We start from the raw sequence: 57,671 nt of genomic DNA, 5'->3' as shown, positions 1-57,671 counted from the left end.
GGCAATGTAGACCAATTTCTGAGTGAATCTCAAAAGCGAAGTCGAGGGCAGTAGCGCGGTCAGGGAGTATGAGCAGCTCGCCTTTGGGTGTAAAGACAAACACTTCCTCTACAAACAGGTTCTTGCGGAACTCGTCCATAAACTCGAGTGCGTTGGCTGTATTATTCTCCAGCATATCACGCACCTTGTTTATCCACATCTCCAGGCCAGACTCGCCTCCGCTACCGTCACTCTTATATTTCCAATGCGCAGCGTAACCGCGTTCGGCAATCTCATCCATCCGCTTAGTACGGATCTGTACCTCCACCCACTGACCGGATTTACTCATCACAGTTGTATGCAACGACTCGTAGCCATTGGCCTTAGGTGTATTCACCCAGTCACGCAGACGGTCGGGGTTCGGTTGGTAGAAGTCTGTTATAATAGAGTACACCTGCCAGCAGGCAGCCTTCTCATGCTCCAGCGGCACATCCAGCGTAATGCGTATAGCAAACAGGTCATAGATCTCTTCAAAGGTGATATTTTGTTTCTTGATCTTCTTTAATATAGAGTAGATCGACTTTGGTCTGCCTTTGATGTTAAATTTGAAGCCGTGGCGACGTAATTCCTCTTCGATCGGAGAGATGAAGTCTTTGATAAACTTCCCACGGGCACTGCGCGTCTGCCGTATCTTGGTCGAAATGTCTTTATACGTTTCGGTATCGGTGTACTTCAGGTATAGGTCTTCCAGCTCGGACTTAATTGCATAAAGCCCCAGGCGGTGAGCCAATGGAGCGTACAGGTACATGGTTTCAGAAGCGATCTTGAGCTGCTTGTGGCGCGGCATACTGTCGAGCGTACGCATGTTGTGCAGGCGGTCGGCCAATTTGATCAGGATCACCCGCACATCGTCAGACAGCGTGAGCAGCATCTTGCGGAAGTTTTCGGCCTGCTGCGAGGTGCCGTAGTCAAATACACCCGAAATCTTGGTAAGCCCCTCGATAATACGTGCCACACTTGGTCCGAACTCACGCTCGATCTCCTCTACCTCCATGGCCGTGTCCTCTACTACATCGTGCAGCAGAGCCGCTACAATAGAAGTAGTGCCGAGTCCGATCTCTTCCACGGCGATCTGGGCCACAGCCAGCGGATGCAGAATATAAGGTTCCCCTGACTTGCGACGCATGTCTTTATGCGCCTCGACAGAAGTATTGAACGCCTTTTTGATGATCTTGGCGTCGTTGTCCTTCAGAAAAGGCTTGGCGTGCCGAAGTAATCTGCGGTAGTGTCTGAGGATCTCTTTGCGTTCTGCTTCTGGATCGATCATGTTCATGCTAAAGCTTGAAGTGTAGAGTGCGCAAGCCAGTAGGGCCTGCCGCCATACTTATGCTCCTGTTTATAGGTATAAGTGAGGCTGTGGCGTTTTAAGTTTCAAATATACATGAATATCCGCTTTCATACACACATTGCTATGCGTATCATGCAATTTGTTGATGCTGAATCACTAAGCTCCTGATTGTTGCGCCAGTTGAGAAAAAGAAGAAAAAATATTCGCTTTTTTTGGACGTGACTCTTGCATTTAAATTTAGCGTTCGTAAATTTGCACCATCATTACAAACAAGCACACATGCGGATGTGGCGAAATTGGTAGACGCACTAGACTTAGGATCTAGCGCTGCGAGGCATGGGGGTTCGAGTCCCTCCATCCGCACACAAACGAAACCCTCAACAGCCCATGTTGGGGGTTTGTTTTTACTAGATGTATCATCATTAAATTTTTGTAAGCCTTGAATATTACATTAAATCAAACCGACGGCACTAACGCGCAACTGAAGGTAGTCCTGGAAGAGGCAGACTATGCAACTAACGTTGACCAGCAAGTAAAAGAATTCAGCAAAAAAGCCCAGATTAAAGGCTTCAGACCTGGTAAAGTGCCTGCAGGACTTATCAAGAAGATGTATGGCAAGAGCATACTGGTTGAGGCAATCAACAAACTTCTTCAAGAAGAGATCTCTAAGTATATCAAGGATAATGATGTAAAACTGCTGGGCGAGCCGCTTCCGGAGCCAAGCCAGGAGAACATTGACTGGGACAACCAGAAAGATTTTGAATTTACGTATGCTGTTGGTTTGCTGCCAGACTTCAACCTTCCGCTGGATAAAAGCGTAGAGGGTTACACTGTAGAGCTGGACCAGACTACAGTGGACGAGGCTTACGAAAACCTGAAGCGCCAGTTCGGCAAAACAACAAACCCGGAAACTTCTGAAGAAGGAGACTTTATCTACGGTGACCTGAAGCAAGTAGAAGGAGAGTTCGAGTCTAAAACGCTTATTCCTACAAGCCGTGTAGTAGAAGGTAAAGATCAGTTTATGGGCGTAAAAGCCGGTGACGTGATCCGTTTCGATATCCGTAAAGCATTTGGTGATGACAACAGCGCACTGGCTCACGTAACTGGCCTGAGCAAAGATGTAGTAGCTGACCTGAACGGTGAGTTCGAATTCACAGTAGAGAAAATCAACCGCACAGAGGCTGCTGAACTTAACCAGGAGCTGTTCGACAAGCTGTTCGGTAAGGACGAAGTGAAGACAGAAGAAGAGTTCGACGCTAAGATCCGTGAGACCATCAAGGAGAACTATGACCGTGAGGCAGACAACCTGCTGTACCGCAATATCATCGATACCCTGGTAGACAACGTAGAGGCAGAGCTTCCTACTGAGTTCTTCAAGCGCTGGCTGCAAGTGACCAACGAAGGCCGTTTAACTACAGAGCAGATCGAAGAGAACTTCGATAAGTACCTGAAGGAGCTGAAGTGGTCGATGATTAAAAACAAAGTAGTAGAAGAAAACGAGCTGAAAGTATCCAACGAAGAAGTGGTAAGCAGCACGAAGGAAAAGATGTTGGCGCAGTTCAACATGCCAGAAGTACCGGAAGAACTGGTGGAGAGCATGAATAACTATGCTAACCAGTATCTGCAGCAGGACAATGGCCGTAACTACATTAATGAGTACGAGCAACTGCTGGCCGAGAAGGTGCTCGCTAAACTAAAAGAAAAGATGACTGTTGTAGAGAAGACAATCTCTACAGAGGACTTCAAAAACCTATCGTAATAACGATTAATAATATTTAACCTAAAAAGTCCTTTATTATTTAAAGGACTTTTTTATTTTTGACCAAACCGTAAATCTAAACAAGATGATGTTTAACAAAGACGAGTTCCGGAAATTTGCCGTAAAGGGCCAGGGCATGAGTGGCCTGGGCGTAGATCAATATATTAGTCATGTAGAAGGCCGTGCCATGCATACCATTGAAAGCATGACGCGCTCTGTAATTGAGGAACGTCCGACGAACTTCCGTGAGATCGATGTGTTCTCACGTCTGATCATGGATCGTATCATTTTCCTAGGTACGCAGGTAGACGATTTTATTGCCAATATCATTACCGCCCAATTGCTTTTCCTGGAGTCAGCTGATGCCAAGAAGGACATTTTGCTATACATCAATAGCCCGGGCGGTTCCGTATACGCTGGCCTCGGCATCTACGACACCATGCAGTATGTAAACCCGGATGTAGCAACGATCTGTACTGGTCTGGCCGCCTCAATGGGTGCAGTATTGCTGGCAGGTGGTGCCAAGAACAAGCGCTCTGCCTTACCACATGCCCGCGTTATGATTCACCAGCCAATGGGTGGTGCACAGGGTCAGGCATCTGATATTGAAATCACAGCCCGTGAGATCCTGAAGCTGAAGAAGGAGCTGTATGAGATTTTGGCAGAGCACTCTGGCAAGTCTTACCAAGAGGTATACGACAACTCTGACCGTGACTACTGGATGAAGGCTGAAGAAGCGAAAGAGTATGGTCTGATTGATGAGGTATTACATCGTAAGAAAGACTAATTTTCACGAAACAGCACACCATTTTAATTCTGATAGCAAAGCCCATCCTATACACAGGTATGGGCTTTGCTATTTTATTTAGCAAGAAAGAATTGCACCATTATAATACAATACCCCAAGAGTTAAATTAAGCGTAATAATTTATCAACAGGCTTATGTGGATAGATTACACCTAAAATCAACTGATTATCAGATATTTAACTCAAAATACAGTAATAGCAATTTTTTAATTTATGGTTACTTTTTATAACCATATCAACATTTTAGCAATTAAAATACTACCTTAGTAAGATTTCATTTTAGTACCTTTGCTTTTGAAATACACCCGCGAGGGCCTATAAAATCTTCTGAACAAACTTTTTTATGGCTGAAATTACCTGCTCATTTTGTGGCAAGAACAAAAAAGACGTATCTGTGATGATATCCGGAATCAACGCGCACATTTGTGACCGTTGTATCGGGCAGGCACAGCAAATCCTGAACGAGGAAAATAAGATACGCGCCAACAGCCGCACACCAAAGTTTAACCTGATGAAGCCGAAACAGATGAAGGAGTACCTTGATCAGTTTGTGGTTGGCCAGGATGAGGCGAAGAAAGTAATGTCTGTAGCGGTATACAACCACTACAAGCGATTGATGCAGCGCACCAACGAAGATGATGTAGTGATCGAGAAGTCAAACATCATCATGGTAGGTGAAACAGGTACAGGTAAAACTTATCTGGCCCGTATGATGGCTGGTATCCTGCAAGTACCTTTCTGTATTGCTGACGCGACTGTATTAACAGAGGCTGGCTATGTAGGCGAGGATGTGGAAAGTATTCTGACGCGCCTTTTGCAGGCAGCCGATTATAATGTAGAGTCTGCTGAACGCGGCATTGTATACATTGACGAGATCGACAAGATTGCCCGCAAGAGCGATAACCCATCTATTACCCGCGACGTGAGTGGCGAAGGTGTACAGCAGGCTTTGCTGAAACTGCTCGAGGGTACAGTAGTGAACGTGCCGCCGCAAGGTGGTCGTAAGCACCCGGAGCAGAAAATGATTACGGTGAACACGGAGAACATCCTGTTCATTTGCGGTGGTGCCTTTGTAGGTATAGACCGCCTGATCAAAAACAGACTAAACACGCGTCCGATTGGTTTCTCAAAATCAAAGCAGGACGAGGATGAAGAAAAAGAGAATTTCCTGCGTTACCTGACTGCTCAAGACCTCAAAAACTTCGGACTTATACCTGAACTGATCGGTCGTCTGCCAGTGCTCACGCACCTGAACCCACTCGATAAGGATACACTTCGCCTGATTTTACTGGAGCCTAAGAACTCTATCGTGAAGCAGTATAAGCGTCTGTTCGAGATGGAGAACATCAGCCTCAGCTTTGATGACGACGCGCTGGACTACATTGTAGAGAAAGCAGCAGAATACAAGCTCGGTGCACGTGGTTTACGCTCCATTTGCGAAGGCATTATGACAGATGCAATGTTTGAACTACCGTCTGAAGAAGGCGCTAAAGAACTGGTGATTACGGGTGAATATGCCCGCGATAAATTTGATAAATCGCCTTTGAAGCAGCTTCGTGTTGCTTAGGTAAGGTATAGAAAGATAAAAAGAGAGGGCCTCAGCTTTATGCAGCTGAGGCCCTCTCTTTTTTAGGTATAGGTATAGCACAACGCTATGTGGAATTATCGTTTATACCTCATCCTTCAAATAACTTACCATCAGTTCTGCAGCACGCTCGGCGGTACGGTACTCTCCTATTTTCTTCTTCACAAGCGCATAGCCCTCCTGCTGCTTCTGCATGGCATACTTATCAAACAGAATGTTTTTCAGCTCAGCTACAATCTTTTTGGCTGTGAAATCCTCCTGAATCAACTCAGCTACGACGGGCTTATCGGCAATTAGATTAACGAGCGAGATATACGGCACCTTGATTATACGCTTACCAATGGCATAGGAAATGGCGCTCGTCTTGTAGCACACGACTTGCGGCACGTCAAACAGTGCGGTTTCAAGTGTAGCCGTTCCTGAGGTGACAAGCGCCGCTTTTGCATGCGAGAGCAGGTCGTAAGTCTGGTCGTAAACAATCTTGATGTTCGGATCTTTATTGTACTGCTCGTAATACTCTTTTGAGAAGTTAGAGACGCCTGCCACAATAAACTGGTAATCGCGGAAGGAAGGCAGTACGCTCAGCATCACCTCCAGCATGTTTTCGATCTCCTGCTTACGGCTACCTGGCAACAGTGCTATGATGGGTTTGTTGTTCTGAATATGGTTCCGAACTCTGAAATCAGGTGCCACCACATGGTCGTTCACTGAATCTGCTACCGGATTGCCGATATAGTCCACTTCGTAATCGAAACGACCATAAAATTCTTCCTCAAAAGGCATAATCACAAACATGCGGTCAACAAGGCGTTTGATTTTGTGTACGCGCCCTTGGTTCCAGGCCCAAATCTTGGGGGAGATATAGTAGAACACTTTTAAACCGTGTTCTTTAGCGAACTTGGCAATCCGCATGTTGAAACCGGCATAATCTACCAGAATAATCACATCCGGCTTAAAGGCTGTGATATCCTCTTTACACTCACGTAGGAAACCCAGTATTTTGAAAAAATTGACGGCAGCCTCCGCAAAGCCCATAAAGGCCATCTCCTGGTAGTGCTTGACCAGGTGCATGCCGGCCTCCTGCATCATATCGCCTCCCCAACCTCTTATGTCAGCCTCGGGATCTTGTTTCCGGAGCTGTTTGATGAGATTAGAAGCGTGCAGATCGCCTGAGCGTTCGCCGGCTATAATGTAATATTTCATGTAATGTGTATGCGTTTGGGGCCGCCTGACTAAGGCAGAAACGAAGAAAGCAATGGAACAGGTATAGCCAAATGGCTATGATTGCTTATTCGCCAAAATACTCCACGTAGTTACGTGGGGTTTCATATAATTTGAGGCTATGGAGCTTGGCTTGGGAAATTTCAGCGATTTTAGGCTCCAGAATTTTCCAGAACTCTACTACCAGGTTCTCAGTGCTGGCCAGTTTATCTTCCATAAAGGCTACATCGAGGTTCAGGTTCTTATGGTCTACCTTCTCGATGATGTTTTTGCGGATAAGTGTACTCAGCTTTTTGAGGTCAATCACAAAACCGGTATCCGGATCCGGTTTGCCCTTTACAGTCACGATCAGTTCATAATTGTGCCCATGCCAGTTGGTATTCGCACATGGCCCGAAAACCTCCTTATTCTTCGCCAACGACCAGTTCGGGTTGTGCAGCTTGTGGGCTGCGTTAAAATGCTCTAATCTGCTTACGTAAATCATTTAACTGCTAAACTTATAATTCTTTTGGGACAGCAAATATACGAAGAAAGGAACACCAAAGAACGATGTAATGATTCCAATTGGGAGACCGGCCGGCGGATATAAAATCCGGGACAGAAGATCGCAGAGGAGCATGAACAGACCGCCCACAAAGGCGCAGAAAAGCAAGTTGCTCTTACCGGTCGCTCCCATCAGCCCACGGGTGACGTGCGGAATGATCAGACCTACAAAACCAATAGGCCCGGAGGTAGCCACTGCAAAGCCCGTTACCACCGAAACAGCACCAAGAATGGCCCATCGAGTTTGCGCCACATTCACCCCCAAAGCCTGTGCCCGGTCGGCACCGAGCAGCAAAATGTTAAGTTGCTTCTGCAGAAAAGCAAATAGCAAAAGCGCAACAAGCAAGGCTGTAGCAGGGTATGGCAGCAGCGACCAACTAGCCCTCTCAAAGCTACCCATCGACCAGAATATCACCGACTTGAGTTTTCCTTCTGAATCAGACAGAAAAGTGAGTAACCCGACCATAGCCGTGACTAGCGAACTGATGGCTATACCTGCTAATAGCAACTGCGCAGGTATAAGCTGGCGCTTCCGGTAGCCGAGCACTACTACAACCAGCGTTACCACAAAAGCTCCTATTAGGGCAAACACGGGCGGCATGTAAATGCCTCCGATTGATACTTCAACAAAACCAAAGAACACGATCACAGCACCTAACGATGCGCCGGAAGCAGTACCCAACAGGTATGGGTCCGCCAGTCCGTTGTTGACCATGGCCTGCATAAGGTAACCGCAAAAAGCTAGTGATGCTCCTACCACCAAAGCCAGCAAGAGTCGGGGCAGACGAAGGTGCGTAATAGCAAAGTGCGTGGTGTTATCAGGGTCGTAATGAAAGAAAGCCTCCTGAATCGTAGCCAAGTCCACCTCAAATGTACCTACCTGCAGCCCGAGCACCAGCGCCACCAGGATCAGCAGGATAGCCCCTGCAAAGTATAGCGCTCTGCTCATGGGTATAGAAAACTTTCTAGTTCGCGGATCGACTCTACTACCCGGGGGCTTGGCCGTTCAATCAAGTTTCCAGTAGGTTGGTAAATGCGTTTGTTCTGGTAAGCGGCAATCTTACGCAGCTCCGGGTATAGACTAAAGAACTCCTGCTCCAGTCGCTCAACACTTCCTCCTAACAGCACGTCCGGGTTCATTTTGAGTATGTACTCCCGCGTAAGTGCCGGGTATGGCTGATCGAATACTTCCTGCACAGCATTTTGAGCCCCGAGTATCCGCAGCTGATCTGTCAGGATGGTGTTCTGGCCATACACATAAATTGGGTCGCTCCAGGTAATGGTGAGTACCCGCTGCTGCTGTGCCAGCCCGCTATACCTGCGCTCGATCTCCTGCACTTGCTGTCGCAGTGAGTCGGCCAAGTAGTTTGCCTGTTGTTCACGGTTCATGATGCGGCCAATGTCTTCTATACCTTCCAGAATATCCGCTACGCTGCGATACTTCTGATAATAGACAGGTATACCTAGCTCTTGCAGCCGGGCAGCCATATCCAGGGGGGTTATACCTTCTACCGTAAAGATCAGGTCTGGCTTCAGGGATAGCACCTGCTCTAAATCGACAGGATAATTATTTACAATAGGCTTGCTGTATACCCCGGCCGGATAGTCGCACTGAGGGGAGCGAGCGACAATGGAGGCTGTATCGCAAATGGCAAAGAGCATTTCGGTCATGGAAGAGGCAAAGGCCATCACGCGTTCCGGCTGTCTCTTTAGTTTAATAGCACGTCCCAGGTCATCCTGCAACACCAACTCCTCCCCTGCCTGTTCTTCTTTTTCGGAGCTGCAGGCACAGCAAAAGAGCAGCAGACATATTGCCAAAAACTTGTTCAGGTATGGATACAAGGATATAGATCGGTTTCTGATTGAGGAGCACCACGGCGATGTGCGCTTCGGCTCCGTTTATTTTCGTAAATTTAACGCAATATTACTTTACAGCCTATAAAACTGAATTATGATCGTTGTAACTGGTGCTGCCGGCTTTATTGCAAGTTGCCTTGTGAGCAGGCTCAACGCAGCTAATTTTAATGATATCGTGGTGGTAGACAATTTCTCTGTCGCCAAAAAAGAAGGAAACCTGAAAGGAAAAAAGATAAAGGAGTATGTTGACCGTGACGGTTTCTTTGAGTGGCTGGACGATAACTACGAAGAAGTAGAATTCATCTTTCACCTGGGCGCCCGCACCGATACCACGGAGTTCAACAAAGACGTGTTTGACCTGCTCAACCTGAACTACTCTAAGAAAGTATGGAATGCCTGCTGCGAGTATCAGATTCCGCTGGTATACGCTTCCTCGGCGGCCACTTACGGCTCCGGCACCCTGGGGTATGACGACGAAGAGGCGACAATTCCATTGCTAAAACCGCTCAACCCATACGGTGACTCTAAAAACGATTTCGATAAATGGGCACTGGAGCAGACGGCGAAGCCTTTCTTCTGGGCTGGCCTGAAGTTCTTCAACGTATACGGTCCCAACGAGTACCACAAAGGCAAGATGGCTTCTGTTATTTTCCATGCCTATAATCAGATCAAAGAAAAGGGTAGCATGAAGCTTTTCCGCTCTCACAACCCCGACTATGCTGACGGCGAACAGATGAGGGATTTTGTGTATGTAAAAGATGTGGTAGAGGTATGTATGTTTCTGATGCAGCACCGCAAAAACTCCGGCATTTACAACCTTGGTTCTGGTAAGGCCCGCACTTTTATGGCTTTGGCGCTCAACACATTCGATGCTATGGGTATAGCACCCAACATCGACTTCATGGACACCCCGGAGAACTTACGCGACAATTACCAGTACTTCACCGAAGCTAACATGAATAAGCTTCGCTCTATCGGTTACGATCGTGAGTTCTATACCTTAGAGGAAGGTGTGAAGGACTATGTGCAGAATTACCTGATGGAGGGAAAGTATTATTAATGATTAATGCCGAATGATTAATGTTTGGCAGGTATAGCTATGCCCCGCTTATGATTTCAGAGGCGGGGCATTTATATTTGTGATAACTACTTAAATACTCTTAGTGGTTTTTATTTTGCGCTGTCGATACCTTGGATTCTTTCTTTCGGGTGTAACCGAATCCCCTCGGTTTCGAAGCACATAGGTTATTATACCTGATGTCTGCTCAGCAGGCATAGTGGCTTCACCTATTCTCCTGAAGGTCATTTTAGATGTTGCATTACGGTAAATTCGTTCTGCTTCCTCACTTACAGTACGCTCAATCAGCTCTATTCCTGCCAGCTCTCCTGCACTACTAATTGTAAGCCGGTAGACAATTTTCCCTTCTTCAGATGTGTGGTCGCCTACTGGTTCCTTCAATTCCCAAGCCCATCCACTCTGCTGGAGTGGTTTCAAACTATCAGGTATGGCAGCGTTCTCTTGTCCCAGAGTAGGTGCTGCAGAAAGAAAATATAACAACATACCAAAAACTAACATCGTGTATCTCATCTGATTGATAATAAACTGTATGCAATGCTCAAGCCTCTAAATATATATATCGCACAATTTCCATTCAATCTAGCAAAACTCGGATAAAATAAGCCTCCTAGAACAGCACCGAAACCTGTGTGCGCCCGGTATGCACCGCTCCTACACTGTTTGCTTTTCGCCCGTCGTAATTGAGCGAGATATTGAGGCCATTGCTCAGTCGCTGCTGCACATTAAAAGACCAGGTCAGGTTATTGCCGGGACGCAGGGCATTGAGTATCTCGTATCCCACATAGGAGTTCATATCACCATCAAACTCGATATTTACCCATCGCACAAGGCCGGATACGGTTCGCTTGCTCACTTGGCTTAGTTTCGTTTCCAATCCCAGTTCATGAAAAGTGGCTTGCTGCTCAGCATCAGCGGGAGACAGTTTGTCTTTGCGCAGCGCCAGTTGGTAAGTGCCCGTAAAGCGCAGCTTGGCATTGGGCTGATAAGCCAGCTCCGGCGTCAACTCCTGCGACACAATACTGAAGTTTTTTGAACTCAGAAAGTTAGAGCGGTTATCGCGTACATTCTGAGCCAGGCTGACCTTAGAGCTTAGCACTTCATTCAGGTTCAGGCGGGCAATTACCTGGTGGTTCTCCACGCTTCGGGTTTCGGTCCCATTAGCTAGTAGCGACTTCTGCTGATTCTGCTGCACGGTATATTCCAGGCCATACTTCGGGTTACTTCGGTTAAAGTAAAGCGTGTTCCGAAGCGACTTTATCAGCGAGATCAGAAACTCATCCTCGAAATCTTCACTAAATGGATTGAAGCGGTTCATCACCTCATCATCTGTTGTTTTCTTATCGATGCTTACAAAACTCAAAGCCGAAAACTTAGCCATAAAACCTTTGAAGCCTTCAGCGCTTCGCCAACTACGGGGTACATTACTGTTCAGCCGGTACGTGAAGCGGTTAGTGTAGGCGTTGATGTACTCATCTGTCGGCAAAAAAACTTTGATGAAGCGGCGTTGGTCCACCGTTTGTGCCTCGAGGTAATCATTCAGGTCGTTGGGATTACCGCCTTCGCGGAGGTAGTGCGTACCCTGCCCCGGCATGGTTTCCCTGAAAACAAAGATACGCTTCAGTTCACGGCCTGTACCCACCGAGTAGCTCATCTCAGATCGGAAGCTGCCATCCAGAAAAGAAGTGTTCCAATCAATGCGTGACTGCACAGTTTCCTCATCCTGCCCCTGCTCTAGTTCCAGGTTCCTGTAAGTAGCCTGCAGGGCAATGTCACTATCGCGGCCATACCTGCGCTGGAGCATGGCGTTGTACGTTTGCCCTACTTCCGGCGCTCCCATTTCTCCCATTACCGTCGGGCGCAGGTCGGTGCGATAACTATAGTCTACCCGGAAACGGGTTTTGGCTGTATCAGGGCTTTCTATAAAGAACAGGTGCTCGTCAAAATACATGGCCGAGCCAGTCACCGAATCGCTCCCGATGGCAGTAAGTGTATTTTTATCAAAGCGGTATATGTAGCCGGGCTCAATTTTGCCGAGTTTATACCTGACCCCCATATCTCCCCTATACCATTCCGACTCGCGAGTAGCCTGCTCACTGTGGAGCATGAAGAAACTGTTTCGCAATTCCAGCTTGCCAAACGCACGGTTCAGATCCAGCTGGTGCTGGGTACCATCCACCTGCTGATGCCGGTAGCGACGGCTGACGCGGTAATTCACCAGGTTCTGCGGATCCTGCACCGCTCCTACCGAAAAATTAAAAATATGGTCTTCGGCTTTCTGATTTGGGTTGTCCAGACTCCAGTCACGGTCAAACTCAATAGGACGATACCGGTCGATGGGCTCGAAGTTCACGTCGGTGTACTCGTAATTAAGTGTACTGTTCAGCCGATACTTGCCCAAAAGAGAAAGCTCCCGGTCCTGTACGATATACCCAACCCGCATGGCAGCTCCGTTGTCGTCCTGCGCATCAAGGCGGGAGAAGCGGTTTAAGTCATTTTGCGAAGCGGCTCCTTCCAAGAAGAAATTCACGCCTTTCTGCAGTTCATAATTCCCACCCAGCGTGATCAGTTGTTTTTTGCGGGGTGTGGGAAGTATACGTACCGGAGCATAGTTACCCTGCGAAACGCCATTAACCGGAGCCACCCAGCGGTACACCCTGCCATTCACCGCATTATTGGATGACACGTAGTTGCCTCTGTTAGCTCCTACTTCCGAGAAGCGCACATTATAAATCGCTGAATCCGGGTTGCTGGAGAACACATATACCTGTTGGGGCAGGCCATCTACCAGCGTGTCGCGTTGGGCATACAGCACTTGCGCCGGATCAAAAGGAACCTGCGTTGCACCCGAGGTTACAGCCATATCCAGACTATCGCCTATACCTGCGAGCAGGCGTTTTTCATCGTCGCGCAGGTCGAGGTGCAGCAGGTTGTTCGGATTGTCGGACTCGTTGTAGTAGTTGGCATATACCTGTACTTTTCCTAGCTGCTGGTAATGGCTGGCGTGGTAGACGCTGCGGCTATAGTTCAGGTCAGAGTATTCAAAGTCTACCCGAATGCGGGAATTTTTGGTGATGACATGGCGGGTTGTAAAAGTGATCTCGGCCTGGTTATAATCAATCACATAATCGAAATCGAAGCCGCGGGTCAGCAGGCGACCGTCCAGAAACACCCGCTCCGAGTTAGCCAGCACAATGATAAAGCGCTCGTTATTTGGTCCACGCAGGCGGTAAGGCCCTTGCACTCCTTCCAGTGCCTCTACGGCCTGTGAAGCAAATTTGCCTTTCGACACTGAAGCAGCCACGGTAGTAGTACCCAGTTTCTCCGGTGATTTGCCGAAGGTGGTCTCAAAAGCTCCGCCCTGCACATTTTTGTAAAACTGCATGAAATAAGAGGGCTTGCTTCGTAGCACTACATCTCCCGCTGACAGCTGCCATTGCTTATGCTTGAGCGTGATGTATACCCTGTCAAACTCATTCAGTTGCTGCGTATTTCCCTCCGGCTGGAAAGGTATATTCTGATCTGTGATAGCGGCCGTTATGCTGATGTCGTCGGTCAGTTTGCCATCAAGCTGCAGGTTCAGTGCCGAGTTTACAAATACGTTCTGTGTGTTGCCGAAGGAAATACCGCGCGAGATACTACCCGTTTTGTTCAGCCCGGGCGTCTTGAAAATTTCTTCCCGTTGAGCAAAATCTTCCTTATACAACTCTCCCGGCGAGCCACTCCGGTCGAGCTTCATGATGTCGCGGCGGAAAGCGGGCTTGGCCAGGCTTAATGGCAACGTTCTGTAGCACACCAGCACCGAGTCAGGTATAGGCACCATGTTTCCCAGCGTATCGAGGATCTGATAAGTAGGTGCTGGAAACTCGGTTAACTTGAACTCGTGGGTATAGTAATTGTAGTCAAACTTGATCTGGTCTTTGCGGGGGCCAACAATTGTGATGGTGTTGACATCAATTGTCAGCGTATCGAGCTGCTGGGGATAGTCAGTCAGGTATAGCCACTTGCAATGCCGGTTGTTCACAGGTGCCTGGCCCAGCACAGTCAGGCTCAGCAGCAAGAGCAGAACACCGGTAATAAGGCAACGCGTCATGTGTTGGCCAACGGTAAAGAAATGTAAAACGTCGTCCCCTCTCCCTCTTCTGTCACAAACCAAATGCGACCACCCGCGTTTTCAATTCCTTTCTTGGCAACAGCCAGTCCTATACCTGAGCCCGTGTACTTTGTACTGAAATTAGGTATAAACACTTTGTGCTTAATGTCGGCAGGTATACCGCTTCCGTTATCAGCAATAGACACAAGGGCTGTGTTATCTGTTTCTACCTTCAAATCTATTTTGATCACAGGCTTTCGCTCCGCTGGCACGGCCTGTATGGCGTTCAGTAACAAGTTATTAAAGGTACGCACCAGCAGTGCCTCATCGGCCATCACCATTACCGGGTTCTCAGGCAGGCGCAGCTTTGTTCTTATAGAGGCCGGGTTTGTATGCAGGTCCACAGCTTTGTGCAGGGCAGCCCCCAGGTCCATCAGCTCAGCTCTGGGCTCGGGCATGGAGGTGAAGTTAGAGAATGAGGTCGCAATATCGCTCAGGATGTTGATCTGTGTGATCAAGGTATGCGAGATCTTATTAATCATCTGCTCCGTGTTCGGATTCTTCTCTGCAATCGCCTTCTGCAGGTACTGCAGCGAGAGCTTCATGGGCGTGAGCGGATTTTTGATCTCATGTGCCACTTGCCTTGCCATTTCCCGCCAGGCTGCTTCTTTCTCACGCATCGCCAGTTCCACCTTATTCTGCTCCAGCGTCAGCAACATGCGGTTATACTCATTCACCAGCATCCCGATCTCATCAGCCCCTTCATAAGCCAGCATCTCGTTCTTACCTGTCAGGGAGGTATGCTTCAGCTTATCGGCCAGCATGCGTAGCGGTACAGTCAGAGCTCTGGAGGCAAAGAAAGTCAGGATGATGAACACGATAAACATCACGGTGAAGATGTTCATGGTAGTCGTAATCAGCTCGATCAGTTTCAGGTCAAGTTGCCGTTCGGAGTCAAAGAAAGGTATTCCGATAAAGCCGATGAGCTTTTCGGGGTCGTTGTCTGGACGCAGCGGCAGGTATAGCGCATTGAAGCTCAGATTACCGGCATGTTCATCGAGGAGCACCCGCAAGGCCTGTCGCTCTGATATGGCCGCAAAAGCATGGGGATTGACCAGTTTGGAAAGCAGACCAGACTCAAAAATGAGCGGTTGGCTGGTTACCATCAGGCGCCCGTTACGATCATAAAGACTGACATCAGCCTCTGACAATGCCGCAATGGAAGCCACACGACGAAGCAGGCGATTGCGGTCAGGCATTACTTCAAGGGTAGTCGGCCTACTCAAATGATCTTGAATAGCCTCTCCTTTTTTCTCGTAAGACGAAAGCAGGTCTTTTTTGTAAGAGCCCGTTACCAGACTTGCCGTCACAATACTTACCAACATCAAAGGAAGCAGTATACCAAAGTTCAGGAATAGTTGAATTTTGGTACTGAAGTTCGGCTGAAAATCACGCAATCGTTCCCGATTCAGCAGAATATATAACACAGCCACCACAATGAGGCAGGCAGTAAAGTACAGAAAGAGGAACGAAAAATTTGAAAGTACTTCGCGGGCGCCATATTTACTGGTGGTAATGATCACAGTCGGGCCTGAATCCGTTTTAACACCTAAATGGTGAAACCCTTCTTCAGTAGCTCCCAACCGGTATAGCTCACTCCGCTCCAACTGCTTGCGGTCGAAATTGGTCGCATAGTCGAATTCCCCTTCACTGTAGGTTAACCTGCCTTTTTCGTAAATTCCGTAACTAAGAATATCGGCCCGAAATGGCTGCTGGTGCTGCTGACCGGCCAGAAGTTCAGGCACGAGGCTGTTTGGCAGGAGCTCTTTTAAACTTAACTGCAATACGATGGTGCCATACAACTGAGAGCCCAGCGGTACTTCGATCAACTTTAAATAAAAACGGGTATGCGGCCGCGCCGGGTCATTCACCAGGTATAGGTTCTCGTACTCTGTCCGGTTTGCTAATGTCCCATACTTTTTCCTCAACTCATCTAGTGTGGCAGCTGTGGTATCAGCGCTTTCCAACGTACGCCCCTGGCTGTCGAATAAAAGAATGTTGGCTTCATACTTATCAAAATAATCAGGCAGAAACTGACGCGATATCTTCCGCTTGATAAAGAAGGCATCTACATATGGCCCTTTCATCTTCGATTGAATCAGTACGTCTTCTGATACACGCACAGCCACATCCTCTTCCAGCAGATACTCAGCCAGCACATCGTTGCCCTGCATCAGATCAAAAGCAAACTTCTGCTTATAGGCCAGTAACTCACTTTGGAAATGGGTGTAAAGCGAGGCAGCCCCTGTCAGGCTACTAACGGCAATGATCAAAAAGAAAAAAAGATAGGTACGGTATGGTAAACTAATTGCCTGCCGATGCTGCGCTGCCAAAAGTATGATGATCCAGAAGACAGCGCCGATTAGTATAACAGGAACCCAACGCATATCCAAAACCAGCGCCAACAGAGCCAGGATAACCGCCATTACCAGTAATAACTTATAAGGCCACCAGCCATTTGTTTTTCGCAAAAGCACATTTACTACCGAGGCCAGCATATAAGCAAAGAGGCTGAGCGCCACGGTGTGGATAAACATGAGGCTGTACATCACCAGCTTATACCGCTCCAAGGCTATAGACTGGTTGATGTCGAGTGCTAGCGGAGAGTTATGGTAGATGCCATAATAAAAGCGGAACAGTATAGCCAGCAAGACAAAGAACGCAAGCATGGCAATACCAAGCACTAATTTGCTCTTTTCAGGTGAGTAGGCTTTAACTGTGACCAGAACTTCGTTTTTGTGAAACAGATAATACGCAGCCCAAGCTACTGTAACCAGCAGTAATACATTCAGTGCTAGATCTCCTACCGATGGTGACCAAAAAGAAGCGGCATAAAGGCGGGGATCAAACAGTTCCGTTTCAACAATCAGAAAAGGTAGATTGAGAAATAATAGCACAAATCGAAAACTTACCAAAAGCACCAGCAGCAACATAATTCCTTCCGTATAGCGCTTGCGTTTGATAAAGAATCGGCTCAACGAAATGCTAAACCAGATAAAAAGGATAGTGCCAAGGATGAGTAAAACAAGCTGCAGGTTGTCAAAACCAGCATCCACTCGACCAGCTCCGTGATCGATTGCGAAAAGAAATTCGCCCTCACTGGTTTTTACCTGAGGCAATTTGCCGGGGTTTTCAAGCACCAAACGCACATCTGCTTTTCCGAAAATACCTTTCTGCAAACCCGACGACAGATAATCGTTCGTTAAACCATAGTCAACCTGCAACGGAATGTAGGTATAAAAATGATAATCACTGACTTGTTGCGGCATGATCACAAAAGTGCCGTAACTGTTTCGAACTGTTGAGGTATAGCGGGCTGTCGGCGGCAGATCCAGATCAGGTATAACTGTATGGTCAGACCAGAAAACCAGACGGCCATTCTTGTATACAAATGTTGGATAATGCGTTTTAGAAAGTAGATTCGAAAAACTTATCTGATCTTTCAGCAGTAGATCGCCGAGTTGCGTTGCCTCCTGTTGAGCATCTGATAAAAGCGCCTGCACCCGCTGCTTAATGTGCTGATGGGTTTGCTCTCTATCCGCCTGAAGCCAGGAAACGGGTATCTTATAATGTAAAAAAGCTGTCGCCATAAAGCACAGCACAGCAAGGGCAAATAAAATTATTGGCGCAAATCTACGGTTCAAAGCAGCATGGATTATCCACGAATTTAAACAATTCGTGTTATAAGAGCATGACTTATAGGCAGCTAAAATGTAAGCAACAGCCCTAGGACATGTTTGATTCCGGAATTCGTATAAATTCCATGATCAGAATGCATCAAAATCCACTCCAGAATTTTGAGATTCATTAAAAATAAAACCACATGCCGGATGTTACGCCTGCATGTGGTTTTTAAAAAAGATGATTCCCTGATAATTAGTGCATCACCAATATGACCAGGCAACTATAAAGAAAGTATCAGGTTAGGCTATTTTTGCCTTTTTCTGGCGGTTGCTTTTATACCATAGAAAACCTACTGTGCCTACCAGCACATAAGGAATCAGCATCAGGTATAGGATACCGGTATTCAAACCTGAACCTACTTGTGAATCAGAGTCTGCACGTCCGGTACCAACGTTAGATTCTACTGTTGCACGGCACATGGCACATTGGCTATAAGCCTCTGTTGACACCAGACTCAGCGTAAGCATCATCAGGCCTGCAAAAAATATTCTGAATAATTGGCGCTTCATCATCATAAAATAAGCGTTTAATGTTTCTGCTTCTAACTATAATACGGCGAAATCAACAAATAAACAAGCACACCGGTCACGGCCACATAAAGCCAGATCGGGAAAGTCCACTTTGATATACGACGGTGACGAACAAATTGCTCTGATAAGGCAAAGTACATGGAAAGGAGCACCAACGGTACAATTACCACAGCCAATACAATATGTGTCAGTAGAATAAAATAGTAAAACAACTTCAAGAAGCCGTCACCCCCATAAATAGTGCGCTCTCCCAGGAAATGGTAGGTTACATAAGAAACCAGGAAAATAGCAGAAAGCCCAAAAGCAGTTGCCATGGCATTACGGTGAGCTATTCTATTGCCTTTCCGGATGTTATAATAACCAATAACCAGGGCACAGGCAGTCAAGGAATTGAGAGTAGCGTGCAAAGTCGGCAGAAAAGATACATCTACTGTACTGGAGCCCTCTTTCGGCATAAAGAAAAGCATGGCTACAACTACTGGAATGACAATGGACAAAATAGCAATCAGTACCAGGAATTTTTTGTCGTTGCCGGCATCAGGGCTATTTTGATTTGCTGTATTCATCTAAAAGAACTTTTATTTCAATTATCAGGCGGTCCACGTCCTCTTTATCAGTACCATCATAGATACCTCTCACATACCTGTCCTTATCCACCAACATAAATTTTTCGCTGTGAATAAAATCCTGCTGGCCTTCAACTTTCATAACCGGCAAGTAGAAACCCTGCTGAGCTAAGTCGTAAATCTTGGTACGGTCTCCCGTCAGGAAATACCACTTCGAAGGATTAGCACCGTAGCGTTCGCCATACTCACTTAGTACTTCTGGAGTGTCATGTTCCGGGTTAACGGTAAAGGAAACCAATTTAACCTGCTCTTCATCCTGAAAGGCTTCCTGTACACGTACCATCTGCGAAGACATGGCTTTGCAAATATCAGGACAGGTCGCAAAGAAGAAATCTGCTACATAGATATTACCATCCAACTCCTGCTGAGAAACTTGCTGCCCTTGCTGTGAAGTAAATTTAAAAACTGGCACCTGTTTGAAGAGTGTATCACCTTGGGCATCACGCACGACATCGCCTGTAGCAGTTACTTGGGGGAAATATTTAGGGAGCGTGTAATGGTGTTCACCAAAGCTACCGATAAATATAAAAATAAGAAGAGGCACTAATAGTAGGATCCCTAATATTAGTGCCTTTGAATTACTCATAATCAGTGTACTTAGTTGAAGTAATTTCTAATTGAATCGAAGTAGTAGCTACCTTCCGATATAAGTGCTACCATAAGCCAGATCATAAGGGCTAGAGGTATAATGATAGACCAGATTAGAGCCTTCGCTTCATGCTTTAAGTGCATAAACTCCGCAACAATGTAGAATGCTTTAAAAATGGTCAACACAATGAAGATAGCATTACGAAGTGTACCTGCATCCATTGTAAAAGCGAAAAGAAACTCAACCGCTGTCAAAGCTACCAGGATAAAAAACGTTTTCCAGATAACCTTTGTCTGCGCTTTAGGTATTTCACCTGTCTGGTGAAAATCGTTGGAGTGATCCGAGTGAGCTGCCATAGTATGCTTTATTTTTATAAGGCAGTATCCGATATTTCACGGATACTGCATCTGTTTTAAAGTTTGACTTATTAATTAGATCAGGTAGAAGAAAGTAAATACGAATACCCATACCAAGTCTACAAAGTGCCAGTACAGACCGATCTTTTCCACCATCTCGTAGTGTCCACGCTTGTGGTATACCCCATTAACAGTGCTTATGAAAGCAATCACCAGGAGTATCCATCCTACTGTTACGTGGAAACCATGGAATCCTGTGATAAAGAAGAATAGATTGGCAAACAATGGAGGGCCGTATTGGTTCATGACCATGTTGGCACCAAATACTCTTGTACCGTCAGCCATAAGCATGCCTTCATCAGTACCGGTTATAAAGTGTGTCCACTCCCAGGCTTGGCAGCCGAGGAAAGTACCACCAAATAAGATTGTCCAAAGCAACCATTTCTGAACATCATTTTTGTCCATACGGTGACCAGCTTCTACGGCCAGTACCATTGTTACAGAACTCAGAATGAGGATCATGGTCATCAATGCCACGAAAGCCAATGGCAGATCTACACCATGGAAACCAGGGAAAGCATTGAACACTTTCTCAGGTATAGGCCACCATTCAGTAGAGAATTGAAAGTCTTCTGGACGGCCTGTGTAAGGCAGGTGACTGTGACGCGACAAACCATAAACGATCAGGAATGCACCAAAAGTAAATGCGTCAGAGAGCAGGAAAAACCACATCATGAGTTTTCCATAGCTCGCTTTGAGTGGTTCATTGCCACCGTCCCATGTACCTGTTTTAGGTTCTTCCAGCGTAGTTGATGTAGACATAGTTTAGTATTGAAAAAAACGTGTTTAGTGATTTAATCTCAAAAATATATACAAGTATAGCCAAAGGCCACCCAGAAAGTGCCAGTAAATGGTGCATAACTGTATACGCAGCATACTTTTCGAGTGAACATTGTAACGTAGACTTGATATTATTACCACTGCCACATAGATGAGACCAGTGATCAGGTGAAAACCATGTACACCTGTTAATACATACATAAATGAACCTGAAGGGTTACTTGCTTCTCCCCCGAAGTACACATTATTGCTGACTAATTCAGCCCAGCCATTCCACTGACCAATCAGAAAGGCGATGCCTAATCCGAAAGTTAAGTACAACAGGAGTCGCAGTCGGGCTATATTGTCCTGAGCCGCAGCGTTATGAGCAAGCTGCATCGTCACGCTGCTCAGAGCGATGATTACAGTATTAATCAGCAGAATGTTTGGCAGATCGAACTCTAACCAGTTGCCTTCTGCACGACGCACCAAATATGCGCTCGTAAAGGCTGCAAACATCATAATTATACTAATAATAAGCAACGTCAGGGTGAATTTTAATGGATGTATCCCTCCTGTGTTGTTCTCCTCTCCCAATGATTTGGCAACCATATCCATATTCTAAATTTTATCTAAAACAAAAGCTATCTGCACGATAGGCAAATACAAAAACGACCCGAACATAATGTTCATAGCTGCTTTGTTGGTGCAAGTGCGCATCAAATGAAATGTTTGGGCTAGAAACAAGACACCACAAATTACAGCAATCAATGCAGAGGTGGAGCCTGTCATACCAAACTGCAGAGGCAGCAAGCTAAGTGGAATCAGCACCAAGGTATAGATCATGATCTGAAAAGCCGTTTTCAGGTTTTTGCCCCCTTCCATAGGAAGCATTTTGAAGCCTGCTCTTTTATAATCTTCATCCAATACCCATGCAATCGCCCAGAAATGCGGGAACTGCCAGATAAACTGTATGCCGAAAAGAATCCAGGCTTCGACACCTACTACACCTGTAGCAGCTACCCAGCCGATCAGAGGAGGTAATGCACCAGGTATGGCTCCAACAAAAACATTGATTGGGCTTATACGCTTCAGTGGCGTGTAGATAAACCCATAAAGTATGAGTGACACTAAGGCAATGGCTGCTGTGAGCGTATTAAAGAAGCTACCCAGAATAAACAAACCACCAACTCCTAGGATAACACCATAAATGGCGGCCTCACTCACGCTTAGCGTGCTAGTTGGAAGCGGCCTGTTTGCGGTGCGCTTCATTAATTTGTCTAGGTCCTTCTCTAGGATTTGGTTCACGATATTGGCCGCGCCTGTAACCATTAACCCGCCTAGCATCACTAAAGCTATCTGAATCCAACTTCCACCCGGATGTCCAAGTATATAGCCTATAGCACTTGAAAAAGCTACTGTAAAACTTAGTCTAAACTTCAGAAGTTTAAAATATGCTGATGCCTTTTGTGCCAAATTGGCCATAGACAATACCGATTCTGATCTATCTGTAATCATTAGTTAAGAACCACTACCGGTTTTTTAACCGCCTTCTTACAAGCGTAGTAATAATAAGTCAATATCAAGAACTGAACTCCGAATAGCAAGGTAGCTATCGTTAGGTGCAATGGTTGCAAGAACGCAGGTATAGCAAAGTAAGCCATAATTACACCAAATGCGATCTCAGCAAAGAGCAGCACCATCATCCAGTTCGTCATCATATTCAACTGACGATCTTTTAGCTTATAGAGCAAAAATGCCATATAAACGTGCATTGCCAGTAACAGGATAGAAAAAGAGCGATGGATATTAAAACTCAGCCCAAGCTGATCCACCCATAGGTCTCTATTACTTCCATTCATTTCAAATGCAACGATATCCACTTCCTCACGAACCTGTGTTCCTATCAGTATCTGAGCAAAAGTAGCAGCAGCTACCAGTCCGATGATAAAAAACAGTTGGTTAGAAGCCTCAAATCGTGGTGCAATAAAAGCAGCCTGCGAACGAATAACCGCATACTGCAGTAAGGCTACAATCACAAGGGCTAGTGCCATATGAATTGTAATAGTAACAGGGAGAAGGTTAGTAGATACCACAATAGAACCTAACCAACCTTGAAACCCAACTAAAACAAAACTGAATAGTGAAAGATAGAATACAGACTTGTCAGTTTTTAAGTAAGGTATAGCATAAAGCACTGTCAGGAAAATAAATATCCCGATCACCACTCCTACCAGACGATTGATATACTCTATCCACGTCTTCGTCACATTAAAATCTGTTTCAATGTGCTGCAGCGGGTGATCGCGCAACTGACCAGCTACTATTTCAAAACCTATCTTATCTAAAAACCCTGCTAGTTTCTGATTTTTAATTACACGTTTTTCCTTGTAGACTTCCAGATAGTCATCTGGTAATTGGCTAATATCAGTTGGAGGAACCCAACTGCCGAAACACTTGGGCCAGTCCGGACATCCCATTCCTGAGCCCGTGCTCCGCACGATTCCTCCAACTAATATTAGAAAGTATACAGCTAATACTGTAAGTACCCCAATATTTCTAAACCTTTTGTATGGAAAAGATTTATCTATCATTTAAGCTATTCTAAGTCCCTCTCGTAAGGCAGATTTGACGACTGCGTCTGAGAGAAAGGTACGTTCTGTGGTATGTAATCCTCAGGAGCACCTGGCTTGCTATAATCGTAAGGCCATCTGTAAACAGTTGGAATCTCACCTGGCCAGTTACCGTGTCCTGGGTTAACAGGAGTTGTCCACTCCAGTGTGTTTGAGTGCCAAGGGTTAGCAGTAGCACGACGTCCTTTGAAGATACTGTAGATGAAGTTGAATAAGAAGATCAACTGCGCAGTGAAACCAAGAATTGCTGCAATACTGATAAAGCTGTTCAGATCAGTAAATGTGTTGAATGCATCAAAACCTGTCCAGGAGTAATACCTTCTTGGGAAACCAGCAATACCGATGTAGTGCATTGGCATGAACACCAGGTAAGCAGAAAGGAACGTCAACCAGAAGTGAATAAATCCTAGCTTCTCGTCCATCATGCGACCGAACATCTTAGGGAACCAGTGGTAAATACCGCAGAACATACCAAAGAATGCTGCAGCACCCATTACAAGGTGGAAGTGAGCAATTACAAAGTATGTATCGTGCAACTGAATATCCAGTGCCGAGTTACCAAGGATGATACCAGTCAAACCACCCGAGATGAAAAGCGATACGAAAGCGACCGCGTACATCATGGCCGTAGTGAAACGGATGTTACCTCTCCAAAGAGTTGCCAACCAGTTAAACACTTTAACTGCAGATGGTACCGCAATAATGAGTGTCAGGAACATGAAAACTGATCCAAGGAACGGGTTCATACCTGTCACGAACATGTGGTGAGCCCATACTACGAAAGATAGCAAGGAGATACCCAGCATTGAACCGATCATGGCTCTGTAACCGAAGATCGGCTTTCGAGAGTTTGTGGCAATTACTTCAGATACAATACCGAATGTTGGAAGGATTACGATGTATACCTCCGGGTGACCAAGGAACCAGAACAAGTGCTGGAACAGGATAGCGCTACCACCAGTGTTTGCAAGAGCCTCACCAGCGATATAGATATCAGAAAGGAAGAAGCTTGTACCGAAGCTACGGTCAAAAATCAGAAGCAATGCAGCTGACAATAGTACCGGGAAAGAAAGTAGACCCAGGATAGCTGTCAGGAAGAATGACCAGATAGTCAAAGGCAGCTTCGTCATCGACATGCCTTTTGTTCTCAGGTTAATTACTGTAGTAATGTAGTTTACACCACCCAGCAACTGAGACACGATAAATAGCGCCATACTGATCAACCACAGTGTCATACCCAAACCGGAGCCTGAGATTGCTTGTGGAAGAGCACTTAGAGGAGGATATACTGTCCAACCACCCCCTGCAGGGCCTGTTTCAATGAACAGTGACGTAAACATAACTACACTCGCCAGGAAGAAAACCCAGAAGGAGAGCATGTTCATGAAGCCGGATGCCATATCACGGGCACCGATCTGCAATGGGATCAAGAAGTTACTAAATGTACCGCTAAGTCCAGCTGTTAGTACAAAGAACACCATGATTGTTCCATGCATGGTTACCAGTGCCAGGTAAAATTCTGGATCTAGTTTACCATTCACAATCCAATTACCCAGAATTGGCTCCAGGAACGTAAAAGTAGCTTCTGGCCACCCAAGTTGTAAACGGAAGATAATAGAGAGGAAGCCACCTATGAAACCCCAGAAGATACCTGCAAAAAGGAACTGTTTTGCAATTACTTTATGGTCCTGGCTAAAGATGTACTTCTCAAAGAAGTTTTGATCGTGATGATGATCATGCTCGTCATGAGCGTGATGTACATCCTTATTTAGAGAGATATCTGTACTCGACATTGTTGATTTTATTTATTGCTACAACTCTGTTTTTACTTCTTCTGCACTCTTCTCCAGCACAACCTGATCCTTTGAATCATTCGTGAACTTTGTAAGAAGCTGTGGATTTTGCTCGATGAAAGGCGTTTGGGAAGCTAACCACTCCTCATATTCCTCAGGCTCGTCGACTACTAAGATAAAACGCATTGCAAAGTGACCACGTCCACAAATTTCGGTACAGGCCATTTCATAGTTAAATTCAGAGTTTCCAGTCTCAGTGCGCATCTCAGCTGTAGTCTTGGTTGGCACAAACCAGAATTTAGTTGGCATACCTGGCACAGCGTCCATTTTAACACGGAAATGAGGTAAGAAAACACTGTGGATAACATCCCGTGAACGGATCTTAAACAGCACCGGCTTACCTTTTGGCACGTGAATTTCACGTGGCATAAAGTCATCCATTGCATTAGGATCACTGAAGTCTACCCCAATTTCATTTGTAGCATCAATCAGGTGTACATTGGCCTCACCTAATTTACCGTCCGCGCCTGGGTAGCGAACAAGCCAGCTGAACTGCTTGCCCATTACTTCTACTACTACAGCGTCAGCAGGGGCAGCACTTGTGATGTTTGCCCAGGTCTTCCAACCAGCAAATACCAGAATGGCCATTACTACAGCAGGAATCATTGTCCAAACGATTTCCAGCTTGTTATTGTGAGGGTAGTAGTAGGCACGCTTCTCATCTTTATGTTGGTATTTGTAAGAATACCAGAAAAGAAGAATCTGTGTGATCACAAACACAATACCGATCACAATCATGGTAGTCCAGAAAAGACTATCAGTCCAACCACCGTGCACAGATGCAAGTGGCTGGTTCATATCATCCCATGCATCAGCAAAGGACCAGGCAAAAGCTGCACCTCCACCAATCAGGAAGAGGAGCATTAAAAAGCTGTTTACCTTGTTACTTGTTTTGGTGGTTCCGACAGCGCGCTGTGTCGATCCTCTGAAAATGGAGGCCAGTGTTCCGATCCTGAATAACAGGAACAGGATTACTAGTAACAGAACGATGGATAAACCTATGGCTAACGTAATCATTGTATAATGCTTTTAGTATGACTAAACATGATGGTGAACACTCTCTTCCACGAACGGGTGGTTTACTGGCACAAGAGAAGCTTTTGTCAAGCCTTTTGTGAAAGTAATCAGATATACCCCCAGGAAAATCAGTGTAGTGCCAATCTCAATAAATCCGATACCCGCATCTGTACGCATGGTGCCCGGCATCATCATCAGGTAGAAGTCCAGCCAGTGGCCGATGAGGATCGCAATCGTAACGATTTTCAACATAATCATCTGACGCTTTGCATCTCTTGTCATCAAAACAAGGAAAGGGAAAGCAAAATTTATCAAAAGATTAGTGAAGAATATCCATTTAAAATGGCCACCGTTTCCGCCTAGACGCTCAATAAAATAAAGAGATTCTTCCGGAATGTTAGCGTACCAGATCAACATGAACTGGGAGAACCAGATGTATGTCCAGAAAATGGAGAAAGCGAATACAAATTTACCCAGATCGTGTAAATGGTTTGCATTAACCAACTTCAGGTATCCATTTTGCTTTAACACAATCACTGCCAACGTAATCACCGACAGGCCGGATACCCACCAGCTAGCGAAAACATACCAGCCGAACATTGTTGAGAACCAGTGTGTATCAATAGATAGTACCCAGTCCCATGCAGATGTAGAAGAAGTTACACCGAATACTACGAGGAACATCGCAGAGATTCTGATGCTCTTGTGATAATAGTCTGTTCCTCCATGCAGGTCTTCACTGATAGAGTTTCTTCTCAACCAATTAAAGAACAGGATCCATAGCACAAAGTAGGCTATCATTCTGATCAAAAAGAACCAGAAGTTAAGGTATGGTGCCTTTCCTGCTATGATTGGGTCATACTGAGGGTTAGGCGTTACACCATCTTCCAGGAACTGGTTATAGAGATAATCATGTGTCCAATGGAAAATATCGTGTCCACCTAACAGGAATGTGATCAGCATCACGGCGCCACCTATCGGAAGGTAGTAACCCATTGCTTCAGGTATACGCTTGATCAAAACAGACCATCCTGCGTATGCCACATATTGCACGGCAACAAAGAATACGCCTACCAACGCAATACCAGTAAAATAAACGTTATTTAACCAAAGGTTCATGTAGAGCCTTTTGGACCAATGCGCAGCCTCATGCCCAGCAGCAGCCGCTTCACCATGCCCTTCGGCGTGATGGCCGCCACTGCTCATGGCAGCTATGATTATACCAGCTATAAGCAACACAACACCTATAGCTATCATCAAGAAAAACTTGTTAGTCGTTTTTCTGGAAATGATGAGTCTTTCTTCTGTCATTATCCTTTTGATATTATGCCTTAGACTTAGTTAGTAGGTGTAGTACCTGTTGATGTAGTATCTGCTGCTGCCGGGGCTGGCGCTTCACCACCCTGCAGTTGCTGCACATACATGACAATTTTCCAACGCTCTGTCGGGTTTACCTGCGAACCGTGCGGCAACATACGACCACGCCCGTTTGTAATTACATGGTAAATATGGCCAGCCGGAAGTTCTGCAACGCGACCTGCTGAGTAAGAAGGTACGCCCTTAAACTTCTGTCCTACCAATCCTTGACCGTCACCCTGATCACCATGGCATGGGGCACAGAATCGTGTATACAATACCTGGCCTTCGGCAAGGTGCTGATCATTGTACTCCAGCGGGTTTTTCAACTCAACACCAGCAACTTCAGCTTCGTCCTTGGACAAGTACATGTTATAGCCCATTTTACCACGTGCTACTGTACCTGGAGCCGGCTCACGCATGTTCATGCCACCCGGGTTGTACAAGTTTTCCTTTACCTGTGAGTACGGATCAAGTGGTATAGAGTGATACATGTCTGGAGCATACTCTAGACCCGGATCTTTCTCATTGCTACAGGCTACAAGCAGGGCGCCTGAGAATAGTAGGGCAGAGGCTTTAATACCTAAATTTAGTAGACCTTTCATTATTTGATTACCTCCTTCTCATTTACTTCGATAGCACCATTTGAGCGAAGCAGATCGTTCAGGGCAGGCATGTTTGTTACACCTTCTTTTACTTCGATTGCCATCACGAACTTATCGTCTGTAGAACGCTTGTCGAATACATTCACCTTAAAAGAAGGCTTCAGCTTTGTGACAATAAAGAAAGTGATCACCATCCCGAATGCTGCGCAAAGAACAGTAAGTTCGAACGTCACAGGAATAAATGCCGGCAAGGCAATGTGCGGCTTACCACCGATAATCATTGGCCAGTCGAAGCCCAGCATCCAGATCTGCATCCAGAGTGCGAAGGAGGTTCCGAACAAACCGCAGAAGAATGCTACAATTGGAAGTCTTGAACGCTTTATACCTAATACATCATCGATTCCGTGGATTGGGTACGGCGAAAAAACTTCGTAAATATTAGTACCGGCAGCCCGGACGTTCTCGATGGCCTGCAGCAGGACATCCTCATCATCGTAGATACCTAGAACGAATTTTTTAGTCATTGCTATGGATGTGTATTAGTGTGCGAATCCTTATCAGTACCGTGCATGGTGCCATGTGGGTGGTGCTTCACTTCTGAAGATGACTTCAGAATAGCTTTAACCTCCGCCATGTTTATTACAGGGAAAAACTTGGCAAACAATAGGAACAGGGTGAAGAACAGACCGATCGTTCCAACATATATACCAATGTCAATAATGGTTGGAGAGAACATTGCCCAAGAAGAAGGCAGGAAGTCTCTGTGCAGTGATGTCACGATAATTACGAAACGTTCGAACCACATACCAATGTTCACGAAGATCGTGATGATGAAAGTAGCGGTTAGACTTCTTCTGATAGTTCTGAACCAGAATAACTGCGGCGTAATTACGTTACAAGTCATCATTGCCCAGTATGCCCACCAGTAAGGTCCGGTTGCGCGGTTAATGAAGGCGTACTGTTCGTATTCCACACCTGAGTACCAAGCAATAAAAAACTCTGTGATATAAGCCACACCTACAATAGAACCCGTCAGGATGATTACCTTGTTCATCGATTCCACGTGCTCCAGTGTGATGTAATCTTCTAGTTTGAATACTTTACGCGTGATGATCATAAGCGTCAGTACCATCGCGAAACCAGAGAAGATCGCACCAGCCACAAAGTATGGAGGGAAGATAGTCGTGTGCCAGCCTGGGATAACAGATGTTGCAAAGTCCATGGATACGATTGTGTGTACAGAAAGTACCAGTGGTGTTGCAAGACCTGCCAGGATCAGGGATACTGTCTCGTAACGAGACCAGGCTTTGGCGGAACCAGTCCAACCAAAAGAAAGGAATGCGTAAGCTCTGCGGGCAATTGGACCTGTTGCTCTGTCACGGATGGTAGCAAAGTCAGGTATAAGACCGATGTACCAGAAAACTAGTGATACAGAGAAATAAGTAGAGATCGCGAATACGTCCCAAAGGAGCGGTGAGTTAAAGTTAACCCAAAGTGAACCGAATGTGTTTGGCAATGGAAGTACCCAGTAAGCCAGCCAAGGACGGCCCATGTGCAGAACCGGGAACATAGCGGCGCAGATTACGGCGAAGATTGTCATCGCTTCCGCTGCGCGGTTAATAGAAGTTCTCCACTTCTGACGGAACAGGAGAAGGATGGCTGAGATCAGCGTACCGGCGTGACCGATACCTACCCACCAAACGAAGTTGGTGATGTCCCATGCCCAACCTACTGTTTTGTTAAGTCCCCACTCACCGATACCATACCAAAGGGTGCGGTAAGTTGAGTAGATGAAAATAGCCAGGCCTACAAGAGCTACAGCAAGGGCAGCTGCCCAACGAATGTTGGGCTTAGCCTCCACCTGTCTGCAGACATCTTCGGTGATATCGTGGTATGTTTTACCCCCCGTTACCAGAGGCTCTCTTATCGGAGATACGTGCTGCATAGCGCTATCTAATTTATAAATTAAGCTAAGTTTCTAATTTTTGTCAGGTACGTCACGTTCGGCTGTACGTTCAATTCTTCCAGTACGTGGAAGGCACGCTCACCTTTTTCACGGGCAAGTGTCTTAGAAATACGGCTTTCCGGATCCAGCATGTCACCGAAGATGATCGCATTGGTAGGGCATGACTGCGCACAGGCTGTCACAATCTCTCCATCAACCGGTCTTCTGCTTTCACGTTTCGCTTCGAGCTTGCCTAACTGAATACGCTGTACGCAGAAAGAGCATTTCTCCATTACACCTCTGGAACGAACAGTTACGTCTGGGTTCAACACCATTTTACCCAAGTCGTTGTTCATGTTAAAGTCGAACTTATCGTTATTAGAATAAGCGAACCAGTTGAAACGACGAACTTTGTAAGGGCAGTTGTTTGCGCAATAGCGCGTTCCTACGCAACGGTTGTAAGCCATTTGGTTCAGACCTTCAGAACTGTGCATGGTAGCAGCAACCGGACAAACCGTCTCACAAGGAGCGTGGTTACAGTGCTGGCACATCATAGGCTGGAAGATTACGCTTGGATTCTCCGCCGGATCTTCCATGGTTTTGTAATCTTTCGCCTCGTGCTCAACCGCGCTGTAGTAGCGGTCGATACGCATCCAGTGCATTTCACGACGCATCAGCACTTCTTCTTTACCGACAACCGGAATGTTGTTTTCTGCTTGGCAGCTTACTGTACAAGCACCGCAACCGATACATGAGTTCAGGTCAACGACCATACCCCAGTGGTGGTTTTTGTACTCGTAGTCATCCCAAAGTGAGATGGCAGCTGGTTTAGCAGGACCTTCGTGCGTAGGGATACGCACATATGTGGTCACTTCTTTCGGATTAGCTTTGTAGTTTGCCAGCGTGTTTTCCTGCACCACAATACGATCCATGATAGTATGGTGCGTTTGTGTCTGGGCAATCTCAACAGTAGAACCTGTTTTCTCTAATTGTACGGCGCCTGTAAACAAGATGCCATTGTCAGCTACAGTAGCTATTGGGAAGGCATTTGCACCACGGCCTTTGGCAGTTGGCATTGACTCCAGTTCACGACCATAGCCCATTGCTATACCTACTGTACCTTGTGCCTGACCAGGCTGAATCAGCGCTGGAAGCTCCAGTGTCTTGCCATTTGCATAAGTTACTTTCAGCACATTACCTTGTGAAACACCCATCTCCTCAGCCATCTTGCGTGGCATGGTGATGTAGTTATCCCAGGTTGCTTTCGTGATCGGGTCTGCCATTTCCTGCAACCATGGGTTGTTGGACTCTGAACCTGTACCGATACCTACTTTTTCATAAATTACAGCTTCTATGCTACCTGCTGCAACAGCTCTTGGAGCTCTACCAAGTCCATCTGTTGCTGAAGTGCTGGCAGAAGCCGGACTAAGCGCCAGCATGCTGGTTCCATTCTCCAGTACACCATCGTGCACAACCTTCTCCCACTGCGCATCAGTTCCTGCTGCGCCTTTTCTCCAGTTATTGCGGATGTAATCGTAGAAAGTCGTTTTGTTGCCGCTCCAGGCCAACAGGCTGTCCTGTGCCTGACGCGTCATAAAGATTGGGCTGATCACTGGCTGTGCCAGGCTCAGGAAGCCTCTCTTCGGTTCGTAGTCGTTCCATGACTCCAGGTAGTGGCTGTCTGGTGCAACATAGTCTACCAGGGCTGCTGTCTCTTCTACTCTGTCAGCAAATGAAACTTTCAGGGCCACTTTCGCCAAACCAGTCTTCACGCGTTCTGCAAGTGGGTGGTCATAAACAGGGTTTGCGTTGTAGAAGAACACCGCTCCTACGCTACCGTTGTTCATTTCCTCGATCAGACGCAGCATCGAGGCATCGTTACCCTGCTTCACCAGGTATGGAGAGGCTGTATCAATGGTAGTGCCTTCTGCGCCGATAGATTTGTTAATAGCCGTTACCAGCGTTTGTACAGCTGCATCATTTGACCCGGAAACTACCAAAGCACGTCCGTTATTCGCACGCAGGTCTCTGATAGCATTCTCAAGCGCCTTCTTATCAACATTGGCAGGTGCATTTACGCCCTGACCTGTCAGGCCATTGTGAATGGCTGTAACGATGGCAAGCTCTTCAGATGGTTTGATAGGAACGCGTACGTCAGCGTTGGCACCTGTAAGCGACATAATTGTCTCAAACTGGTAGTGGCGCGACATGTTCGCATTATCAGCCGTGATTTTTCTATTTTGAATGTACTGCTTCGCAAATGGAATTGGAGCAACCCATGTTCCCAGGAAGTCAGCGCTGATACTTACAATAATGTTGGCTTTGCTGAAATCGTAACCAGGAACAACACCACCATTGGCACCAACCAGAGCAGAAGCCGAGTTCGGGTCATAGGTTACGTGTTCAAAGCTAGCTTGTCCTGCACCAAACTCATTGATCAGTTGCTTGGTAGATGGGCTGATTACAGTAGAAGAAACAAAAGCTACTTTACCGTTTACTTTTGCCAGTGCTGAGCGGATTTCGCTGTCAACCTGCTCCCACTTGGCTTCTTTGCCTTTAATAAGCGGCGTACGAAGTCTGTTGTTATCGTACAGGCTTAACACAGAAGCCTGTGCCTTCGGGCTCGTACCCATTGGAGTAAGTGTGGAGCTAGGGTTTGGCTCTACTTTAATCGGACGGCCTTCGCGTGTCTTAACAAGAATGCTGTTGAAGTCGCCATTATTGAAGTAAGTAGAAGCATACCAGTTTGCCACACCTGGTTCCACGTCAACTGGTTTGTTCAGGTATGGAATTGCCTTTCTTACAGGAGCCTCACAAGAAGCCAGTGTAGCGGCAGCCAGACCAAAGCCTAACAGTTTCAGGAAGTCTCTGCGGGGAGCTGTCATACCTGTAGACGCGCTCTCACCTTTAGCTTCGTTTATCGGCAGGAATTCTGGAAACTCATTATGAGCGTGCTTCGCGAATTCAGGAGTATTATCAAGCTCCTCTATTCCTTTCCAGTATTTTATTCTGTCTTGCATGTTATATCTAGAAAACTCGAACCCTTAATTATAACTGATTAATAGTGGCACTTAGAACACTCCGCACCACCGTTTGATGACACTGTGAAGGCACTCTTCGTAGTTGACTCGTGCAGTTTCACCAGGTTATCATAATATGCATTTCCTTCTGTGTTAAGAGGAGTCTCGCGGTGACAGTCGATACACCAGCCCATGGTGAGCGGTGAGTACTGGTACACTACTTCCATTTCCTGGATAGGACCGTGGCAGGTCTGGCACTCTACGCCACCCACCTGTGTGTGCTGTGCGTGGTTGAAGTAAGCCAGGTCAGGCAGGTTGTGGATACGAACCCATTCTATTGGCTTGTTACGCTCAATAGCTTTGTAAATCTTCTGAATCTCAGGGGACTCTGCTTTGATCTGACTATGGCAGTTCATACAGATATTGGCTGAAGGAATGCTGGCGCTACGGCTTTCGTACACAGTCGAGTGGCAGTAGTTACAGTCGATCTGGTGTTCACCGGCGTGCAGTTTGTGCGAGAAAGCAATCGGCTGCGTTGGCGCATAGCCCTGCTGTATACCTACACCCATTGCTTTATCAAGCGTGAGGTCCACCAGCACGATCACAAAGATCAGCACAACCAGTGTGCGCACAGCCTTAGACTTATATATTTTGGAGAAGTCGAAACGCTGGTTTACTATTTCAGCGTCGTACTCATCGAGTTGTTTATTCTTGTTCAGGTAGTTTTTCAGTACCGATGTGATCAAAAGCAGCGTCACAACCAGCACGATCAACACCACAATAAGCACAACGAGTACTATATCCAGGTATCCGCCAATTGCACCAACTGCATCAGTACCTACATTCTCGCCTGGGGCAGCAGCTGTAGCATCGCCAGCAGCAGGAGCTTCGGCAGCGGCAGCCTCTGCAGACTTAATGTAAGCCAGCATCGATACAATTTCATCATCAGAGAAATTGAAAGATGGCATTGCCTGCTTGTTGAACTGATTGTAGACAGCGATTGCGTCTTTGTCGCCGGAAGCGATCAAAGCCTGCGAGTTTTTGATCCAACTGATCAGCCATGGTTGCGCTCTACGCTCATTGACGCCTTTCAAGCCAGGACCAACTACTACATCGCTTCCAACAGAGTGGCAAACCACGCAGTTGTTCTTATACAGGGACTCGCCTGCACTTACAATACCTGCATCATCTACAGGCAGACTTGCGCCTTGCGCGTAGCCTGCAGTCGACACTCCAAAAGAGGCCGCCAAGGCAAACAAGAAGGCAATCAAGAATTTGGTTTTTGCTCTTTGTATACAGCTAATCATAGCCAGGACGCTTGTGTTTAGTATAATGGTGAATTTACTTTACGGGCACAAATCTACTACCTGAAACCCATTAATCAAATATTATATGTTTATTTTTACCCCTATACACAATATCCCATTAAGTACAATCACTTATGGGCTATTTTCTGCATTATTTTAACAGAATCAACTATTTTATTTAAAATTATTCTAAATAACACCGAATATTCGATGCCCTTTCTGCACAAAATTATCCTGTTTTTTCTTGCTATAGCCGCCTACCCCGGCGCACTCACTCTTGAACTTATAAATACCTGATTTTGTTGTCGTTAGCATTTATTTATTTTCACCCTGTTTTTTTGGCTTCTTCACCCCTCCTCTTCATCTGATTTGTATACCTTATTATATATATAGAACAAGCCTGATTGAGAGATGAAATCGTAAATCCGATGTTATCTTTAGCCGAGTGCCTATCCGGTACCGAGACTGTAAGGCAGTTAGACCTGGATATCATCCATTTATTTTAGTGCAAGTTTTTGTAAAACAGAATCATTGCCTTATATTTGCACCCTAAAACAAAAAATTCTCATAACCAAATGGAATTAAAAAATTACGAAACGGTCTTCATTCTGACGCCTCTGTTGAACGAGACGCAGATGCAGGAAACGGTCGAGAAGTTCAGACAGGTGCTTAAGGAAAATAGCGCCGACATTATCCACGAAGAGAACTGGGGTCTACGTAAGCTTGCTTACCCAATCCAGAAGAAATCTACTGGTTTCTACCACCTCATCGAGTTTAAGGCTCCATCTACTGTAATTGATGTGCTTGAGCTGGCTTATCGCCGCGACGAAAAAGTTGTTCGCTTTTTAACTACTGCCCTTGATAAGCACGCAATTGCTTACAATGAGCGCAGAAGAAAAGGTGAATTCAAATCACAGGCTAAAAAAGAGGAGGTTAAAGCATAATGAGCCTAGTTAACGAAAGAGTACACAAGCAAGAAAATCGTCAGAAATACTGCCGCTTCAAGAAAAGCGGTATCAAGTATATCGACTATAAGGATGGCAACTTCCTGCTTAAGTTTGTAAACGAGCAAGGCAAGATCCTTCCAAGAAGATTGACAGGCACCAGCCTGAAGTTCCAGCGTAAAGTTGCCCAGGCTGTTGCCCGCGCACGTCACCTGGCTATCTTACCTTATGTAACTGATTCTTTAAAATAAGGAGGTAACGAACATGGAAGTAATACTTAAAGATGACGTTAAGAATCTTGGTTACAAGAACGATATCGTTACTGTAAAGTCAGGATATGGCCGTAACTACCTGATCCCACAAGGACTGGCAGTGCTGGCTGACAAAACCAACAAGAAAATTGTAGCTGAGAACGTTCGTCAGGCTGCCCACAAACTGGAGAAAATCCAGAACGATGCGCAGGAACTGGCAAACAAAATCGGTGATATCACACTGGAAATCCCTGCGAAAGTAGGCGAGACCGGTAAGATCTTCGGTTCTGTTACAACCAACCAGATTTCTGAGGCTCTGAAGGCTAAAGGTCACGATGTAGACCGCAAGCGTATTTCTTTTGATCAGGACGTGAAAACAGCTGGCGAATACACTGCCACGCTGAGCCTGCACAAAGAAGTGAAGCATCAGATCCGCTTCAACGTAGTAGCTGAGTAATTTTAGCCGCTACCAAGCACAGAAAGCGCCCTGCCCTAAAAGCAGGGCGCTTTTTTTATTTACTGCTTCCGGTTAATTTGCGCTATACCTATACCTATACCTATACCTATACTTATACCTATACCTATACCTATACCTATACCTATACCTATACTTATACTTATGTTCCGGACTGAACTGCACATACCTGCCAGTGGCATTGATCTGAGTTTGTCGAGTGGTATCGTGACCATTGGCTCCTGCTTTGCGGAAGTAATTGGCCAGAGGCTGCAGGAAAACAAGGCGCAGGTACTGGTAAATCCTTTTGGAACGATCTTTAACCCGCTCTCTGTAGGTAAGCTGCTGCGGGCTGCAATTAGTGGTTCTCATACCGTAACGGATAAGCTGGTGCAGCACAACGGCATCTGGTATGCCTACGACCTGCATTCTTCCCTCTCTTCCCCCTCACGCGAAACCCTATTACAGAATATTGACGAGCGACTTTCCCTGACCCGGAATTCCTTGCAGCAAGCCAGCCTGTTGATCATAACACTCGGAACGGCGGTGGGCTATCGTTTGCAGAATTCAGGAGCAGTGGTGGCCAATTGTCATAAACTTCCCGCCCGCGAGTTTAGCCGCGAGCTCCTCTCCTTCAGCACCCTGCTTAATGATATGGAACATACCTTAGAGGAGCTAAGGCAATTTAACCCTGGGCTGCGCGTCTTGTTCACTGTCAGTCCGGTACGTCACATCAAGGAGACAATAGAGGTAAACAGCGTCAGCAAATCCATTTTGCGGCTCCTTTGCCATGACATTACTACCAACCACGAGCAGGCGCACTACTTTCCTGCTTATGAGATCATGATGGACGACCTGCGCGACTACCGTTTCTACGGCCGTGACATGGTGCACCCGACGGAGGTTGCGGAAGATTACATTTGGGATAAGTTTGTAAATGCCTACCTGAGCGAGGACTTCAGGGGTTTTCTGAAAGCGTGGGAGAAAATGCGACGCGCCATCGCCCACAGACCTTTCCACCCCGATTCTGAAGCGCACCAAAGTTTTTTGAAGACTACATTCCAGCAGTTACATGAGCTCTCAACAAGGTATAGCCTGGACATATCAGAAGAAGAAAAGGGCCTGCAGCAACAGCTTGTCCCTAAGCCATAGGTATAGATTCTTTCAGCACTACTCCCCTGCTACTGCTACTCCCCACAGCATCAGCATACTTTTACCAGCCTTGTTCGTAGGTATAGAGTTCCAGCAGCCTGCAATACGACGACCATGGCCCAGAAAGAGAAAATACCGAACAAACTGATACACGAAAGCAGCCCTTACCTGCTGCAGCACGCTTACAACCCTGTAAGTTGGCACCCCTGGGGCGAAGAAGCCCTGCAACGAGCCCGGCAGGAAGATAAACCTATATTGGTAAGCATTGGCTATGCTGCCTGCCATTGGTGCCACGTGATGGAGCATCAGTCTTTTGAGAACGAGAAGATTGCCAAAGTCATGAACGAGCACTTCGTGTGCATCAAAGTAGACAGGGAAGAGCGGCCGGATGTTGATGCTGTGCACATGGACGCTTTGCAGGCTATGGGTCTGCAGGGAGGCTGGCCCTTGAATGTATTTCTGAATTCGGAAGCCAAGCCCTTTTATGGCGGCACCTACTTTACGCCCCAGCAATGGGTGAACCTCCTCCTCAACATAGCAGAAGCCTACACCAAAGACCGACAGAAACTTGACAAATCGGCAGAGCAGTTCGTGCAGCACCTTAACCTGAGCGAACTCAAAAGATTTGGGCTGCAGCAGAGTCAGGCAGGGGTAAGTGAAGAAGAGTTTGAAGAGCTCTACAAGAACTTAGGCCGGCAATTCGATAAAAAGCACGGCGGTTTTGGCACTGCTCCTAAGTTTCCGATGCCAGCCAACTTAAAGTTTTTACTGCGCTATCATGCTCACACAGAAAATCCAGCTACTCTCAAGCACATTAACCTCACGCTTCACGAAATGGCTTATGGCGGCCTCTACGACCAGATTGGCGGTGGCTTTGCCCGCTATTCCGTTGATGAGAAATGGTTGGTGCCACACTTTGAGAAAATGCTCTATGATAACGGGCAGCTGATCAGTCTCTATTCAGAAGCATATCTGCTCACAAAAGAGCCGCTTTACAAAGCTGTGGTGTATGAAACGATAGCCTTTGCAGAGCGTGAACTGATGAGCGAAGAAGGCGGATTTTACTCATCACTCGATGCAGACAGCGAAGGCGTGGAAGGTAAGTTCTATGTGTTCACGCGCAAAGAGCTGCAGGACCTGTTCGGAGCAGAAGAACCTATCCTGTCGAAATACTACCATGTGACGACGACCGGCAACTTTGAGCATGGGCAGAACATTCTGCACCGCCGCATCAGCGATGCGCATTTTGCCAAGGAAAACGAGCTGGAACTGGAGGTGCTGGAGGAGATGGTGATGATGTGGAAGGAGAAGCTGATGGAAATTCGTTCCCTGCGCATCCGCCCGGGCCTGGATGACAAGATTCTCTGCTCCTGGAACGCGATCATGCTTAAGGGCTTGGCTGATGCTTACTATACCTTTGGCAACAAGCACTTTCTGTACCTGGCCGTCCGCAACGCAGCTTTTATACTTCAACACTTTCAGCAGGGCGATAGGCTGTTACATACCTATAAAAATGGCAGAGCTTCTATCAACGGTTTCCTGGAAGACTATGCATTGCTGATCCGGGCGCTGATCCGGGTATACGAGATCACGTTTGATGAAAAATACCTGAGGGAAGCCAGACAGCTGACAGACTATACTCTGGACAACTTCTTCGACGAGCAGGAGCAACTGTTCTTCTTCACAGACCAAAACGCTGAGAAACTGGTGGCCCGCAAGAAAGAGCTACTCGATAATGTGATTCCGTCTTCCAACTCAGTCATGGCTACTAACCTATACCTGCTGGGTCTTTATTTTGATGAGGAGCGCTACGAGCAACTATCCGATGCCATGCTGGCGCAGGTAAAAGAGCTGGTGGTAAAAGAACCGGGCCATATGGGCAATTGGTCCAGTCTGTATTTTCACAAACTGCAGCCTACCGCAGAAGTTGCTGTTGTGGGGCCTCAGGCACCGGAAATGCGGTCCGAACTCAGTTCATTTTACATCCCCAACATGCTGCTGGCCGGCACCGAAACCCAAAGTGAGCTGCCGTTGCTAAAAGACCGCAGCGCCATCAACGGAAAAACAACAGTATACGTGTGCTATAACAAAACCTGTCAGCTACCGGTGCACATCGCAGCCGAGGCGCTGGAGCAGTTACAGAAGGGAAATGGGGAAAACCCGAAATTCGCCTCGCTATAGGTATAGCCATCACTTCCCAAAGGGCAAAGCTTGTCCCGGTACTTCTGGTGAGGCAACAGGTATAGCTATACCTTGTTGAAAGCCTTCGGGATTTACATGCTTTTTTGCGACATTTGCATACACAACCTATACCTGCGCCCTTGTCTGAGTTACTCAATTTCAACTACCCGCCGGAGCCAGCCGTGGATCGTGTCACGCTTTTTGCTGATGTGATTCTGCCACTGCCGCTGCCGAAACTATATACCTACCGCATCCCTTTCGAGATGAACGACGAGGTGCTGGTGGGCGCACGGGTAATTGTGCAGTTCGGTGCCAAGCGGGTACTCAGCTGCATCGTAGCCGACATTCACGAAAACGCCCCCGCTGACTACCAGGCCAAGTATATTTTGGATGTGCTGGACGATAAACCGATTGTAACGGCCCCACAACTCAAGCTTTTCCGCTGGATTGCCGACTACTACATGTGCACCATCGGTGAGGTGATCAATGCGGCACTGCCATCGGCGCTCAAGCTCAGTAGCGAGTCGCGCATACAGCTGCACCCGCATTTTAATCCCGAAGAAGACGACATCCCGCTGGCTTCGCAGGAGGTCAAGATCATCTATGCGCTACAGCAAAACCCGGCCCTTACCTTTACAGAAGTAGGCAATTTGCTGCAGGTGAAGAGTTATCATAAATACATCAAATCGCTGATTCAGAAAGAAGCGATCATCATATTTGAGCAGGTAAGTGACCGCTTTTCGCCAAAAGTGGTCAAGAAGATTCGCCTGACCGAGCATTTTGTGCAGGAAGAAGGTATGCTGGAGGAGCTCTTCAACCAACTCGCCACCAAGCCTAAACAACTCGACATTCTGCTCAACTACCTGCAGAAGGTGCCGGTGCACCAGAACATCCGCCTCAACACAGCAGGTATAGAGAAAAGCGTGCTGGCCAACAACCCGCACCTCTCCAAGTCGTCTATCGACTCCCTGATCAAAAAAGGCGTGTTCGAGCAGTTTGACCAAATCATTTCGCGCTTCCCTGTTGACAATACCGTGCCGCTGCAGCCCATGAAGCTGTCGGATCACCAGGAACAGGCTAAGGACGAGATTTTGGGCCTATTCAAAGAGAAGGACACCGTACTGCTGCATGGTGTAACGGGCAGTGGCAAAACGGAGGTATACATCGACCTGATCAAGCATGCGCTGGAGGCTGGCGGACAGGTGCTATACCTGCTGCCCGAGATTGCGCTAACAGCGCAGATCGTGACCCGCCTGATAAAGGTGTTTGGTGATAAGCTGGGCATTTACCACTCCAAGTTCTCCGATAACGAGCGGGCTGAGGTATGGCAGGGTGTACTTTCCGGTCGTTTTCAGATGGTGGTGGGCGTCCGCTCGGCGGTGTTCCTGCCTTTCCATAACCTGTCGCTGGTAATAGTGGATGAGGAGCACGAGCCCAGCTATAAGCAATACGAACCTGCCCCCAGGTATAACGCCCGCGAGACGGCCCTGATGATGGCGCACCTGCAGGGAGCTAAAACGCTACTCGGCTCTGCCACGCCTTCCATTGAGACCTACTACAATTGCAAGACCGACCGCTGGGGTTTGGTGACGATGAGCAAACGCTTCGGCGAGGCCCAGATGCCTACCATCGAGTTGATTAACGTGCGGGAAGAGCAGCAGCGCAAGAACATGCACAACCACTTTTCGGGCAAACTGGTTACTGCTATAGAGGAGCGGCTGGCGCGGCACGAACAGGTGATCCTGTTTCAGAACCGGCGCGGTTATGCCCCTTTCATCAGCTGCGACGAGTGCTCCTGGATCCCCAAGTGCCAGCACTGTGCCGTGAGCCTTTCCTACCACAAGTATAACAACGAGCTGCGCTGTCACTACTGCGGCTACCACGAGCGCATGCCACACGATTGTCCGGCTTGCGGTGCGACTACACTCCGAAGCATGGGCTTCGGTACCGAGAAGGTGGAAGACGACCTGAAACTGATGCTGCCCAACGCCGAGGTACAGCGTATGGACCTGGACACGACCAAGAAGAAAAACAGTTACCAGCAGATCATCACTGACTTCGAGAGCGGCAAAACCAATGTGCTGATCGGTACCCAGATGGTAACCAAGGGCCTGGACTTCGAGAATGTGAGCCTTGTAGGTATACTCAACGCCGACAGCATCATCCACTTCCCTGATTTTCGGGCACACGAGCGGGCCTATCAGCTGTTTGTGCAGGTCAGCGGTCGTGCCGGTCGCAAAGGCAAGCCGGGCACGGTACTGATCCAAACCCGCGACCCGCTGCAGCCGATTTTCCGCAAGGTGCACAGCAACGATTATACTTCTCTGTACGAGCACGAGATCGAAGAGCGCATGCGTTTCGGCTACCCTCCTTTCGCCCGCATGATCCGCATTACGGTTAAGCACGTTGATGAGAAGGTATCAGAAAATGCCGCCATTGTGCTCGCGAAGGATCTGACTGATCAGCTAGGTGCACAGTTGGTATTAGGACCGGAAGTGCCGTACATTTTCAAGATCAGAAATCTTTTCCTCAATGAGATCCACGTGAAGCTCCCTCGTGAGAATGTAAACCTACGTGCCGCCAAACAGGCTATTTCCAAAGTAATTCAGCAGTTATACCTGTTACCTGATTTTAAGGGGGTCCGGGTAGTTGCGGATGTGGATCCGGCTTAGGTTGAGGTTTGTGTAGGTATAGCTACTGTAGATTTTGCCTTTTGCCTAGGTATAGACATAGCTAACTTAGCTTTGTTGTAACTGCATCACAGGTATAGCAATCTGCTTTGTTTCATTGCTTCGCCTGTGCGGCGAACACTCACTTTTTTCCCTGATGAAAAAAGTAAGCAAAATACAGCATCGCGGGCTGGCGGGTGCTGCACCTCACCTACCTGGCGCGCAACCAGCCACAGACGCCGGCAGAGGCGCATATTGAGCCGCTGGAGGTGAAGGTGCTACAGGCCAAGGTGCAAAGGCCGGTCCAGACACTGGAAGAGGCCGTGGTGGCGCTGGGCAAGCTGGCAGGCTTTCAGAAAACAAAGAAGCAACCCCTGCCGGGGGTAAAGCTCTTAGGGGAGCACTGGTCAGACTGCATTATATGATCGAAGGGTATAAGCTCTTTGAGAGCCAACAAAATAACCGAGGTTTTTCCCTATAAGATTAGCTTCAAAGGGGGCAGGGGGATGTCAATCGTGATTAAAAAACCGCAGATACAAAGCCTATACCTAAAGAACTGACAATAGCACAAAGTCCGCTCCTGTTTTAAGGTAGGCCCCTTCTAAAAAATGAGGGGCTAAGGGAGATAATTCGCAGGGGTATGTAGTTTAGCAAATCAATCTGCAGATGCTAGAAAGCTATACCTAAAAACAATAATGCCACTTCATACTTCACTGGGTTATAAGAACCTTTGATGAAGTCGAAGATAAAAAAAGTGTTATTGTTATCGATCCTCTTTCCATCGACACCATTCGAGATACCAGAAAACACTGCAATTTCCTTTTTGGTAAAAACTCGCCTGAGGAGCTACTCGAAAAATTATTTCACTTTTCAGGAGCAATTGTAACCCTGGCAAAAACAGGGGCGTATAATGAGTACCTTTGGCTAAAAGTTGAAAGCCTGAAAGTTGGAAATATCTACCTAGATGTTTTTTAACTTTCAGGTTTTTCTCTTTAAAACCCTCTCCTACTCCTGTGGTTTGTTCCTGTTCAGCAGCACCACATACATGATTCCGAAGCCCAGAAAAGCGACCAGGAAAAAGATATCCATCCACTCGTATTCTCCCTGCATGATCTGCCAGCCTTTTACACCTGCAAATACAAAACAGGCGACGGCGAGCAAAATTCTAAATAATCGTTGGTTAGGCATAAGTAGTTATTTGAGTGCAAATTAAAAGGTATAAAATTAGCGGGACATGTAAAAAACGACCCAGGCTGTAATGATAACAGAACTTACCACATTCAGGATCATACCTGTACGCACCATGGTACCAATGGGCACCTGCCTACTGCCGTAAACAATGGCATTGGGAGGTGTTGCTACAGGCAGCATAAAGGCCATGCTGCAGGCTACCACCACGCCCAGTACAGGGTATAGCGCTGGCAATTGCAACTGACTAAGAATTCCGATGATGATCGGCACAAACGTGATCGCAATGGCAGTGTTCGAACTCACTTCTGTCAGCATGACTACGCCAGCGACCAGCACAAACACCAGTATGAGCAACTGCCCTGGATTCACGAAAGAAGTGATACTAGATCCGATTACATCCGCAAGGCCAGAACTGACCACCAATTGCCCCAGCGCCATACCTCCTCCAAACAGAAGGATCGTATCCCAGTCAATCCGTACCAGGTCAGCAGCGGTGAGCGTGCCCTCTCCTCCATTCTCTTGTCCGGGCGGAATCAGGAACAGGAGTAGCGCAGCCAATACAGCCACTGTGCTCTCGGCAAAATAGGTGCTCATAAAGGTATAAGCCGCTTCCATGCCCAATAGGTTAAATACGCCCGGACTCAACCACAGCACCACCGCCAGCATAAACACACCCATCGTTATCTGTTCACCTTTTGAAATGGGAGCTTGCTCACGACCTTGTGTTTCAACATATGCCCTTATACCTGTAGGACTGAAGCTAAACTTTTTGAAGTACCAGCGCACGTACACTAACATTGCGGCATAGATGCAAAGCGAAATAGGCATAGCCATTATCATCCATTGCAGGAAATCAATGCTGAAGCCTTCCTTGGCCAGGTAATTCACCCCAATCAGGTTAGGAGGTGAACCAATAATGGTACTAACGCCTCCGATAGAAGCACTGTACGCTATACCTAACAGAAAAAAAGGCCCAGCGCTTTTGTTTTCCGAAGGATCCTGAATTAACTGCAACACACCAATCGTAAGCGGCAGCAGCATGGCAACCGTCACAGAATTACTTACCCACATCGACAACAAATACGATACCAGCGAAAAACCCAGAAACATACTGAACAGACTCTTTTGAAAGATCGGCCGCGACAAGATGAAAAGTGCCAATCGTTTGTCGAGGCCGTGGCGGGTCATGGAGCGGGCCAGCAGGAAACTCCCGATAAAGAGCAGGATAATCGGGTGACCAAGGTTTTGGAAAGCCGTATTGACATCGGCTATACCTGTAAGTATCGCCATAATCACTCCCAGAAAGGCTGTCATGGAGAGCGGAATCACCTCCGTCATCCAGAAGACCAGGCAGAAAACCATGATGGCCGCTACCTTGCGCGCCTGAGGTTCAAGCCCATCTGTTAGCCACCACATCATCACTGCCAGCAAGGGAGCCAACAGCAAGCCGATGTTTCTTCTGGTTAAAGTCATAGCTATAAATATAGCTGAAAACCAACAGAAACCGCTTACCTCAGGTATAGTATGTAGGAATTTGTGATTGCTATACCTCTCACAAAATTACCGGCCTGTGCTAAACCAGATAGCGCTCCCGGATGATGTTGAGGTGGTGGATCTCGTGGCCCAGGATTGCAAAGCCCAGTGCTCTGACAGACACGCTCCGGCCGCTGGCTATACCTGTATGGCCCAGCATTTCGTCATTAAAACCTTTAAACAGCTCGATGGTGGCCTGGCGGACGGCCGCATACTCGGCCAGTATGGACGTGATCGGTCTTGCATCTGCTTTGCTTTGCTCTGCATAGGCATTCTCATCAAAACCAGGCAATTCAGTTTTATCGTAGCGGGCGAAGCAAAGGGCGCGGTAGGCGAAAATGCGCTCTGTATCAGCCATGTGCACCAGCATTTGCTTGATAGTCCATTTGCCAGGCTGGTAACGGTAGCTCAGCTGTTGCTCTTTGAGTGAGAGCATAAGGTTGACAATATACTCTTCGCTTGCAGCCAGGGCAGACAGCAGGTCGTCGGTTTCGGCATGGCCGATGTAGCTGTTGAAAAACTCGTCGTATTCAGCTGGATTGGGCGCAGTGATGACTCTTTCCATAGTTCTCAGATTTAGATAGTAGGATGATAGGTATACGTGAAGGTACAAATTAAACACGTATACAGGTTAGGCTTAGCGATAAAAAGCAAGGGCCTGACTTCGGTAGCCAGGCCCTTGCAGTTGCTATATAATACGATACTTTAGAGCATGTTTTAGTCGATGGAATAGCCAGGCTACTGCCCTACCAGGAAAACGGCATTCCCAAACAGTAATTTACCGTTGTGCCAGAAACCGCGGAACAGCGGGTTGTCGGCCAGGTACACCACTTGTCCCCTGCCCATTGGCTGAGTGCCCAGAATCAGGGCGTCTTTGAGTCGCTCTTTTGCTTTAGCGCCCACAAAGCCAGTGGCATAGTTATCTTTCTTGAGCACGCCCACGTTCCAGCCTTCTTTCATGAAGCTAAAAGTGTCAGAGGTGCGCACCAAAGCGTAGTAAGTATCGCCGTAACCGAAAGCAAGCGGATGAGTTTTATCGAGATTCACGCGGAACACGCTGCCCTGAACATCGTCTGAAATCGCATCACGCTCGCGGTCGCCGTAGGCACGCAGCAGCTTGTAAGGGTCTTCTTTCGTTTCTTTGGCTTTCTCCTTTTCAACAGTTTCGTCACCGGCCTTCTTCTGCAGATTAAAGTCTTTCTTACCAGCCAGGAAACCTGCGGCACTCTCCATCGCGATCAGTTTGCCACCACCGCGCACCCAGTTTTTCACCTGCTCCAGCGCCTGCTCGTTCAGCACGCGGCCATAAGAACCGGCCGGCAATATCAGCACATCGAACTCGTGTAGTGGCACATTGCCGAAGTACCCTGTACCAAGCACCGTAACCGGGTAACCGATCTGCTGCTCAAAGTAGTGCCAGATCTCCCCGAAAGCGTATGGCGACACACCCTCACCTGACATCACGGCCACCTTCGGCATTTTGAGGAAACGCACACTGCCCGAACCGAAGTCTGCACCGCTGCTTACAAATCCCGTCGTGGAAGCTTGTAGCGGCACGCCATGCTTTTCGGCAGTTGTGCGTACCACAGCATCCAGCTTATCGCCCATTCCTTCGTTTCCGGTGCGAGTAATGATCAGGGTGCCTGCCTCGTATTGCCGATTCTCCATCTCGAAAGGCTTCTCCGACATGCGAACCTTTACTTTTTGCGCCATCAGCTCGGTCAGAAATTTCACATCCTGCAAACTATTCCAGCGGGCCAGGTAAGCAAATGGCCGTTCCACCTTGATAGCAGTAGCAGTTTTAGCTGGTTTCTGGCTGCCAGGCTCCAGATGGTTTTTCAAAGCATAAGCCTGCAAGCCGAAGGCATAAGGCATAGCCCAGGAAGTGATGTCGTAGGTGAGCGAATCTTCAAGGTTAGAGTTTGGCTCAAACAGCACTTTTACAAGTGTCGATTTAGGCTGGTACATGCTCACCACCAGGTCATTCTGATTCACCCGTACGCTTTCTTCTTTGCCGGTGGCGTAGTTAAAGCCTTTGCTTGAGCTGCTCTTGCCTGCATAGCCATACTGGATCTGCTGCTGGTCAAGGTAGTCAGTCAGGGCTTTGAGGTTGCCGGCGCTGCGGTCGTCGGCCCGAAACACGAACGTCTTGTAATCGCCTGCTGGCTTCTTCAGGTTGTTGTCGTAGTATTTGCGAAACTCCTGTGTGAGTTGATCAGCTTTCTCGGCTGTAGCCTGCAGCGTAGCCAGACTGGCGATGTGGTGGTGGGCGATGCGGTCCGTCAGCGTGAGTGTATCGCCGTCCTGCTTCTTGTAAGCCAGACCGGCGCGACCGGAACCACCCTGCTCGTAAGTCATCCCGATGGCACCGTTAAAGGTAGGCCAGGTATCGCCGTAGCTTGGGTAGAACAGGTCGAAGTTTTCGCGGGTGAAGTAAAGCCAGTTGTTCTGGTCAAAATACTTGCGGTTGTAGTCGCCGATGGTGTACTGAAAATCGCGCTGCCAGGGCGTGATGCTTTCGTGCAGCGGCTTGGCGGCCGGTGAAAAGTAGTAAGGCGACTCCGGTCCCATTTCGTGGAAGTCGGCGTGCACCTGTGGCAGCCATTGGTTATACTGCGCCATACGCTGCTTCGACTCAATCTGTGTCTGCCAGGCCCAGTCGCGGTTCAGGTCAAAATAATAGTGGTTTGGTCTGCCCCCCGGCCAGGGCTCGTAATGCTCCCAGGCATAAGGCGAAGCATTGCCACCACGGTTTTGCGTTTGCTTATACCACTGCACGTAGCGCTCCCGTCCGTCCGGATTTACGCATGGATCCAAGATCACGACTGTGTTCTCCAGCCACTTTTTGGTCTGCTGGTTGTTTGGGTCTACCAGATCGTAAAGCACCTGCAGCACCGCCTCACTGCTCACCGACTCGTTGCCGTGGATGTTGTAGCTCATCCAGAGAATAGCCGGCTGCTTGCCCTGTACCTGTCCGTTGGCTATACCTGCCTGGCGCAGGTTGTTTTCGCGGATCTGCTCGAGGCGCGGCAGGTTTTCGTCACTGGCTACATAAGCCAGCAACAAGGGTCTGCCTTCGTAGGTTTTGCCGTACTCCTGCACCCGGATTCGGTTTGGGGCCTGCTGTGCCAGGTAGCTTACGTAATCGGTGATGCGGGCATGCGTTGTAAATTCTTTGCCCAAGGTATAGCCCAAAAACTGCTCTGGTGTTTGCAAGGCCTGTTGTTGTGCCAGGGCAGGCTGCAAACTCAGCAACACGAAGGCAAAAGCGAGCAATCGCTTCAATGTGTTTTGCATGATTTAGCTCTTTAAAGAGGGTGTGTTAAGGGTATGGAAATAAAGGTACAATCTGCGCAAAAAAGCTGAATCTGACAATTTTATACCTTTAAAGCTTGGCTATACCTTGCCAAGAAAAAAAGCGGAAGAATCAGCGTGGAATTTTAGCAGGCAGCCTTCGGTTTAATTTCTATACCTGACATTCAAATTTTTATGTGCGTACCTATTGCTATGTATCTGTTTTGGCGAAAAACCGGCAAAGGTTTCCTGGCATTTCTGGCAGGACTGGCCCTGATGACCGTGCTCTACATACTGGCCGGACTGACACTCGGCGCTATAGCTGTCAATAGTAGCTACGCACAGGCCACAGAATGTATAGAGATCTTTGTGACCGATAACGGCGTGCACACAGACCTGGTGCTGCCCGTCAAAACCGATATCATCGACTGGCGCGATAAGCTATACCTGCAGGACTACGCCGGCGCCGACAGCACCTTTACTCACGTGGGTTTCGGCTGGGGCGACCGGCAGTTTTACATGGAAACGCCCGAGTGGAAAGATCTCACTCTCACCACCGCCATTACCTCGCTCTTATGGCCCACCCGCACCGCCATGCACGTAGAATACATTGCCCAACCGCTCCGGCAGAATAAATACCAACAGCCCGTCATCATTACCAAAGCGCAGTACCAGGCCCTGGTGCAGTACATTCTCGACACCTTCCAACAGCAGCCCACCGGTGAGTTTCTATTAATAGAAGACAAAGGCTACCATACCCGCGACAATTTTTATAAAGCCCATGGTAAGTTCCACCTCTTCAAGACCTGCAACAGTTGGGTAAACGGCGGGCTCAAAGCCATGGGTCATCGGGCTGCTCTCTGGGCTCCTTTTTCATTTGTAGTAATGCGGCAGGTGCGGGAATGAGTCAGGTATAAAAAATAAAAGCCCCGGGTAAAATACCCGGGGTTTTCTTATTAAACCCTAATAGTCTATTGTTTGAGTAACTTGAAATGACTGTTGAAATCGCCCATACGGGTGGAGATGATGTACACCCCGCGCGGCAGGTTCGGATCGAGCGTGAGCTTCTCGATGTTGGTTCCCTTCACCACTTGCACGGATCGTTGCAGCAATTGCTGGCCTGTGGCCGTGGTTACCGTAATTTGAAGTTCACCGTCCAGCTCCGCATCAATGCTCAGCTCCACTTCTGAATGGAATGGGTTCGGATAAGCCTTCACCTTGTTCACCGACACTTCATCGAAGTGCACCGCCTTGACATTGAAGATCTCAAACTTACCATCCAGGTCCACCTGCTTCAGTCGGTAGTAACGAACGCCCTGCTTGCCATTCTCTTTGTCCACGAAGGTATAGAGTTGCTTCAAGCTGGTCGTATTCACCTTCGACTCCACAAAGCCCAGCGCTCTGAAATTCTTCGCATCACTCGACACCTGCACCTCGAAGCCTTTGTTATCGAGCTCTGAAGCGGTCGCCCAGTCTAACACGACGTCGTTGCCGCGTTTGGTGGCGTTGAAGTAGAGGAGTTCTACTGGGAGTGGGACGATTGGATCAGTAAAGATGGAGAATATGTTACTTGCATCTAGTGCGAAACAGGTACCCGGCAAGGCAGGTATATCACATTTTATTGACACCCTCAAGGCTCCCATTGGTTCTTTCATGGTAAATTGGGTGACACCTTGTTCCACCATCACCCAACCTTCAGTTGTACCATCACCCATCCACCACTTGATAGAGGAAATATCTACACCATTAAGATCAATCATATTCGACTCGACCTCAAAGGTATATTTCATCCCGAACTCCATTTTGGATTCATCCTCAATCTGGGTACCAGTTTCATCGAATATCAGGATCCTAGCAGTAACCGGGAGTACTGGGTTAATAGTAACAGTACTTGTTGCGACTTCGCTGCTAGAGCAGGACTGGCTATCCTGTATACGCACACTGTATTGACCTGCGACTGAAGTTGGGAAGCTGGCTACATTACCAGGATTAGTGGCTCCGGCTGGTACTGTCCAGGTATAGCTATATGGTCCTACACCATCGGCTGGTGTCGCAGTTACTGTGGCAGCTGTACCAGCACATACCGTCGGACTGTTTACTGTTACTGTTGGAAGTTCATTCACGATCACAGTGCTGGTAGCAGCCGCACTACTGGCGCAAGATTTACTGTCTCCTATACTTACGGTATAAGTACCTGGCACAGTAGTAGAGAAACTAGCCACATTACCAGGGTTTGTAAATCCGGCAGGCACTGACCAGGTATAGGTATACGGGCCTGTTCCGCCTGCTGGCTCAGCAGTAATTGTAGCAGTAGAACCTTCGCAAATCGTTGGACTGTTCACTGTAACCGTTGGTAACTGGTTCACTGTAACTATCACGCTCCCCATCGTCTGCGGACAGGCTGCTATGGTACCTGTGGCAGGCAATGTTGTTGCCTCTACAGAGTAAACACCTGCTTCTGTTTGGTTGCCAAATGGTATTGGCTGTCCATCGGAGCCCAGCACTTCCAGTCCTACATTAGTAGTTGTACCATTAACAGTTCTCACTAGTTGATATTTGACACCCGTTTGAGAATTAGACAAGGTAATCGGCACACCAATACCTCCTGCACAGAATTCACCATCATTCTCTGTTGTCAGTGTTTGCACTACAGGCAGCGGTGTTACATTTACATTTACCGGGCCGTAGGTCAAACAGGCAGTTTCACCCGAAGCTGCCTGCGCTTCTACCGTGTAAGCACCTGCCACCGTTTGGTTAGCAAAATTCAATGCGTTTCCTGTACCTGCCATCGGGGTGCCGACATTGGCACCATCGCGTTTCAGTTGGTAGAACACATTTCTTTGTGAACTGGCAAGGCCAACAGGTACGCCCCCACCGCCTGCACAGTAGGCTCCTCCGCCAGTCATGGTCTGTGTGCCAACTACTGTGAGAGCAACCTGATTTGTTGTAAAGCCTCTGGAGCATTTACTATTCACATCGTTTTGTCTATCTATCACTGAGCTGAATTCTACGAAAACCAAATCCCCATCACGGAAGCCTCCGGTAGGACCGGTTGAATTAAAAGTTACAGTATTGCCTGTCGTATATGTTGTTGAGCCCAGTTGAATTGGAGCTGTTATCCCAGGCCGTTGCACCATCCAATACAGGGTCAGTTCAATATCTTTCCAGAAAGCAAAAGCTGCATCCAGGTTGGCAGACATGGTTATTTCCCCATCTTGGCAAATTGTGGTCTTATCTGTGACCAAATCAACCACATAATTGATCGGTGCTGCTGTGTAGGTTCTGTTTGACCACAAACCGCCATTTGTGATGGGACTAATACAACTATTCGTAGGACCAGCGGTTATAGAAACCGCATAGTAGTCTTCAGATGAAAGGCCAGCGTTTCCGACTTCCACTTTATCGCCAAATGGGAAGTTGTCGAAGTTCTTCGTCCATCGGTAAGTGAAGTTGCTTGCATTTGCATCGTCGTTAACTCTTACACCTCCATTTACTATTGGCTGGTAGTAGCGGTATGCGTTATCTTTCAAAATTTGAGGTGCATTCGCCGGGAAAGGATAAGCTGGGTTAGGTATAGGATATGTTTTAGCACCTAGTAAATTTCCTTGCCCGTCTACTGGTTGTCCATCACCATTTACTAGATATGGATAAGTAACAGACACTGGATCCTTATACACAACTGCTCTATAGGTTGTGTTTTGGCCTCTACACGTTGGGAAAGGAACGGCTTCAATTACTACAACATACTTAGAGCGCTTCAGGATAACTTTCTTCTCTTCAAAAGCATTACATGCAACACTATTGGAAGTTTGTGCTAAGGTATAACGGATAGTGATTTCCTTTTCAGTTTCTGAAACTAGTGCAGTACAAGGAGTCAAAACGCCACCTGAAGTCATACCATTCGTACCTGATGGTGATACAATGGAAAAATTACCTCCCGCTACTGTTGGCGTAAGTGAGATAGTCCCTCCATCTGAGTACACAATCTGACCGTCTGTGACACCACTAAAGGTTGCGTCTGGTTTAGGATTCACCCTTACGGTTACGTTCTGGGGAGTTCCTGTACAACCGTTCGCTGTTATGATATAGACGTACGTTACATTAATTGTGTTAGCAGTAGTATTTACAAGCGTTTCGCTCACAGCACCCGTACCATCAGTCACAGCTGTGTTGCTTATACCTGCAACTGCTGCTCTGGTCCAGGTATAGGTAGCACCTGTTGTAGCACTTGTTGGGGTATAGCTAAAGGTTGAGCTACTACAGACTGCTGTTGGCGTCAATGTACTGCTCAGCTTTGGTGAAGGGTTCACAACTACTTTCACATCCTGCTCAGTACCGGAACATGAACTGCCATTAGACGCATAAGTAGTAGTATACTTGTAAGTAACAGTTACTGGTGCAGTGCCAGTGTTGATCAAGGTCTCGTTGATATCACCCGCAACAGCAGTAGTTACCGCGGTATTACTAATATTTGCCACGGCCGCCCTGGTCCAAGAAAAAGTGGCTCCAATAGTTGCACTTTGAGGGGTATAGCTAAACGGTGTACCACTGCAGACAGGGTCAGCCGTAAGCGTGCTGCTTAAAACCGGTCTTGGATTTACGGTTATCACTACATTCTGCTCACTTCCAGCACAATTATTCGCAGTTGTGGTGTAAACATAAGTCACATCAATTGGATCAGTGGTTGTGTTAACCAGTGTTTCGCTGATGGAGCCGGCCCTAGGGCTAGTCACTGCTGCGTTACTGATGCCATTCACTGCGGCTCTGGTCCATGTGAAGCTAGCATTCGGTGTAAGGCTTTGGGGTGTATAGCTAAATACACTGCCACTACAAACTGAAGCTGAGGTCGGAATATTGTTCAGCACAGGTCTTGGGTGTACCGTCACCACAAGGTTCTGCGGCTCACCATTACAGCCGTTTGCCCGTGCTGTAATTTCGTAAGTTACTGTGATCGGCGCTGTAGTCGTATTGGTGAGTACTTCACTGATGTTGCCAGTTCCACTGGAAGCCGCATTACCACCCGATGCTGACCTGGACCAAGAGAAAGTAGACCCCTCTGTTGCACTCGCAGGCTCATAGCTGAAGGTGTTGCCGCTGCATACATTAGCTGTAAGCAGTGAACTCAGTTTAGGGCTTGGGTTAACCGTTACCACTACATCCTGAGGAGTACCTGCACAGCTATTAGCGCTTGTAATGAACTGATAGGTAACATTAACCGGATTCGCTGATGCGTTGGTTAAGACTTGGCTGATACTCCCCGTACCACTTGTAGCCCCACCTGAGATGCTTGCAGGAGCAGTACGGGTCCATGTATAAGTTTCTTCCTCTGTGTCGCTGTCAGGTTCATAACTAAACGTTGCGCCGCTACAGATAGCTGCAGGCGTTAAAGTGGTGTTTAAATGAGGTCTTGGATTTACTCTCACCACTACGTTCTGTGTATTGGAGCAACCGTTAGCAGTTAAGGTATAGGTATAGGTAACATCAATCGGGTTAGGGGTAGTGTTAGTTAATATATGTTCTACCCTAGCTCCTGAACCACTAGCATCTGCTGTTGTTGTTATACCTGCTACAGGCTTCCGTACCCAACTGAAAGTTGTATTAGAAGTTGCGCTTCTAGCAGTATAATCAAATTCAGCGCCACCACAGATAGCAGGAGGTGCCAATAGACTGCTTAATGTAGGCGTTGGATTGACACGCACTACTAGATTTTGTACAGGCCCACTACATCCCTCGTCATCGCTAGTAGTATACATATAAGTTACGTTGACGGCTGCTGCTGTGGTATTAACGAGTGTTTCGTTAATACCACCTGTGCCACTAGCAGCATCATTGCTGATACCAACAACCTCAGCACGTGTCCAAGTAAACGATTTACTGCCTTCACTTCCTTCTGGACTAAATGTAAAAGCTGTACCAGTACAGAGAGCCGAGCTTGCACTTGCTAGGTTCGTAACACGAAGTAAAGGTTTCACTGTCACTTTTACAGGCTCACTTGTTATAGAACAGCCTGATCCAACTCTGGCAACCCTACGATACCATTTGTCACCTGTAAGGCTTGATGTAAATGTGAAGTCTTTATCGGTTGCACCAGTTATATTAGAGAAGCTTGTTCCATTACTACTCACCCTCCATTGATAAGTCACTGTTCCAAGGTCAGAGGTTGACGTTTGCCCCTCCAGAGTTGTGGGAATAGCATTATAGCATATCGTTTGGGCACCAGATATAATATTGGTATTCAGGATGGTTGACTGTACTTGGGTTACTGAAGAAGTAGTTGTACAATCATTCTCCCCCTTAACAACCACATAGTAGTAGCCTTCAACGTTAGTAGTATAGGTATTCTGATCAGTGCCAACATGTTCATCATCGCCTCCTTGCACAACTTTGTACCAGGTATAGCGATAGCCTGTACCAGTGCGGGCAGTTAAGGTAGCGGAGGCAGGCGGGCAGAAGTAATCGTTGGCCCCATCCAAAATTTCAGCTATCGGCATTGCCACGATTCTGATACTTACCGGCTCGCTAAAGCTGGTACAGTTTCCGGAAACAACTTTGCGTCTGTAATAGGTGGTTTTGGAAGTGTTTACAACTTCTTCTTCCGGTGTATAGTTGAGGTCCTTACTAGCACCTGGTGCATCTCCCCAACCGCTGGTGCCATTAGCACTCTGCTCCCACTGGTAACTCACCTCATCCGGACTTCCTCCCAAAACGGTTCCGGTAATTTGGCTAATCGTTTCGCCAGAGCAAACTACCTGGTTTGCTGATGTGATGGTGTTTGTTATGGATGGGGTGACTGTCACAGCAACCGGTTCCCCAATTGAAACACAACTACCTGACTCAACCGCTCTCCGGTAATACATAGTGCCTGCTTCTGAGATAGAAGGAGTATAGGAGGCTCCATTGTTCGTATTTTCGGCCGGTTCCCAATCGCTGGTGCCATTCGGACTTTGCTCCCACAGGTACGATTTAGCTGCTACGCCACCGCCTACTGTACTGCTCAGAGCAGTACCAAAACCACCTACAGTCTGGCAGTATTGCGTTACACCAGTAATGGCTCCTTGGGTAAGGGTTGGCGTGACAGTAATCGTAACAGTTTGCGGCGTTGACTGGCAGCCATCGATCACACCTACTACGGTGTATGTGGTTGTGACAGTTGGTGTAACTGTAACTTTATCACTTGTGGCGCCAGCAGGCATGCCTGTACCAGACCAGATGTAGCTATCAGCGCCTTCTGCTGTCAGTTCAACAGTTTCTCCCTGGCAGATCGCGTTCTCACTCGCCTCCACCGTAATGGTTGGGTTCGATTTAACCAATACTGGAAACGCAGCAGAAGTTACAGAGCACTCTCCTGCACTTACCGTTCTTCTATACCACGAAGTACCAGTTGCGGTAGTTAATGGAGTAAAATTCGCTGATGTTCCCACCTCAGTCCAAAGACCGTTGGCACCTGTAGTGCTTCTTTCCCATTTATAAGACTTGGTAGCACTACCTCCTCCTGTTATGGAAGCTGTTATAGCGGTTGCCGAAGCATTGTGGCAGTATTCGTTTACACCTGAAATAACTCCCTGTGTCAGTGCTGGGGTTACATTGATGGTGATAGTCCTTGGCGCAGAGGGACAATCATCTGTGGTTCCTATTACGGTATAGGTAGTAGTGACTGTAGGTGTAACAGTAAGTGTGTTACCTGTTGTGCCAGCAGCTATACCTGTACCAGACCAAACGTAAGAGTTTGCCCCAGCAGCTGATAAAACAACAGATTCACCTTGGCATACAGCAGTATCATCATTCTGCGCAGACACCGTTACAACAGGCGTTGGCTTGATCGTGATGGTGCGGGTTGTGGCAGGGCCTGGTTTACCACAAGTGTTGAAAGCTACTACTGATACTTGCACAGGACCGGCAGTATTACCAAAGTTCAGGCGTGCAGTCCTGGTATTGCCTCCAGAAACAATAGTTGCACCACCTGACACAACGGTCCATTGGTAAGATGTAACATCACTGTTTGTAGGCACAGAAAGTTCAACATTAGATTCTCCCGGACAAATTTCTGACACACCTGAAATAGTGCCTGCAGACTGCAAGGCGTTCACAGGTTTGCTAAAAGCCTCTGACTCGCCATTGTCTTGAGCAGGTGCCGGATTTTTGACTACAATAGACAAATTTCCTGCAGAGGCTAATTCAGCAGCGCTTATGGAAGTGGTAAGAGTAGTTGAATTCGTAAAAGTTGCTGGTCTTGATTGACCATTGACTAACATAGTGGCCCCAGTCACAAAGTTTGTACCGGTAATAGTGATCGTAGTTGCAGGGTCGCCAACTGACAAACAACCGCTTACGGTACTGATAGTAGGTTTCCTGTTGTTAACGGTAAAGGCGTTGCTAATAACACTGGAGGCCCCTGTACTAGAGGCGGAAAGTGTATACCCTATACCGACTCTATTGATGCTATAACCCGAGAAAGTAACCACGCCATTTGAAGTAGAAGAAGTGCCTGCTATTAATGAACCACTTCCAGGGTTGGATCCAAGCGCCAGGGAGATAGAAGGATTTGGTACTATGTTACTAAACTGGTCTCTAGCCTGAACTTGCACTGCAGGAGTTATGGATTCTCCTAGTAGCTCATCAGATGGCTGCGTGATGAATGCAAGTTGTTTTACTGCACCAGGAGCTTGAGATATAGATTGAGACAAAGTAGTAGGCAGTCCTGAAACTAATGCACCCCCAGATACTTCAACTCTGATACTTCCAGTAGCAGGTATGCTGGTACCATCTAAGGCTTGAACCTGAACGCCGGAGATAACTATTTCATCTCTCTTATTTGTATTATTAACTGTTAATGAAAAAGTAATTGTTGAGCCATCTGAGCTATAAGCTGCAGCCCCTAAAGTTATATTAGTAGTTCCATTGTCATCGAATAACCCTGCAGTTCGTGTGACGCCAGTACTCCTAAACCGCCAGCCTGCAGGTGCTCTCAGCACTATATTACCACTGGATGCAAAGTCATTAACAGACTCTTCTCTAATGGTGATGGCACCTATAGGTGTATAACTTGGAGTTGTAAGAGTGGCATTCGCTGCTAAATCAGCAGAAATAGGAAATGTTCCTCCTCCTGTGACTGTTACACCCACAGCCGCCATTAAATACACAGAACCAGCCAGAATCATCAGGCTGGTGAGGGCGATTGCAAAGCTTTTGGTTCGGGTAACACTACTAATCAATCGTGTAAAGTTCTTTCTCATATACTCAAAGGTTAAGGTGAGCGAAGAGCACGCTATTAGGGTTTCGGTGCTTGTTTTCTGCTACAGAAGGCAATAGGGATCATGCGAAGACTCGAAGGGAGC

Annotated in this window: 41 protein-coding genes and 1 tRNA gene (1 of these 42 only partly in view); 13 read left to right on the top strand and 29 right to left on the bottom strand. The window is 47.3% G+C overall.

Going from position 1 to position 57,671, the window contains the following annotated elements; all coding sequences use genetic code 11:
• Positions 1–1,312 carry the 5' portion of a bifunctional (p)ppGpp synthetase/guanosine-3',5'-bis(diphosphate) 3'-pyrophosphohydrolase gene (locus K3G39_RS08255; protein WP_220625711.1) on the bottom strand. The gene continues 884 nt to the left of window position 1, outside the view, so the window shows 1,312 of its 2,196 coding nt (coding positions 1–1,312); it begins with the start codon at positions 1,310–1,312; its stop codon lies off the left edge, out of view.
• 296 nt (positions 1,313–1,608) lie between these two features.
• On the opposite strand from K3G39_RS08255, the gene K3G39_RS08250 reads away from it, so the two are divergent.
• The 4 genes from K3G39_RS08250 (at position 1,609) to clpX (ending at position 5,460) form a co-directional block, all read left to right on the top strand.
• Positions 1,609–1,690: transfer RNA gene (locus K3G39_RS08250), tRNA-Leu, on the top strand.
• A 76-nt stretch (positions 1,691–1,766) separates the two neighbouring features.
• Positions 1,767–3,086 (top strand): trigger factor, encoded by a 1,320-nt coding sequence (gene tig, locus K3G39_RS08245; RefSeq protein WP_220625710.1) that lies wholly within the window; start codon positions 1,767–1,769, stop codon positions 3,084–3,086.
• Between the two features lie 88 nt (positions 3,087–3,174).
• Entirely contained in the window at positions 3,175–3,873 is a 699-nt protein-coding gene (locus K3G39_RS08240; protein ID WP_255594129.1) for a ClpP family protease, read from the top strand.
• Positions 3,874–4,236: 363 nt separating this feature from the next.
• Positions 4,237–5,460, top strand: coding sequence for an ATP-dependent Clp protease ATP-binding subunit ClpX (gene clpX, locus K3G39_RS08235; protein ID WP_220625709.1), 1,224 nt, complete (start codon positions 4,237–4,239; stop codon positions 5,458–5,460).
• A 102-nt stretch (positions 5,461–5,562) separates the two neighbouring features.
• Here the strand turns inward: clpX and lpxB are convergent, their stop codons facing one another.
• The 4 genes from lpxB to K3G39_RS08215 all read right to left on the bottom strand — a co-directional run bounded on the left by lpxB (position 5,563) and on the right by K3G39_RS08215 (position 9,060).
• A complete protein-coding gene (lpxB, locus tag K3G39_RS08230; RefSeq protein WP_220625708.1) occupies positions 5,563–6,681 on the bottom strand; it encodes a lipid-A-disaccharide synthase in 1,119 nt (372 codons plus the stop codon).
• Positions 6,682–6,766: 85 nt separating this feature from the next.
• Positions 6,767–7,183, bottom strand: coding sequence for a 6-carboxytetrahydropterin synthase (locus tag K3G39_RS08225; RefSeq protein WP_220625707.1), 417 nt, complete (start codon positions 7,181–7,183; stop codon positions 6,767–6,769).
• Positions 7,184–8,191: an iron ABC transporter permease gene (locus K3G39_RS08220; RefSeq protein WP_220625706.1), complete on the bottom strand. Its 1,008-nt coding sequence runs from the start codon at positions 8,189–8,191 to the stop codon at positions 7,184–7,186.
• Positions 8,188–9,060: an ABC transporter substrate-binding protein gene (locus K3G39_RS08215; protein ID WP_255594124.1), complete on the bottom strand. Its 873-nt coding sequence runs from the start codon at positions 9,058–9,060 to the stop codon at positions 8,188–8,190. The genes K3G39_RS08220 and K3G39_RS08215 overlap by 4 nt, the downstream gene beginning before the upstream one ends.
• A gap of 133 nt (positions 9,061–9,193) precedes the next feature.
• Between K3G39_RS08215 and rfaD the strand changes: the two genes are divergently transcribed.
• Positions 9,194–10,159 (top strand): ADP-glyceromanno-heptose 6-epimerase, encoded by a 966-nt coding sequence (gene rfaD, locus K3G39_RS08210; RefSeq protein WP_220625704.1) that lies wholly within the window; start codon positions 9,194–9,196, stop codon positions 10,157–10,159.
• A gap of 90 nt (positions 10,160–10,249) precedes the next feature.
• On the opposite strand, the gene K3G39_RS08205 is transcribed toward rfaD, so the two are convergent.
• From K3G39_RS08205 to K3G39_RS08115, 19 genes are all read right to left on the bottom strand, one after another.
• Positions 10,250–10,687, bottom strand: a complete 438-nt coding sequence (locus tag K3G39_RS08205; RefSeq protein ID WP_220625703.1) for a hypothetical protein — start codon at positions 10,685–10,687, stop codon at positions 10,250–10,252.
• A 97-nt stretch (positions 10,688–10,784) separates the two neighbouring features.
• Positions 10,785–14,267: a hypothetical protein gene (locus K3G39_RS08200; RefSeq protein ID WP_220625702.1), complete on the bottom strand. Its 3,483-nt coding sequence runs from the start codon at positions 14,265–14,267 to the stop codon at positions 10,785–10,787.
• A complete protein-coding gene (locus tag K3G39_RS08195) occupies positions 14,264–17,917 on the bottom strand; it encodes an ATP-binding protein (protein WP_255594122.1) in 3,654 nt (1,217 codons plus the stop codon). The genes K3G39_RS08200 and K3G39_RS08195 overlap by 4 nt, the downstream gene beginning before the upstream one ends.
• Before the next feature lie 333 nt (positions 17,918–18,250).
• Positions 18,251–18,526 carry a hypothetical protein gene (locus K3G39_RS08190; protein WP_220625701.1) on the bottom strand — a complete coding sequence of 92 codons (276 nt, stop codon included), beginning with the start codon at positions 18,524–18,526 and terminating at the stop codon, positions 18,251–18,253.
• Between the two features lie 26 nt (positions 18,527–18,552).
• Entirely contained in the window at positions 18,553–19,107 is a 555-nt protein-coding gene (locus K3G39_RS08185; protein WP_220625700.1) for a DUF420 domain-containing protein, read from the bottom strand.
• Positions 19,085–19,753, bottom strand: a complete 669-nt coding sequence (locus tag K3G39_RS08180; RefSeq protein WP_220625699.1) for an SCO family protein — start codon at positions 19,751–19,753, stop codon at positions 19,085–19,087. Before K3G39_RS08180 ends, K3G39_RS08185 begins: the two co-directional genes overlap by 23 nt.
• An 11-nt stretch (positions 19,754–19,764) precedes the next feature.
• Positions 19,765–20,112: a cytochrome C oxidase subunit IV family protein gene (locus tag K3G39_RS08175; protein WP_220625698.1), complete on the bottom strand. Its 348-nt coding sequence runs from the start codon at positions 20,110–20,112 to the stop codon at positions 19,765–19,767.
• Positions 20,113–20,187: 75 nt separating this feature from the next.
• Positions 20,188–20,934, bottom strand: a complete 747-nt coding sequence (locus K3G39_RS08170; protein WP_220625697.1) for a cytochrome c oxidase subunit 3 — start codon at positions 20,932–20,934, stop codon at positions 20,188–20,190.
• A 24-nt stretch (positions 20,935–20,958) separates the two neighbouring features.
• The gene (locus K3G39_RS08165) at positions 20,959–21,549 is read right to left on the bottom strand and encodes a cytochrome c oxidase subunit 3 (protein ID WP_220625696.1); all 591 of its coding nucleotides are present in this window, start codon (positions 21,547–21,549) and stop codon (positions 20,959–20,961) included.
• Positions 21,550–21,552: 3 nt separating this feature from the next.
• Positions 21,553–22,449 (bottom strand): heme o synthase, encoded by an 897-nt coding sequence (gene cyoE / locus K3G39_RS08160; RefSeq protein ID WP_220625695.1) that lies wholly within the window; start codon positions 22,447–22,449, stop codon positions 21,553–21,555.
• A complete protein-coding gene (locus K3G39_RS08155; protein WP_220625694.1) occupies positions 22,449–23,525 on the bottom strand; it encodes a heme A synthase in 1,077 nt (358 codons plus the stop codon). The genes cyoE and K3G39_RS08155 overlap by 1 nt, the downstream gene beginning before the upstream one ends.
• A gap of 5 nt (positions 23,526–23,530) precedes the next feature.
• Positions 23,531–25,357, bottom strand: coding sequence for a cbb3-type cytochrome c oxidase subunit I (locus tag K3G39_RS08150; protein WP_220625693.1), 1,827 nt, complete (start codon positions 25,355–25,357; stop codon positions 23,531–23,533).
• An 18-nt stretch (positions 25,358–25,375) separates the two neighbouring features.
• Complete coding sequence (locus K3G39_RS08145) at positions 25,376–26,434, bottom strand: cytochrome c oxidase subunit II (protein WP_220625692.1); 1,059 nt, start codon at positions 26,432–26,434, stop codon at positions 25,376–25,378.
• Positions 26,435–26,455: 21 nt separating this feature from the next.
• Positions 26,456–27,745, bottom strand: a complete 1,290-nt coding sequence (locus K3G39_RS08140; protein WP_220625691.1) for a quinol:cytochrome C oxidoreductase — start codon at positions 27,743–27,745, stop codon at positions 26,456–26,458.
• A 26-nt stretch (positions 27,746–27,771) separates the two neighbouring features.
• Positions 27,772–28,395: a cytochrome c gene (locus K3G39_RS08135; RefSeq protein ID WP_220625690.1), complete on the bottom strand. Its 624-nt coding sequence runs from the start codon at positions 28,393–28,395 to the stop codon at positions 27,772–27,774.
• Complete coding sequence (locus K3G39_RS08130; RefSeq protein WP_220625689.1) at positions 28,395–28,919, bottom strand: DUF3341 domain-containing protein; 525 nt, start codon at positions 28,917–28,919, stop codon at positions 28,395–28,397. Before K3G39_RS08130 ends, K3G39_RS08135 begins: the two co-directional genes overlap by 1 nt.
• A 2-nt stretch (positions 28,920–28,921) precedes the next feature.
• Entirely contained in the window at positions 28,922–30,340 is a 1,419-nt protein-coding gene (gene nrfD, locus K3G39_RS08125; protein WP_220625688.1) for an NrfD/PsrC family molybdoenzyme membrane anchor subunit, read from the bottom strand.
• A 20-nt stretch (positions 30,341–30,360) separates the two neighbouring features.
• Positions 30,361–33,360, bottom strand: a complete 3,000-nt coding sequence (locus K3G39_RS08120; protein WP_220625687.1) for a TAT-variant-translocated molybdopterin oxidoreductase — start codon at positions 33,358–33,360, stop codon at positions 30,361–30,363.
• A 38-nt stretch (positions 33,361–33,398) separates the two neighbouring features.
• On the bottom strand, positions 33,399–34,631 hold the full coding sequence (locus K3G39_RS08115; protein WP_220625686.1) for a c-type cytochrome: 1,233 nt from the start codon (positions 34,629–34,631) through the stop codon (positions 33,399–33,401).
• Between the two features lie 611 nt (positions 34,632–35,242).
• Here K3G39_RS08115 and rpsF point away from each other — a divergent pair.
• The 7 genes from rpsF to K3G39_RS08080 all read left to right on the top strand — a co-directional run bounded on the left by rpsF (position 35,243) and on the right by K3G39_RS08080 (position 42,743).
• Positions 35,243–35,611 (top strand): 30S ribosomal protein S6, encoded by a 369-nt coding sequence (gene rpsF, locus K3G39_RS08110; RefSeq protein ID WP_220625685.1) that lies wholly within the window; start codon positions 35,243–35,245, stop codon positions 35,609–35,611.
• Complete coding sequence (gene rpsR / locus K3G39_RS08105; RefSeq protein WP_068838643.1) at positions 35,611–35,862, top strand: 30S ribosomal protein S18; 252 nt, start codon at positions 35,611–35,613, stop codon at positions 35,860–35,862. The genes rpsF and rpsR overlap by 1 nt, the downstream gene beginning before the upstream one ends.
• Positions 35,863–35,875: 13 nt before the next feature.
• Positions 35,876–36,319, top strand: coding sequence for a 50S ribosomal protein L9 (gene rplI / locus K3G39_RS08100; protein WP_220625684.1), 444 nt, complete (start codon positions 35,876–35,878; stop codon positions 36,317–36,319).
• Positions 36,320–36,481: 162 nt separating this feature from the next.
• Positions 36,482–37,468 carry a GSCFA domain-containing protein gene (locus K3G39_RS08095; RefSeq protein ID WP_220625683.1) on the top strand — a complete coding sequence of 329 codons (987 nt, stop codon included), beginning with the start codon at positions 36,482–36,484 and terminating at the stop codon, positions 37,466–37,468.
• 114 nt (positions 37,469–37,582) lie between these two features.
• Positions 37,583–39,649: a thioredoxin domain-containing protein gene (locus K3G39_RS08090; protein WP_220625682.1), complete on the top strand. Its 2,067-nt coding sequence runs from the start codon at positions 37,583–37,585 to the stop codon at positions 39,647–39,649.
• A gap of 140 nt (positions 39,650–39,789) precedes the next feature.
• Entirely contained in the window at positions 39,790–42,321 is a 2,532-nt protein-coding gene (priA, locus tag K3G39_RS08085) for a primosomal protein N' (RefSeq protein ID WP_220625681.1), read from the top strand.
• 194 nt (positions 42,322–42,515) lie between these two features.
• Positions 42,516–42,743: a hypothetical protein gene (locus tag K3G39_RS08080; RefSeq protein WP_220625680.1), complete on the top strand. Its 228-nt coding sequence runs from the start codon at positions 42,516–42,518 to the stop codon at positions 42,741–42,743.
• Positions 42,744–43,323: 580 nt separating this feature from the next.
• On the opposite strand, the gene K3G39_RS08075 is transcribed toward K3G39_RS08080, so the two are convergent.
• From K3G39_RS08075 to K3G39_RS08060, 4 genes are all read right to left on the bottom strand, one after another.
• Complete coding sequence (locus K3G39_RS08075; RefSeq protein ID WP_220625679.1) at positions 43,324–43,506, bottom strand: hypothetical protein; 183 nt, start codon at positions 43,504–43,506, stop codon at positions 43,324–43,326.
• 36 nt (positions 43,507–43,542) lie between these two features.
• Positions 43,543–44,982, bottom strand: a complete 1,440-nt coding sequence (locus K3G39_RS08070; protein ID WP_220625678.1) for a DASS family sodium-coupled anion symporter — start codon at positions 44,980–44,982, stop codon at positions 43,543–43,545.
• A 100-nt stretch (positions 44,983–45,082) separates the two neighbouring features.
• Positions 45,083–45,607, bottom strand: coding sequence for a DinB family protein (locus tag K3G39_RS08065; RefSeq protein ID WP_220625677.1), 525 nt, complete (start codon positions 45,605–45,607; stop codon positions 45,083–45,085).
• Between the two features lie 173 nt (positions 45,608–45,780).
• Positions 45,781–48,339, bottom strand: coding sequence for a M14 family metallopeptidase (locus K3G39_RS08060; protein ID WP_220625676.1), 2,559 nt, complete (start codon positions 48,337–48,339; stop codon positions 45,781–45,783).
• A gap of 192 nt (positions 48,340–48,531) precedes the next feature.
• Here K3G39_RS08060 and K3G39_RS08055 point away from each other — a divergent pair, with 192 nt between their 5' ends.
• Positions 48,532–49,242 carry a TIGR02117 family protein gene (locus K3G39_RS08055; RefSeq protein WP_220625675.1) on the top strand — a complete coding sequence of 237 codons (711 nt, stop codon included), beginning with the start codon at positions 48,532–48,534 and terminating at the stop codon, positions 49,240–49,242.
• A 65-nt stretch (positions 49,243–49,307) separates the two neighbouring features.
• Here the strand turns inward: K3G39_RS08055 and K3G39_RS08050 are convergent, their stop codons facing one another.
• Entirely contained in the window at positions 49,308–56,492 is a 7,185-nt protein-coding gene (locus K3G39_RS08050; RefSeq protein ID WP_220625674.1) for a PKD-like domain-containing protein, read from the bottom strand.
• Between the last annotated feature and the right edge of the window lie 1,179 nt (positions 56,493–57,671).

Origin of the sequence: Pontibacter sp. HSC-14F20 (genome assembly GCF_019599265.1) — a bacterium.
Lineage (GTDB): Bacteria > Bacteroidota > Bacteroidia > Cytophagales > Hymenobacteraceae > Pontibacter.
This window is presented reverse-complemented; position numbering and strand designations above follow the sequence as displayed.

Bases quoted from the DNA above. Each gene is read 5' to 3' on its own strand.
- K3G39_RS08155 (WP_220625694.1), bottom strand. From the start codon at position 23,525: ATGATAGATAAATCTTTTCCATACAAAAGGTTTAGAAATATTGGGGTA.
- K3G39_RS08130 (WP_220625689.1), bottom strand. From the start codon at position 28,919: ATGACTAAAAAATTCGTTCTAGGTATCTACGATGATGAGGATGTCCTG.
- K3G39_RS08140 (WP_220625691.1), bottom strand. From the start codon at position 27,745: ATGACAGAAGAAAGACTCATCATTTCCAGAAAAACGACTAACAAGTTT.
- K3G39_RS08180 (WP_220625699.1), bottom strand. From the start codon at position 19,753: ATGAGTAATTCAAAGGCACTAATATTAGGGATCCTACTATTAGTGCCT.
- K3G39_RS08165 (WP_220625696.1), bottom strand. From the start codon at position 21,549: ATGGATATGGTTGCCAAATCATTGGGAGAGGAGAACAACACAGGAGGG.
- K3G39_RS08150 (WP_220625693.1), bottom strand. From the start codon at position 25,357: ATGTCGAGTACAGATATCTCTCTAAATAAGGATGTACATCACGCTCAT.
- K3G39_RS08095 (WP_220625683.1), top strand. From the start codon at position 36,482: ATGTTCCGGACTGAACTGCACATACCTGCCAGTGGCATTGATCTGAGT.
- rplI (WP_220625684.1), top strand. From the start codon at position 35,876: ATGGAAGTAATACTTAAAGATGACGTTAAGAATCTTGGTTACAAGAAC.
- nrfD (WP_220625688.1), bottom strand. From the start codon at position 30,340: ATGCAGCACGTATCTCCGATAAGAGAGCCTCTGGTAACGGGGGGTAAA.
- K3G39_RS08070 (WP_220625678.1), bottom strand. From the start codon at position 44,982: ATGACTTTAACCAGAAGAAACATCGGCTTGCTGTTGGCTCCCTTGCTG.
- K3G39_RS08145 (WP_220625692.1), bottom strand. From the start codon at position 26,434: ATGATTACGTTAGCCATAGGTTTATCCATCGTTCTGTTACTAGTAATC.
- K3G39_RS08090 (WP_220625682.1), top strand. From the start codon at position 37,583: ATGGCCCAGAAAGAGAAAATACCGAACAAACTGATACACGAAAGCAGC.
- lpxB (WP_220625708.1), bottom strand. From the start codon at position 6,681: ATGAAATATTACATTATAGCCGGCGAACGCTCAGGCGATCTGCACGCT.
- cyoE (WP_220625695.1), bottom strand. From the start codon at position 22,449: ATGATTACAGATAGATCAGAATCGGTATTGTCTATGGCCAATTTGGCA.
- K3G39_RS08185 (WP_220625700.1), bottom strand. From the start codon at position 19,107: ATGAATACAGCAAATCAAAATAGCCCTGATGCCGGCAACGACAAAAAA.
- K3G39_RS08120 (WP_220625687.1), bottom strand. From the start codon at position 33,360: ATGCAAGACAGAATAAAATACTGGAAAGGAATAGAGGAGCTTGATAAT.
- rpsF (WP_220625685.1), top strand. From the start codon at position 35,243: ATGGAATTAAAAAATTACGAAACGGTCTTCATTCTGACGCCTCTGTTG.
- rfaD (WP_220625704.1), top strand. From the start codon at position 9,194: ATGATCGTTGTAACTGGTGCTGCCGGCTTTATTGCAAGTTGCCTTGTG.
- K3G39_RS08065 (WP_220625677.1), bottom strand. From the start codon at position 45,607: ATGGAAAGAGTCATCACTGCGCCCAATCCAGCTGAATACGACGAGTTT.
- K3G39_RS08135 (WP_220625690.1), bottom strand. From the start codon at position 28,395: ATGAAAGGTCTACTAAATTTAGGTATTAAAGCCTCTGCCCTACTATTC.
- K3G39_RS08175 (WP_220625698.1), bottom strand. From the start codon at position 20,112: ATGGCAGCTCACTCGGATCACTCCAACGATTTTCACCAGACAGGTGAA.
- K3G39_RS08195 (WP_255594122.1), bottom strand. From the start codon at position 17,917: ATGGCGACAGCTTTTTTACATTATAAGATACCCGTTTCCTGGCTTCAG.
- K3G39_RS08190 (WP_220625701.1), bottom strand. From the start codon at position 18,526: ATGATGATGAAGCGCCAATTATTCAGAATATTTTTTGCAGGCCTGATG.
- K3G39_RS08170 (WP_220625697.1), bottom strand. From the start codon at position 20,934: ATGTCTACATCAACTACGCTGGAAGAACCTAAAACAGGTACATGGGAC.
- K3G39_RS08225 (WP_220625707.1), bottom strand. From the start codon at position 7,183: ATGATTTACGTAAGCAGATTAGAGCATTTTAACGCAGCCCACAAGCTG.
- K3G39_RS08075 (WP_220625679.1), bottom strand. From the start codon at position 43,506: ATGCCTAACCAACGATTATTTAGAATTTTGCTCGCCGTCGCCTGTTTT.
- K3G39_RS08240 (WP_255594129.1), top strand. From the start codon at position 3,175: ATGTTTAACAAAGACGAGTTCCGGAAATTTGCCGTAAAGGGCCAGGGC.
- K3G39_RS08055 (WP_220625675.1), top strand. From the start codon at position 48,532: ATGTGCGTACCTATTGCTATGTATCTGTTTTGGCGAAAAACCGGCAAA.
- rpsR (WP_068838643.1), top strand. From the start codon at position 35,611: ATGAGCCTAGTTAACGAAAGAGTACACAAGCAAGAAAATCGTCAGAAA.
- K3G39_RS08220 (WP_220625706.1), bottom strand. From the start codon at position 8,191: ATGAGCAGAGCGCTATACTTTGCAGGGGCTATCCTGCTGATCCTGGTG.
- clpX (WP_220625709.1), top strand. From the start codon at position 4,237: ATGGCTGAAATTACCTGCTCATTTTGTGGCAAGAACAAAAAAGACGTA.
- K3G39_RS08060 (WP_220625676.1), bottom strand. From the start codon at position 48,339: ATGCAAAACACATTGAAGCGATTGCTCGCTTTTGCCTTCGTGTTGCTG.
- K3G39_RS08200 (WP_220625702.1), bottom strand. From the start codon at position 14,267: ATGACGCGTTGCCTTATTACCGGTGTTCTGCTCTTGCTGCTGAGCCTG.
- K3G39_RS08205 (WP_220625703.1), bottom strand. From the start codon at position 10,687: ATGAGATACACGATGTTAGTTTTTGGTATGTTGTTATATTTTCTTTCT.